This is a genomic window from Micromonospora sp. NBRC 101691 (genome assembly GCF_030269285.1).
GTDB lineage: Bacteria > Actinomycetota > Actinomycetes > Mycobacteriales > Micromonosporaceae > Micromonospora > Micromonospora echinospora.
Map to the genome: position 1 here is coordinate 1 of NZ_BSTB01000027.1, position 57,671 is coordinate 57,671.

The 57,671-nt window shown below is 73.2% G+C and carries 50 protein-coding genes and 2 pseudogenes (1 of these 52 running past the window's edge); 27 read left to right on the forward strand and 25 right to left on the reverse strand.

From position 1 onward, the window contains the following. Positions 1-239, reverse strand: a pseudogene (locus QSK20_RS29085) (hypothetical protein); the annotation flags it as partial. 386 nt (positions 240-625) lie between these two features. Here QSK20_RS29085 and QSK20_RS29090 point away from each other — a divergent pair. The 4 genes from QSK20_RS29090 (at position 626) to mshC (ending at position 4,215) form a co-directional block, all read left to right on the forward strand. Then, the gene (locus QSK20_RS29090; protein WP_285791811.1) at positions 626-1,330 is read left to right on the forward strand and encodes a histidine phosphatase family protein; all 705 of its coding nucleotides are present in this window, start codon (positions 626-628) and stop codon (positions 1,328-1,330) included. 121 nt (positions 1,331-1,451) lie between these two features. Beyond that, entirely contained in the window at positions 1,452-2,036 is a 585-nt protein-coding gene (locus QSK20_RS29095; RefSeq protein ID WP_285791812.1) for a DUF3090 domain-containing protein, read from the forward strand. After that, the gene (locus tag QSK20_RS29100; protein WP_285791813.1) at positions 2,033-2,851 is read left to right on the forward strand and encodes an SCO1664 family protein; all 819 of its coding nucleotides are present in this window, start codon (positions 2,033-2,035) and stop codon (positions 2,849-2,851) included. The genes QSK20_RS29095 and QSK20_RS29100 overlap by 4 nt, the downstream gene beginning before the upstream one ends. A gap of 125 nt (positions 2,852-2,976) precedes the next feature. Continuing rightward, positions 2,977-4,215, forward strand: coding sequence for a cysteine--1-D-myo-inosityl 2-amino-2-deoxy-alpha-D-glucopyranoside ligase (gene mshC, locus QSK20_RS29105; RefSeq protein WP_285791814.1), 1,239 nt, complete (start codon positions 2,977-2,979; stop codon positions 4,213-4,215). An 18-nt stretch (positions 4,216-4,233) separates the two neighbouring features. Here mshC and QSK20_RS29110 read toward each other — a convergent pair whose 3' ends face one another. Both QSK20_RS29110 and QSK20_RS29115 read right to left on the reverse strand, forming a co-directional pair. Further along, a complete protein-coding gene (locus QSK20_RS29110; protein WP_285791815.1) occupies positions 4,234-5,025 on the reverse strand; it encodes a GntR family transcriptional regulator in 792 nt (263 codons plus the stop codon). 163 nt (positions 5,026-5,188) lie between these two features. Then, positions 5,189-6,058, reverse strand: coding sequence for a PAC2 family protein (locus QSK20_RS29115; RefSeq protein WP_088984690.1), 870 nt, complete (start codon positions 6,056-6,058; stop codon positions 5,189-5,191). Between the two features lie 299 nt (positions 6,059-6,357). Here QSK20_RS29115 and metH point away from each other — a divergent pair, with 299 nt between their 5' ends. Beyond that, positions 6,358-9,861 (forward strand): methionine synthase, encoded by a 3,504-nt coding sequence (gene metH, locus QSK20_RS29120; protein ID WP_502889065.1) that lies wholly within the window; start codon positions 6,358-6,360, stop codon positions 9,859-9,861. A gap of 111 nt (positions 9,862-9,972) precedes the next feature. Here the strand turns inward: metH and QSK20_RS29125 are convergent, their stop codons facing one another. From QSK20_RS29125 to QSK20_RS29135, 3 genes are all read right to left on the reverse strand, one after another. Continuing rightward, positions 9,973-10,653, reverse strand: a complete 681-nt coding sequence (locus QSK20_RS29125; RefSeq protein ID WP_285791817.1) for a nucleoside/nucleotide kinase family protein — start codon at positions 10,651-10,653, stop codon at positions 9,973-9,975. A 249-nt stretch (positions 10,654-10,902) separates the two neighbouring features. Then, the gene (locus QSK20_RS29130) at positions 10,903-11,799 is read right to left on the reverse strand and encodes a sulfotransferase domain-containing protein (RefSeq protein ID WP_285791818.1); all 897 of its coding nucleotides are present in this window, start codon (positions 11,797-11,799) and stop codon (positions 10,903-10,905) included. Positions 11,800-11,881: 82 nt separating this feature from the next. Then, positions 11,882-12,754, reverse strand: coding sequence for a hypothetical protein (locus QSK20_RS29135; RefSeq protein WP_285791819.1), 873 nt, complete (start codon positions 12,752-12,754; stop codon positions 11,882-11,884). A gap of 268 nt (positions 12,755-13,022) precedes the next feature. Here QSK20_RS29135 and QSK20_RS29140 point away from each other — a divergent pair, with 268 nt between their 5' ends. Continuing rightward, a complete protein-coding gene (locus tag QSK20_RS29140; protein ID WP_285791820.1) occupies positions 13,023-14,030 on the forward strand; it encodes a helix-turn-helix domain-containing protein in 1,008 nt (335 codons plus the stop codon). 110 nt (positions 14,031-14,140) lie between these two features. Here QSK20_RS29140 and QSK20_RS29145 read toward each other — a convergent pair whose 3' ends face one another. Next, entirely contained in the window at positions 14,141-14,647 is a 507-nt protein-coding gene (locus QSK20_RS29145) for a DinB family protein (RefSeq protein WP_285791821.1), read from the reverse strand. 69 nt (positions 14,648-14,716) lie between these two features. Here QSK20_RS29145 and QSK20_RS29150 point away from each other — a divergent pair, with 69 nt between their 5' ends. Together QSK20_RS29150 and QSK20_RS29155 are read left to right on the forward strand one after the other, a co-directional pair. Then, a complete protein-coding gene (locus tag QSK20_RS29150) occupies positions 14,717-15,562 on the forward strand; it encodes a neutral zinc metallopeptidase (RefSeq protein ID WP_285791822.1) in 846 nt (281 codons plus the stop codon). A gap of 122 nt (positions 15,563-15,684) precedes the next feature. Then, on the forward strand, positions 15,685-16,344 hold the full coding sequence (locus tag QSK20_RS29155; protein WP_285791889.1) for an HAD family hydrolase: 660 nt from the start codon (positions 15,685-15,687) through the stop codon (positions 16,342-16,344). A 115-nt stretch (positions 16,345-16,459) separates the two neighbouring features. Here QSK20_RS29155 and QSK20_RS29160 read toward each other — a convergent pair whose 3' ends face one another. From QSK20_RS29160 to QSK20_RS29180, 5 genes are all read right to left on the reverse strand, one after another. Continuing rightward, complete coding sequence (locus QSK20_RS29160) at positions 16,460-19,009, reverse strand: ABC transporter permease (RefSeq protein ID WP_285791823.1); 2,550 nt, start codon at positions 19,007-19,009, stop codon at positions 16,460-16,462. Further along, on the reverse strand, positions 19,009-19,779 hold the full coding sequence (locus tag QSK20_RS29165) for an ABC transporter ATP-binding protein (RefSeq protein ID WP_285791824.1): 771 nt from the start codon (positions 19,777-19,779) through the stop codon (positions 19,009-19,011). The genes QSK20_RS29160 and QSK20_RS29165 overlap by 1 nt, the downstream gene beginning before the upstream one ends. Before the next feature lie 299 nt (positions 19,780-20,078). Beyond that, positions 20,079-20,759, reverse strand: coding sequence for a response regulator (locus tag QSK20_RS29170; RefSeq protein WP_285791825.1), 681 nt, complete (start codon positions 20,757-20,759; stop codon positions 20,079-20,081). Continuing rightward, complete coding sequence (locus QSK20_RS29175) at positions 20,756-21,970, reverse strand: sensor histidine kinase (protein WP_285791826.1); 1,215 nt, start codon at positions 21,968-21,970, stop codon at positions 20,756-20,758. The genes QSK20_RS29170 and QSK20_RS29175 overlap by 4 nt, the downstream gene beginning before the upstream one ends. Positions 21,971-22,058: 88 nt before the next feature. Beyond that, on the reverse strand, positions 22,059-22,976 hold the full coding sequence (locus QSK20_RS29180) for a RecB family exonuclease (RefSeq protein WP_285791827.1): 918 nt from the start codon (positions 22,974-22,976) through the stop codon (positions 22,059-22,061). 193 nt (positions 22,977-23,169) lie between these two features. On the opposite strand from QSK20_RS29180, the gene QSK20_RS29185 reads away from it, so the two are divergent. Genes QSK20_RS29185 through QSK20_RS29195 form a run of 3 tightly spaced genes read left to right on the forward strand, consistent with a single transcriptional unit; the run spans position 23,170 to position 25,851 of the window. Next, complete coding sequence (locus tag QSK20_RS29185) at positions 23,170-24,228, forward strand: M50 family metallopeptidase (protein ID WP_285791890.1); 1,059 nt, start codon at positions 23,170-23,172, stop codon at positions 24,226-24,228. Continuing rightward, positions 24,225-25,241 carry a tRNA (adenine-N1)-methyltransferase gene (locus QSK20_RS29190; RefSeq protein ID WP_502889060.1) on the forward strand — a complete coding sequence of 339 codons (1,017 nt, stop codon included), beginning with the start codon at positions 24,225-24,227 and terminating at the stop codon, positions 25,239-25,241. The genes QSK20_RS29185 and QSK20_RS29190 overlap by 4 nt, the downstream gene beginning before the upstream one ends. Before the next feature lie 37 nt (positions 25,242-25,278). Then, on the forward strand, positions 25,279-25,851 hold the full coding sequence (locus QSK20_RS29195; RefSeq protein WP_285791828.1) for a hypothetical protein: 573 nt from the start codon (positions 25,279-25,281) through the stop codon (positions 25,849-25,851). A 198-nt stretch (positions 25,852-26,049) separates the two neighbouring features. On the opposite strand, the gene QSK20_RS29200 is transcribed toward QSK20_RS29195, so the two are convergent. Beyond that, complete coding sequence (locus QSK20_RS29200; protein WP_088984677.1) at positions 26,050-26,337, reverse strand: ferredoxin; 288 nt, start codon at positions 26,335-26,337, stop codon at positions 26,050-26,052. A 168-nt stretch (positions 26,338-26,505) separates the two neighbouring features. On the opposite strand from QSK20_RS29200, the gene arc reads away from it, so the two are divergent. From arc to prcA, 6 genes are all read left to right on the forward strand, one after another. After that, positions 26,506-28,287: a proteasome ATPase gene (gene arc / locus QSK20_RS29205; RefSeq protein WP_285791829.1), complete on the forward strand. Its 1,782-nt coding sequence runs from the start codon at positions 26,506-26,508 to the stop codon at positions 28,285-28,287. A gap of 176 nt (positions 28,288-28,463) precedes the next feature. Then, positions 28,464-29,981 carry a depupylase/deamidase Dop gene (gene dop / locus QSK20_RS29210; RefSeq protein WP_352232328.1) on the forward strand — a complete coding sequence of 506 codons (1,518 nt, stop codon included), beginning with the start codon at positions 28,464-28,466 and terminating at the stop codon, positions 29,979-29,981. A gap of 93 nt (positions 29,982-30,074) precedes the next feature. Further along, a complete protein-coding gene (locus tag QSK20_RS29215; RefSeq protein ID WP_285791830.1) occupies positions 30,075-30,290 on the forward strand; it encodes a ubiquitin-like protein Pup in 216 nt (71 codons plus the stop codon). Between the two features lie 197 nt (positions 30,291-30,487). After that, positions 30,488-30,967: an endonuclease VII domain-containing protein gene (locus QSK20_RS29220; RefSeq protein ID WP_285791831.1), complete on the forward strand. Its 480-nt coding sequence runs from the start codon at positions 30,488-30,490 to the stop codon at positions 30,965-30,967. After that, positions 30,886-31,725 carry a proteasome subunit beta gene (prcB, locus tag QSK20_RS29225; protein WP_285791832.1) on the forward strand — a complete coding sequence of 280 codons (840 nt, stop codon included), beginning with the start codon at positions 30,886-30,888 and terminating at the stop codon, positions 31,723-31,725. The genes QSK20_RS29220 and prcB overlap by 82 nt, the downstream gene beginning before the upstream one ends. Positions 31,726-31,788: 63 nt before the next feature. Then, positions 31,789-32,637: a proteasome subunit alpha gene (gene prcA / locus QSK20_RS29230; protein ID WP_285791833.1), complete on the forward strand. Its 849-nt coding sequence runs from the start codon at positions 31,789-31,791 to the stop codon at positions 32,635-32,637. 75 nt (positions 32,638-32,712) lie between these two features. Here prcA and rfbB read toward each other — a convergent pair whose 3' ends face one another. After that, complete coding sequence (gene rfbB / locus QSK20_RS29235; protein WP_285791834.1) at positions 32,713-33,708, reverse strand: dTDP-glucose 4,6-dehydratase; 996 nt, start codon at positions 33,706-33,708, stop codon at positions 32,713-32,715. Between the two features lie 185 nt (positions 33,709-33,893). Between rfbB and pafA the strand changes: the two genes are divergently transcribed. Beyond that, complete coding sequence (gene pafA, locus QSK20_RS29240) at positions 33,894-35,252, forward strand: Pup--protein ligase (RefSeq protein WP_285791835.1); 1,359 nt, start codon at positions 33,894-33,896, stop codon at positions 35,250-35,252. Positions 35,253-35,318: 66 nt separating this feature from the next. Beyond that, complete coding sequence (locus QSK20_RS29245) at positions 35,319-35,498, forward strand: hypothetical protein (protein ID WP_285791836.1); 180 nt, start codon at positions 35,319-35,321, stop codon at positions 35,496-35,498. A gap of 86 nt (positions 35,499-35,584) precedes the next feature. Here QSK20_RS29245 and QSK20_RS29250 read toward each other — a convergent pair whose 3' ends face one another. Both QSK20_RS29250 and QSK20_RS29255 read right to left on the reverse strand, forming a co-directional pair. Continuing rightward, a complete protein-coding gene (locus QSK20_RS29250; protein ID WP_285791837.1) occupies positions 35,585-36,667 on the reverse strand; it encodes a DUF3866 family protein in 1,083 nt (360 codons plus the stop codon). Between the two features lie 69 nt (positions 36,668-36,736). Beyond that, positions 36,737-37,714 carry a cation diffusion facilitator family transporter gene (locus QSK20_RS29255; RefSeq protein WP_285791838.1) on the reverse strand — a complete coding sequence of 326 codons (978 nt, stop codon included), beginning with the start codon at positions 37,712-37,714 and terminating at the stop codon, positions 36,737-36,739. Between the two features lie 214 nt (positions 37,715-37,928). Here QSK20_RS29255 and QSK20_RS29260 point away from each other — a divergent pair, with 214 nt between their 5' ends. From QSK20_RS29260 to QSK20_RS29285, 6 genes and pseudogenes are all read left to right on the forward strand, one after another. Continuing rightward, a complete protein-coding gene (locus QSK20_RS29260; protein WP_285791839.1) occupies positions 37,929-38,924 on the forward strand; it encodes a helix-turn-helix transcriptional regulator in 996 nt (331 codons plus the stop codon). Continuing rightward, positions 38,921-39,949 (forward strand): annotated as a pseudogene (locus QSK20_RS29265) (helix-turn-helix transcriptional regulator); the annotation flags it as partial. The gene QSK20_RS29260 and the pseudogene QSK20_RS29265, both read left to right, overlap by 4 nt. Before the next feature lie 118 nt (positions 39,950-40,067). After that, a complete protein-coding gene (locus QSK20_RS29270) occupies positions 40,068-40,316 on the forward strand; it encodes a hypothetical protein (RefSeq protein WP_285791840.1) in 249 nt (82 codons plus the stop codon). 190 nt (positions 40,317-40,506) lie between these two features. Beyond that, complete coding sequence (gene tatA, locus QSK20_RS29275; protein WP_285791841.1) at positions 40,507-40,854, forward strand: Sec-independent protein translocase subunit TatA; 348 nt, start codon at positions 40,507-40,509, stop codon at positions 40,852-40,854. A gap of 18 nt (positions 40,855-40,872) precedes the next feature. Then, positions 40,873-41,823 carry a twin-arginine translocase subunit TatC gene (gene tatC / locus QSK20_RS29280; RefSeq protein ID WP_285791842.1) on the forward strand — a complete coding sequence of 317 codons (951 nt, stop codon included), beginning with the start codon at positions 40,873-40,875 and terminating at the stop codon, positions 41,821-41,823. A gap of 158 nt (positions 41,824-41,981) precedes the next feature. Further along, positions 41,982-42,923 carry a diacylglycerol kinase gene (locus QSK20_RS29285; RefSeq protein WP_285791843.1) on the forward strand — a complete coding sequence of 314 codons (942 nt, stop codon included), beginning with the start codon at positions 41,982-41,984 and terminating at the stop codon, positions 42,921-42,923. A gap of 134 nt (positions 42,924-43,057) precedes the next feature. Here QSK20_RS29285 and QSK20_RS29290 read toward each other — a convergent pair whose 3' ends face one another. Both QSK20_RS29290 and QSK20_RS29295 read right to left on the reverse strand, forming a co-directional pair. Further along, complete coding sequence (locus tag QSK20_RS29290) at positions 43,058-43,774, reverse strand: TetR/AcrR family transcriptional regulator (protein WP_285791844.1); 717 nt, start codon at positions 43,772-43,774, stop codon at positions 43,058-43,060. 82 nt (positions 43,775-43,856) lie between these two features. Beyond that, a complete protein-coding gene (locus QSK20_RS29295) occupies positions 43,857-44,573 on the reverse strand; it encodes an HAD family hydrolase (RefSeq protein WP_352232329.1) in 717 nt (238 codons plus the stop codon). A 174-nt stretch (positions 44,574-44,747) separates the two neighbouring features. Between QSK20_RS29295 and QSK20_RS29300 the strand changes: the two genes are divergently transcribed. Further along, positions 44,748-47,531, forward strand: coding sequence for a DEAD/DEAH box helicase (locus QSK20_RS29300; protein ID WP_285791846.1), 2,784 nt, complete (start codon positions 44,748-44,750; stop codon positions 47,529-47,531). Between the two features lie 162 nt (positions 47,532-47,693). Next, on the forward strand, positions 47,694-48,590 hold the full coding sequence (locus QSK20_RS29305) for an MHYT domain-containing protein (RefSeq protein WP_285791847.1): 897 nt from the start codon (positions 47,694-47,696) through the stop codon (positions 48,588-48,590). A 163-nt stretch (positions 48,591-48,753) separates the two neighbouring features. Here QSK20_RS29305 and QSK20_RS29310 read toward each other — a convergent pair whose 3' ends face one another. From QSK20_RS29310 to QSK20_RS29340, 7 genes are all read right to left on the reverse strand, one after another. Beyond that, entirely contained in the window at positions 48,754-49,674 is a 921-nt protein-coding gene (locus QSK20_RS29310; RefSeq protein WP_285791848.1) for a 5'-3' exonuclease, read from the reverse strand. 104 nt (positions 49,675-49,778) lie between these two features. Beyond that, positions 49,779-51,002, reverse strand: a complete 1,224-nt coding sequence (locus tag QSK20_RS29315; RefSeq protein ID WP_502889066.1) for a multidrug effflux MFS transporter — start codon at positions 51,000-51,002, stop codon at positions 49,779-49,781. Positions 51,003-51,218: 216 nt separating this feature from the next. Continuing rightward, positions 51,219-52,838: a hypothetical protein gene (locus QSK20_RS29320; protein ID WP_285791850.1), complete on the reverse strand. Its 1,620-nt coding sequence runs from the start codon at positions 52,836-52,838 to the stop codon at positions 51,219-51,221. A gap of 71 nt (positions 52,839-52,909) precedes the next feature. Then, positions 52,910-54,541, reverse strand: a complete 1,632-nt coding sequence (locus QSK20_RS29325) for a serine/threonine-protein kinase (RefSeq protein ID WP_285791851.1) — start codon at positions 54,539-54,541, stop codon at positions 52,910-52,912. Between the two features lie 224 nt (positions 54,542-54,765). Further along, a complete protein-coding gene (locus tag QSK20_RS29330; RefSeq protein ID WP_285791852.1) occupies positions 54,766-55,626 on the reverse strand; it encodes an STM4011 family radical SAM protein in 861 nt (286 codons plus the stop codon). After that, positions 55,623-56,930 carry an STM4012 family radical SAM protein gene (locus tag QSK20_RS29335; protein ID WP_285791853.1) on the reverse strand — a complete coding sequence of 436 codons (1,308 nt, stop codon included), beginning with the start codon at positions 56,928-56,930 and terminating at the stop codon, positions 55,623-55,625. Before QSK20_RS29335 ends, QSK20_RS29330 begins: the two co-directional genes overlap by 4 nt. Next, positions 56,927-57,671, reverse strand: partial view of an STM4013/SEN3800 family hydrolase gene (locus QSK20_RS29340; protein ID WP_285791854.1) — the 3' portion only. The gene runs 59 nt beyond the window's last position; 745 of the gene's 804 nt are visible here — the last part of the coding sequence; its start codon lies beyond the right edge, outside the window — the gene reads right to left on this strand; the stop codon is at positions 56,927-56,929. The genes QSK20_RS29335 and QSK20_RS29340 overlap by 4 nt, the downstream gene beginning before the upstream one ends.

Below are 57,671 nucleotides of genomic sequence, written 5' to 3' on the forward strand. Positions count from 1 at the left end.
ATGGCCTTCACGTTCGCGGTCTGCTCGGCGTTCAGCGGGATCCGCGACTGCGAACCCGGCTCACCGTGCGGCATCAACTTGCCCGTGTCGGGCTTCTCCGCCTGCACCACCGCCACCGGGGTCGCCGGGGCGGCCTGAGCCGACGTGTCCAGCGCGGTGCCGACCGGACCACCGACCACACCACCGGCGAAGGCCAGACCAGCAACACCGAGAACAGTCCTACGCAGCATCGTGTTCATGGGGGAGCTCCATTCAGGGGTCGGCACACCCGGGGGGGGGTGTGCGAGCACCGTCGGGCGCCCAAGGGGGAAGGAAGAAGTTCGGAGGTCCTCGGCGGGGAGCGGGGCTCACCACGCCGGGTCCAGATGTAACGACCACCGGCCGCCCGGCATTCCACCCGGCCACCCGGCCAGGGGAGCAGCGGGCTGCCACCTCGGTCGTCCAGAGGGTGTAACGACCACCGGCCGCCCGGCATTCCGGCCGGCCCCGGGCCCAGCCGGGCCGGACGGACCCTCGGAACCGGACACCGACCCCATGCGGCGCAGAGCCGACCGGCGACGCGCCGGTGGCCGGGCGCGGTCGGGCGGGGAGCGAGGAATGTCGGGTCAGGCCATAGGGTGGTCGCGTGGCGACCCTTCTGCTTCTGCGACACGGCCGGACGACGGCGAACGCCGACGGCGGACTGGCCGGTCGACAACCGGTCGAACTGGACGAGACGGGTCGGAACCAGGCTCGTGCGGTGGGCGAGCGGCTGCGTGCCCTGCCGTTGGCCGCCGTGGTGACCAGCCCTCTGGTCCGCTGCCGGCAGACCCTGGAACTGGCCCTGCCCGGGGCCACCCCGGTCGTCGAGGACGGGCTGATCGAGTGCGGCTACGGCGACTGGGAGGGACAGCCGCTCAAGAAGCTGGCGAAGGATCCCCTCTGGCCGGTGGTGCAGCAGCACCCGAGCGCGGTGGTGTTCCCCGGCGGAGAGGCGATGGCCGCGATGGCGGCCCGCGCGGTCGCGGCGGTGCGCTCCTGGGACGCCCGGCTCACCGCCGAGCACGGTCCGGCAGCGGTCTGGCTGGCGTGCAGCCACGGCGATGTGATCAAGGCCATCGTGGCGGACGCGCTCGGCGTGCACCTGGACCTGTTCCAGCGGATCGTCGCCGACCCCGCGTCGGTGACCGCGATCCGGTACACCCCGATCCGGCCGTTCCTGCTGCGGCTCAACGACACCGGCGGCGACCTGGCCGGACTGGTTCCCCCGGCACGGAAACGGCGACGCCGGACGACCCGGACGGCGGACTCGGACGCCCCGGTGGGCGGCGGCGCGGGAGCCGGCCGGTGACCGTCCCCGGCCGGGTGACGATCGGCTGGCCGGACCGTACGACACTCACCCGGCGGCCGGGACGACGATTCTGCGTCGGTGGGGTGCGCGTCCGTTCCGACGGCCGGATAGGGTCGTGGGTATGACCCACCAGGTGCACGCCTTCGAACCGCCGGAGCGGTTCGTCGCTGGAACCGTGGGCCCGCCCGGGGAGCGGACGTTCTTCCTCCAGGCGCGCGGCGGTGGCCGGGTGGTCAGCGTCGCTCTGGAGAAGGTCCAGGTCTCCCTGCTGGCCGAGAAGCTGGAGGAACTCCTCACCGAGGCGCAGCGGCGCTTCGGCGTCGAGTTGCCCGAGCTGCCGGCCACCGGCACCACCGACAACGACCCCCTGGACACGCCGGTCGACGAGGAGTTCCGGGTCGGCACCCTGGGCCTGGCGTTCGACGTCGACACGTCGACCGTGGTGATCGAAGCGATCGCCGCGGGCGAGACCGAGGTCGAGGTCGCGCTCGGTGAGGACGACGACGAGGACGATGACGACGACGTGGCCGAGCCGGACGAGGACCTGGACCGGCTCCGGGTGCGGCTGACCCCGCAGGAGACCCGGCGGTTCATCGAGCGGGCCCGCCGGGTGGTCAACGCCGGCCGGCAGCCCTGCCCGCTCTGCGGCCAGCCCCTCGACCCCGCCGGTCACCTCTGTCCCCGGCACAACGGCTACCACCGGTGACGTTGTCGGACACTCGCCCCTCCGAGGAGGAGAACGCCGCGTTGCGGCTGCTCCGCGAGGGTGAGTTCGCCCTGGAGGGGCGGCTCGTGGACGCCTCCAACACGACCCTGCGCGGCACCCTCACCCTGGACGGGGTGACCGTCCGCTGCGTCTACAAGCCGATCCGCGGCGAGCGTCCGCTCTGGGACTTCCCCGACGGCACGCTCGCCGACCGGGAGGTCGCCGCCTACCTGGTCTCCCGCGCCACCGGCTGGGACCTGGTCCCCCCGACGGTGCTGCGGGACGGCCCGTTCGGCCCCGGCTCGTGCCAGCTCTGGATCGACGAGCCGGACGACGCCGAACCGCTGGTCGGGTTCGTGCCGACGGACGCGGTGCCGCCCCGCTGGTTCCCGATCGCCGCCGCCCGGGACGACGACGGCACGCCGTACGCCCTGGCGCACGCCGACGATCCGCGCCTGGCCCGGCTGGCCGTGCTGGACGTGGTGCTCAACAACGCCGACCGCAAGGGCGGGCACGTACTGGTCGGCCCGGACGACCGGATCCACGGCGTGGACCACGGGGTGACCTTCCACGTGGAGGAGAAGCTGCGCACGGTCCTCTGGGGCTGGTCCGGCCGGCAGCTTCCGGCGGACGCGGCGCGGATGCTCGACGTGCTCGCCGGTCAGGTCGACGGCCCGCTCGGCGAGGAACTCGCCGCGCACCTGACGCTGAGCGAGATCCGCCGGCTGGCGGACCGGATCGGGGTGTTGCGGGACACCGGTCGGTTCCCCCTGCCGTCGCCGGACTGGCCGGCGGTGCCCTGGCCGCCCATCTGACCTGCGGCGTCACCCCGGAGCCGGCAGGCCGTCCGCACCCCGGCGCCCCGATCCCACCGGCGGCTGTCGGGTTGATCACCAGCACGGGTCCTCGCCGCTGTCGGAACGCTCGTTAGGCTGACGGCATGGAGTCATGGGCGGGGCACGAGGTGCCGCGGCTGCCGGGCAGGGGCGAGCCGCTGACGTTGTTCGACTCGGCGCGTCGTGGTGCACACCGGAGTGATCCGGAGGACACGGCGACCATGTACGTCTGCGGCATCACGCCGTACGACGCCACCCACCTCGGGCACGCCGCCACCATGATCACGTTCGACCTCGTCCAGCGGATGTGGCGGGACTCCGGCCGCGAGGTCGCGTACGTGCAGAACGTCACCGACATCGACGATCCGCTGTTGGAACGGGCCGAGCGCGACGGCGAGGACTGGAAGGTCCTGGCGATGCGGGAGACGGCCCTGTTCCGCGAGGACATGGAGGCGCTGCGGATCATCCCGCCGGCGCACTACGTCGGCGCGGTCGAGTCGATCCCGGACATCGCCGACCGGGTGCTGGTGCTGCTCAAGGACGGCGCGGCGTACCGGCTCGACGACGGCACCGGGGACGTCTACTTCGACGTCGCCGCCACCGGACGCTTCGGCTACGAGTCCAACCTCTCCCGCGAGGAGATGCTGGAGATCTTCCCGGAGCGCGGCGGCGACCCCGAGCGGCCCGGCAAGCGGGACCCCCTCGACCCGCTGCTCTGGCGCGGCGAACGGCCGGGGGAGCCGTCCTGGCCCGGCGGTGAGCTGGGCCCGGGGCGCCCCGGCTGGCACATCGAGTGCACCGTGATCGCGTTGAACCTGCTCGGTGACCGGATCGACGTCCAGGGCGGCGGCAACGACCTGATCTTCCCGCACCACGAGTGTTCGGCGGCGCACGCCGAGCGGCTCACCGGGCAGGCCCCGTTCGCCACCCACTACGTGCACGCCGGCATGATCGGCCTGGACGGCGAGAAGATGTCCAAGTCCCGGGGGAACCTGGTCTTCGTGTCCCGGCTGCGGGCCGACCGGGTCGACCCGATGGCGGTGCGGCTCGCCCTGATGGCCGGGCACTACCGTAGCGACCGGTCCTGGACCGACGACCTGCTCGCCGCCGCCGGGGAGCGCCTGGCCCGCTGGCGTCGGGCCGCCGCCGCCCCCGCCGGGCCGTCCGGCGCGGCGCTGCTGGCCGGGGTACGCCGACACCTCGCCGACGACCTCGACACTCCGGGCGCGTTGGCGCTGGTCGACCGGTGGGCCGAGGAGACGTTGGCCGGCACGGCGGACGACCCGGACGCACCGGCACTGGTCACCGCGACGGTGGACGCCCTGCTCGGCATCCGCCTCTGACGGCTCCCTCGACCCGGGTCAGCCGAGGACGAGGCCCGGGTCGGGGTCGGGCTCCGGCGTCGGACCGGGCACCCGGTACTCCTCGGTGAGCGTGGTCATCGGCCCCGGCCAGGTCGCCTGGGCCACCTCGATCGGCTTGCGCGCGGCGTCGTACGCCACGTGCAGCAGGTGCAGCACCGGCGTGTCCGGCCGGATCTGGAGGGTCTCCGCCTCCTCCCGGCTGGGCTGGCGCGCGCTGATCGTGTCGGCGGCGGTGACGTACCGCCGGCCGGTGGCCTCCTCCGCCTCCTGGTAGAGCGGGCGGCCGAACGCCTCGGCCCGCTCCAGCGAGGTGCCGGTGGTGTCGGCCGGCAGGAACCAGGACGCCCCCACCTCGACCGGGGAGTCCTCGGTGCGGACCAGGTGCCGCCGGACGAGCAGTTCGGTGCCGTCCGGCACACCGAAGGCGTCGGCCACCTCGGGTGGGGCGGGGGCACGGCCCACCGTGACCAGGTGCTGGCGGTACCGGGCGGCCAGGTCGGCGTGGTATCCCCGGAAGCCGCCGTAGCGCCCCCGGGAGAGCCGGTTGAGCCGCCGCCGGGTGCCCCGGACGTACGTGCCCGAGCCGGGTTTGGTGATCAGGACGCCCTCGACCCGCAGCTGGTCGACGGCGCGTTGGACGGTCTGCTTCGCCACCCCGAACATCTCGGCGATGGCCGGGATGGACGGCAGCCGTTCACCGGGTGCCCAGTCCCCGCGTCGGACCCGCGCCTTGAGCTGGTCGGCGATCTGGCGGTGCGGGAACTCGGCGGCTCCCGGGTTGATCTGCACGGCGCGGCTCCTCCCGGCCTCGAACAGCTAGGTTCCTAGGATGCCCTACGGGGTGTGTCCTCCGCCACCCCGGCACGCCTGTGCCCGAAGCAAACGGCCACGGGCCCGGGACGTCGACGTGACGTCCCGGGCCCGTGGCGAGTGGTCCGGTGGAGCTTGTGGCCTACCAGGAGCCGGCGGTCGGGCCGGCGGAACCACCCCGCCGACGCAGGTACTTCTCGAACTCCTGGGCGATCTCGTCCCCGGTCAGCGGGGTGATGCCGGCGTCGCCGACCCGCTCCTCCAGCTCCCGGACGTACTCACCGAGTTCGGCGTCCTGCTCGGCGGCGCTGCGCACCCGCTGCTCCCACTCGGCGGCCTCCTCGGCCAGGTCGGCCATCGGCACCGGCAGGTCGAGCACCTCCTCGACCCGGTGCAGCAGCGCGAGGGTGGCCTTCGGGCAGGGCGGGTTGTTGGCGTAGTGCGGCACGTGCACCCAGAACGAGACCGCGTCGACCTCGGCGCGGGTGCACGCGTCGTGGAGCACCCCGACGATGCCGGTCGGGCCGTCGTACCGGGTGGGGGTGAGCTGGTAGCGCTGGGCGGCCTCGGCGTCCGAGGCGCTGCCGCTGATCGGCAGGGGCCGGGTGTACGGCACGTCGGCCAGGAGCGCGCCGAGCAGCACCACCCGCTCGACCTCCAGGCTGTGGCACAGCTCCAGCACCTGTTCGCAGAAGGTGCGCCAGCGCATGCTCGGCTCGATGCCCCGGATCAGCACCACGTCCCGGTCGGTCCCCTCCGGGCTGGCCACCATGAACCGTGTGGTGGGCCACTCGACCCGTCGGGTGGCACCGTCGGCCATCGTGATCGTCGGTCGGCTGACCTGGAAGTCGTAGAAGTCCTCCGGATCCAGCTCGGTGACCTGGCGGGCCTGCCAGACCTGCTCCAGGTGCTCCACGGCGGCCGTGGAGGCGTCCGCGGCGTCGTTCCAGCCCTCGAAGGCGGCGATGGCCACCGGAGAGCGCAGCACCGGCAGCCCGTCGAACTCGGTCACGCCGTCACCTCACCCTGCTCGTCCCGGCCGGCGCCGGCACCACGCGTGGTGGTGTGGCGGCCCCGCGCGGCGGCGTCCCTGTTGTCCCTCACGTCGCCAGCCTACGTCCCGGCGCCGCATGCGGCCCGTCGGCCGCGCCGGTCGGTGGCCGGCACCGACCGCGCCGGTACGGCGGGACCGGCCGGTGTCCGGTGCGGAACGGGGCAACCCGGGCGACGGCCGGGCAGAATGTGGGAGCGGCGAGTACCGCTCCACCACGACGCGAGTTTCCGCACTAACCTGAACGGGTGCGGACCTCGTTGCTGAATGAGCTGTCAGACCGGATCCTCGTCGCCGACGGCGCGATGGGGACGATGCTCCAGGCGGCCGACCTGACCCTCGACGACTTCGAGGGCTACGAGGGCTGCAACGAGATCCTCAACGTCACCCGGCCCGACGTGGTGCGGTCGGTCCACGAGGCCTACCTCGCCGCCGGGAGTGACTGCGTCGAGACCAACACCTTCGGCGCGAACCTCGCGAACCTCGGCGAGTACGACATCCAGCACCGGATCCGGGAGCTTTCCGAGGCCGGCGCGCGGATCGCCCGGGCGGCGGCCGACGCGTGGAGCACTCCGGAACGTCCCCGGTTCGTGATCGGGTCGATCGGGCCCGGCACGAAGCTGCCGACGCTCGGCCACGCCGCGTACGCGACCCTGCGCGACGCGTACCAGGAGAACGCCGCCGGCCTGATCGCCGGGGGCGCGGACGCGCTGCTCGTGGAGACCTCCCAGGACCTGTTGCAGGTCAAGGCGGCCGTGGTCGGGTCGCGCCGGGCGATGGCCGAGGGCGGGACGACCGTGCCGCTGATCTGTCACGTCACCGTCGAGACCACCGGCACGATGCTGCTGGGCAGCGAGATCGGCGCGGCGTTGACCGCCCTGGAGCCGCTGGGCATCGACCTGATCGGGCTGAACTGCGCCACCGGCCCGGCGGAGATGAGCGAGCACCTGCGTTACCTCTCCCAGCACGCCCGGGTGCCGCTGTCGGTGATGCCGAACGCGGGCCTGCCGCAGTTGACCGCCGACGGGGCGGTCTACCCGCTCACCCCGGAGGAGTTGGCCGACGCGTTGGAGCGGTTCGTCACCGAGTACGGCGTCTCGCTGATCGGTGGCTGCTGCGGCACCACGCCGGAGCACATCCGGGTGGTGTCCGAGCGTCTGCACGGTGTCCGTCCGGCGTCCCGGGAGCCGGTGCGGGAGCCGGGGGTCTCCTCGATCTACCACCACGTGCCGTTCGCGCAGGACGCGTCGGTGCTGATGGTGGGGGAGCGGACCAACGCCAACGGGTCCAAGGCGTTCCGGGAGGCGATGCTCGCCGGTGACTGGCAGTCCTGTGTGGAGGTCGCCCGGGGGCAGGCCCGGGACGGTTCGCACCTGCTCGACCTCTGTGTGGACTACGTCGGCCGGGACGGCACCCAGGACATGCGGGAGCTGGCCGGGCGCTTCGCCACCGCCTCCACGCTGCCGATCATGCTGGACTCGACCGAGCCGCAGGTCATCGAGGCGGGCCTGGAGATGCTCGGCGGCCGGTGCGTGGTCAACTCGGTGAACTACGAGGACGGCGACGGTCCGGAGTCCCGGTTCGGCCGGGTGATGCCGGTGATCAAGGAGCACGGCGCCGCGGTGGTGGTGATGTGCATCGACGAGGAGGGGCAGGCCCGTACGGCGGCGGACAAGGTCCGCATCGCCTCGCGCATCGTCGACGACCTGACGGGTCGCTGGGGCATGCGGCTGCCGGACATCATGGTCGACACGCTGACCTTCCCGATCTCCACCGGTCAGGAGGAGACCCGCCGGGACGCGATCGAGACCATCGAGGCGATCCGGGAGATCGCCCGGCGGTACCCGGGGATCAACTTCACCCTGGGCATCTCGAACGTCTCGTTCGGGCTGAACGCGGCGGCCCGGCAGGTGCTCAACTCGGTCTTCCTGCACGAGTGCGTGCAGGCCGGGCTGACCAGCGCGATCGTGCACGCCAGCAAGATCCTGCCGATGGCGAAGATCCCGGACGAGCACCGCGAGGTCGCCCTCGACATGGTCTACGACCGCCGTCGGGAGGGGTACGACCCGCTCCAGCGCTTCATCGACCTCTTCGAGGGGGTGGACGCGGCCTCGGCGCGGGCGTCGCGGGCGGAGGAGTTGGCCGCGCTGCCGCTGAACGAGCGGCTCAAGCGGCGGATCATCGACGGTGAGCGCAACGGCCTGGAGGCCGACCTGGAGGCGGCGATGGCCGCCGGCACGGCGCCCCTTCTGATCATCAACGACATCCTGTTGGACGGCATGAAGGTGGTCGGCGAGCTGTTCGGCTCCGGCCAGATGCAGCTGCCGTTCGTGCTCCAGTCCGCCGAGGTGATGAAGACCGCGGTGGCGTACCTCGAACCGCACATGGAGAAGGCCGACGACGGCGGCAAGGGCCGGATCGTGCTGGCCACGGTCAAGGGCGACGTGCACGACATCGGCAAGAACCTGGTCGACATCATCCTGTCGAACAACGGCTACGAGGTCGTGAACATCGGCATCAAGCAGCCGATCAACGCGATCCTGGAGGCCGCCGAGCAGCACCGGGCGGACGCGATCGGGATGTCCGGGCTGCTGGTCAAGAGCACGGTCATCATGAAGGAGAACCTCGGCGAGATGGCCACCCGTGGCGTCGCCGAGCGGTGGCCGGTGCTGTTGGGCGGCGCGGCGCTGACCCGCGCGTACGTCGAGGACGACCTGCGGGCGCTCTTCCCGGGCGAGGTGCACTACGCGCGGGACGCGTTCGAGGGGCTGAGCCTGATGGACCGGGTGATGGCGGCGAAGCGTGGTGGCGCGCCGGTGGTGGACCCGGAGCGGGAGGCGGCGCTGGCGGCCCGGCGGGCGCGGCGGGAGCGGCAGCGGGCGATCGTCAACGAGTCGCTGCCGGAGCTGGACGACGCCTCGGTCCGTTCCGATGTGGCGACCGACGTGGACGTGCCCACGCCGCCGTTCTTCGGCACCCGGGTGGTCAAGGGTCTGCCGTTGGCCGAGTACGCGGCCCTGTTGGACGAGCGGGCGACGTTCCTCGGGCAGTGGGGGTTGCGCGGTTCGCGGGGCGGCGACGGACCCTCGTACGAGGAGTTGGTGGAGACCGAGGGGCGGCCCCGGCTGCGGTACTGGCTGGACCGGCTGACCGCCGACAAGGTCCTCGAGGCGGCGGTGGTGTACGGCTACTTCCCGGCGTACTCCGAGGGCAACGACCTGGTGGTGCTGGACGAGAACGGGAACAGCGAGCGGGCCCGGTTCTCCTTCCCCCGGCAGCGTCAGGAGCGGCGGCTCTGCCTGGCCGACTTCTTCCGGCCCCGGGGCGAGCAGTTGGACGTGGTGGCGTTGCAGCTGGTCACCGTGGGCCAGCCGGTCAGCGAGTACGCGGCGAAGATGTTCGCCCGTAACGAGTACCGCGACTACCTGGAGGTGCACGGGCTCTCCGTGCAGCTCACCGAGGCGTTGGCCGAGTACTGGCACCGCCGGGTCCGGTCCGAGCTGACGCTGCCGTCGGGGCGTACCGTCGCCGACGACGATCCGACGGACCTGGCCGGTCTGCTGCGCACCGACTACCGGGGCTGCCGGTACGCGTTCGGCTATCCGGCCTGCCCGGACCTGGAGGACCGGGCGAAGATCGTGGATCTGCTCGGGGCGGACCGGATCGGGGTGCGGCTGTCGGAGGAGTTCCAGTTGGAGCCGGAGCAGGCCACCGACGCGATCGTGGTGCACCACCCGGAGGCGAACTACTTCAACGCCAAGTGACGCCGTCGCCCTGCCCGGGTCGGCTGTGTCCGACAGTTCCGTGCCTGTCGAGTGACCGGACCGGGGAGCCGGTCGCTTGCGGCGGCTGATCCGTCAGGCGGGGTGCGGCCTTCAAGGACGGCAGATCCTGGTCTCCCAGACCGGCTGCTGGGGTTCGTCGTTGTGCACGACGATGTCGACGTGATCAGTCGGGCGCACCGTGGCGAAGTAGAACTGTTGGGCGGGGATGTAACGCTCGCGCCAGCGCCGTTCGACGTCGGCCCGTGATGACACCCGGCGCTCCCGGATCACGGCACGATCCACGGTCTCCGCGAGCGCGGTCGACACGAAGATGCGAAGGTCCCACCGATCGATCAGCTCCGGACGCATGAGGAAGACGCCGTCGAAGAGCAGCACGGCGTCGGCGGGGACAGTCGTGACCGGTGGGGACGACGCGGTGTCCGTGGTGCGGTCGTAGACCGCGTGCTGGAAGCGCCGATCTCCGTCCGGGCCGAGCGGGTCGAGCAGAACCCGGTTCAACGCGTCGTGGTCGTGGGCGTCGAAGTAGCAGCCTTCGGCCGAGTACTCACCGCGTGGGTATCGCCGCGCCCGGGGAAAGAGGAAATCGTCGATCGTGGCGCGGACGACGTGGCGGCCCTGTTCGCGCAGGACGACGGCCAACTCGTCCGCGAGGGTGGTCTTGCCGGCGGCAGGCGGTCCGTCGACGGCGACCCGCGTCGGGTGTGCGACTGCGACGGACCCGACTGCCTCAGCCAGGCGGCCGAGCAACTCGGCGCGGGTGCCTTGTTCCATGTCCTGTCCTCTCCTACCCGCTCGACCGACACCCACCGAAAGCCCGACGACCGTTTCCGGACCCGTGTCCCTTCTGGAGGTCGGTGGTGGGGTGGATCCGTGGGCGTTGTTCTCATGGCTACCTGAGGTGTGATCCGTCCGGCGTGTCGTACGTCTGGGATGCCACAACCGCGTGCGGTAACGGTTGTCCGGCCGCCGTGGTGGCTCCACCACCATCCGGGGCTTCGGTTCGGCGTGCAGCAGGTCGGGCTACCGTCCCCGGTGCAGCCAGGTCAGGAGGTCCGGTGGGGCCAGCTCGGCCGTCCGCCGGTGGTAGCGGCGGAGTTCCTCGGCGCTGAGCAGTGCTGGTCCCGCGCCGGAGCGGCCCTGCCGGAAGAACGCCTGCCGGTCCTTCAACACTCCGGCGGCGTCGGGCACCAGGACCTGGGCCCGTTCGCGCATCGCCCCGAACGTGGCCGCCTCCACCAGGGTCGCCCACCGTTCGGCCGGCACCTCGATGCCCAGCCAGGCGGCGACGCGCCGCATCTGTCCATCCAGGTCGGTCAGCAGGTCGTCGTAGTGCACCAGCAGCACGTTCGGTTCCTGCCGGCGTCGCCACGCGTCGGTCAGGTGCCAGAGAACGCCGGGCAGCGAGTCCATCGCCTCCCGGGGGTCCCGGTCGCTCTCCGTCCAGCGCACCAGCCAGTCGTGCAGCGGAGGCGGTGCCGGAGCCGGCCGCGTGTCGGCGGGTGGCGGTTCCCCGGTGAGCTGGCGCAGTCGCTCCCGGTCGATGTTCGCGCTCTGGTGGTAGAGGGACACCGCCATGTCCAGCGGATGCCGGGCCACCACGACGTACGACACGTGGGGCACGATCGGCAGCCCGTCGAGCGGGGTGTGTGTCTTGACGAAGCGCCGGTGCCGCTGGGCGGCGAGCTGGTCGAACACCTCCTGCTGGGGGGCGACCAGCCAGTCGAGCCAGGGGGAGAGCCGTACGAGCGGGGTGGATAGCTCGGCGGTCTGGAAGACCAGGAGCGCGCAGATCATCTGCATCCAGGTGGTGCCGCTCTTCGACCGGGTGCTGATGACGATGTCGCCGGGCCGGAACGGGAAAGCGAGCCAGCGGCCGCTGTCCTCCTCCTCGGATCGGTAACGCACCGGTGGGCTCATCCGAGCGAGCCTAGGGGAAGCCGGCGCGGTTCCGCCTCCGCGTTTTCCGCTTCCTGATCGCGGCGGCTACGGCGCGGCCCCGTCAGCTGGGCGGTTGTCTGCCGTGTCCGGCGAGGCTCTCCGTCGCCCGGCAGGCCAACTCGCCGGGCACCAGTTGAACCTCGCTCGGTTGCCACACCTCCACCGCTCCGGCGCGGACACGCGCGAGGAGGCATCCGTACCCACCGGATCCGCCGGCTGGATGGCGCAACGCCACACCCACCACCGCGTCCTGGGCGGTCACGTCGACCCGGACCGTGGGGTCGAGCGGGAGCCGGGCGAGCGCCGCCCGGACGGCGGGCTCGTCCGGGGTGGTCGTGGCGAGGGCCGCGCGCAGCTCGCCCAGCGACGGCACCTTCGGCTCGGGGGCCGGTGGGAAGGTCGGCCTGACGGTGGGCGAGGGGCAGGGGACGATACGCGGGGACGTCACGGACGTCGCGGTGAAGCGCAACGCGAAGCAGTAGTCCTCCGTGACCCACTCCGGTTCCAGCCATGCGCCGTCGGTGCCCGAACCGGTGACGAGCAGTACGGCGGTCACCCCGTCGGGGTGGGCGGTGTCCACGCCGGAGACCGCGACGAGGCTGGCGTCGGAGCGGGCTGTCAGGGTCCGGCCGATGTCGTCGGCCGTACGGGTGCGCACGACGGTCGGTGTCCTCAGGTCGGTGACGATCTGGTCCGCCACTTCCCGGGCGCTCGCCTCGGCTTCGGCGGTTCGTTCGGACGGGTCGGCCGGGCCGCCGCACGCCGGAAGAACCCCGGCGAGGACCAGCATCCCGGCGGCCAGGGCGTGTCCCTGCCGCGTCGACCCCAGCCGACCGCCCCGCCGGAGGTTGGAGGAGGTGACCTCGGGAGACGGCTGGTGGTTCGCTGCGGCATCGCCGACCCGGGAACGGTGTCGGCAGCGGCGGAAGGGCATGCGGACAGGGTCGCGTAGGTCCGTTCCGTACCGCATGAGTACCACTACTCAGCGTGCGGCCGTGCCCGGGGCCGCGATCGCGGGACACCCGGCCCGGTCACGTTGGCCCGTTCGGGCCCCACCTCCGGCCCGCCCGGGCCAGGGTCCGGACACCGTCCGCGACCTCGGCCGCAGGATGGCGGACACTCCGTCGATGCGGAGACACCGTCGGTCCCGCTACCGTCGTCAGTGGTAGCCCGTGGGCCGGTTCGTCACCTGGGGAGTACCGATGTCAGCTCGTGTCCGTGCCGTTGTCGACCCTCGGTTCCCCGCCGAATTGGCCCGGCTGCGCCGGAAGCGGGGCCTGTCGTTGCGCGGTCTGGCCCGGGATGTCTTCTACGGCAAGAGTTACCTGCACGATCTGGAGACCGGCCGTGCCCAGCCGACCGGTGACGTGGCCCGGCACCTGGACGACGTCCTGCGGGCCGGTGGGACGCTTGCCGCCATGGTCGTCGACACCCCGGCCGTGACCACCCGCGACGACGATCAGCGCCTCGCGTACGTGGTCTCCCATCCCACGCGGCTGGACGCGCCGGCCGTCCGTCTCCTGGCCGACGTGCTGGCTCATCAGCGCCGCCTCGACGACGCGGTCGCTGCCCCGGCGGTGCTGTCGTGGGCGGTGCCGCAGTGGCGCACGGTGCGGGATCTCGCGGTACGGGCCCGGGGACCGCATGCGCCCGAGTTGCACGCCGTGGCGGCGGAGTGGACCCAGTTCGTCGGCTGGTTGCATGCCGAAGCCCGTAACGACGCCGAGGCGGTGCGGGTGTTGGTCGAGGCCGGTGAGCAGGCCGACGCGGTCGACAGCGGTCCGCTCGCCGCGCAGGTGGAGAACTTCCGCGGCTACGTCGAACGGCAGCGCGGGAACCCGCGAGGGATCGTGCGGCACTTCCTCGCCGCGTACCACACCCCCGGGGCGTCCGCCCTGCAACGGGTGGGCGACGCGGTGCAGGCCGCCCACGGTTACGCGCTGCTCGGTGATCGGGCCGCCGCCGGCCGGCTCCTCGACGAGGCCAGTGACCTCACCACGGCTGCCGAGTCCGAGCCTCCGTTGCCGCTCGCGTACTGGTTGACGCCGACGTTCTCCCGGATGGGACTCGGACTGGCGTACCTGGCGCTGGGAGACAAGGCGGCAGCGGCGGACAATCTCCGCGCCGGGCTGACTGGCCTGCCGGCGGACCAGTGTGACGCGGAGTGGACGCAGGAGTACCGGCGAGCCCTGGTGGTCGCAATCGGCTGAGCCGGATCCATGGCACTGCCCTACTCGTGGGAAGTCGTATCCGGCGTGGAGGCCCTCGTCCAGAGGGAACAGCCAGGCAACGGCAGGGCAGCAGCCGCCACCGGGCGCGGTCACGCCCCGACGACGCCGTCGATGCCCTCGCGGATCAGGTCGGCGTGCCCGTTGTGCCGGGCGTACTCCAGGGTCACGTGCACCATCACCAGCCGCAGCGACACGTCCTGGCCCCAGCGGGCCTGGTGGCCGGTGACGTCGAGCGACGCCGCGTCCCGTTCGATCCGGCGGGCGTGGGCGACCTCGGTCTGCCACGCCTCGAACGCCTCGGCGCGGGTGGCCGCGCCCGCGTCGTACGCCGCCTGGTAGTCGCCGCGGTCGGACCAGACCAGCGGGACGTCCTCGGCGGCGATGACCCGGCGGAACCACGTGCGTTCCACCTCCGCCATGTGCCGGACGAGCCCGAGCAGGGTGAGCGTCGACGGCGGCATGGACCGACGGCGCAGTTCCCCGTCGGTCAGGCCCTCGCACTTCAACGCCAGGGTCGCCCGCTGGTAGTCGAGGAAGGCGCGGAGTGTCTCGCGTTCCCCGCCGGTCAACGGCGGCCCGATGCGGTCGATGGCCACTGTGCTGTCCTTTCCGGCGGCCGCGCCGCCGTCCCGTGGTTCCGGCGCCGAGCGTAGTTCCGGCGTCCCATGACGACCACCACGAGTAGGGAACCCGCACCGGGGCCGGCCCGTCGGCAGGCATCATCCCGAACGGGCCGGGGTACTGCTGGGCGTACCGCCGATGCCGGGGAGGGCACCGTGACACGTACCGCCGCTGGCCGATCCCGGCGCCGGCTCACCGGCCTGGTCGTGGCGCTGGTCGCGGTCGCGGCCTGCGGGGTCGGCCCGGTGGTCGACGACGGGCCGGCGGCACCGGAGCCGGGTACGACGTCGCGGGACTCGACCACCCGCGCGGACTCGCCGACCAGCGTCGAGGCGTTCCGGGAGGACATCGCCGACGCGGTCGGATCGGCGGAGACGTACTGGTCTGCCCAGTTCCGGGCCTCGGGGCAGCGGTTCCAGCCGATCCGGCGGATCCTTCCGTACCAGCGGGAGGGGGAGATCTCCTGCGGCGGGCAGGCGGTGCCCCGCAACAACGCGGTGTACTGCCCGGCGGGGGACTTCATCGCCTACGACGTGACCTGGGCGGTGTCGGCGTTCCGGCAGATCGGCGACGCGTTCCTGTACTACCTGCTCGGCCACGAGTACGCCCACGGCATCCAGGCCCGGCTGCGGGTCCGCCACCAGTACACGATCGAGCAGGAACTCCAGGCCGACTGCATGCCCGGGGCGTACCTGGGCGGATCGGCCCAGGCCGGGGTGCTGCAACTGGAGGAGGGCGACCTGGAGGAGTTCCGGGAGGGCCTGCTCGCCGTCGCGGACGGTCCGGGCCAGCCGTGGTTCGCGGAGGGCTCGCACGGCACCGCCCGGCAGCGCACCGAGGCGTTCTTCTCCGGGTACGAGAAGTCCCTGACCGCCTGCCGCCTGGGCTGACCGGCGGTTGACCCACGTCTCCCCGCCGGGGAGCGGTGCCACCGGCCGGGGGGCCGGCTGCGAGGATCGGCGGGACCACCGCACCCTGGGAGGATCCGCTGAGCAGTCAGCCGCCCGCCGCCGTGCTCTTCGACATGGACGGCACCCTCGTCGACAGTGAGAAGCTCTGGGACGTCGCCCTCTACGAGTTGGCCGCCGAGTACGGAGGCAGGCTCTCCGAGGAGGCCCGGCTCGCCATGGTGGGCTCCAGCATGGCCGACTCGATGGAGATCCTGCACGCCGACCTGGCGCAGCCGTGGCGTGACCCGGCGGTCAGCGCGGCGTGGATCGACGATCGGATCGTGGAGCTGTTCCGCACCGGACTGCCCTGGCGTCCCGGTGCCTCGGCCCTGCTCCGGGCGGTCCGTGCCGCCGGCCTGCCGACCGCGTTGGTCACCTCCAGCGGCCGGCGGCTGGTGGAGATCGCGCTGGACACGCTCGGCCGGGACAGCTTCGACGTGGTGGTCTGCGGCGACGAGGTGGAGGCGACGAAGCCGCACCCCGAGCCGTACCTGACGGCGGCGCGGCTGCTCGGCGTGCCGATCGACCGGTGCGTGGCGATCGAGGACTCGCCGACCGGGGTGGCCAGCGCGTTGGCCGCCGGTGCGGCGGTGCTGGCGGTGCCGGCGGAGGTGCCGGTGCAGGCGGCCGACGGGGTGCACCTGCGGGAGACCCTCGACGGCGTGGACCTGGCGGTGCTGGCGGCCCTGCTCCGCCCGCCGACCGCCCCGCCCGCCGGGTAGCCGACGTCCCCTGTCGCCCGTCAGGTGGTAGCAGGGGACCCCTGCTCCGCAGAAAGCGGTAACAGGGGTCCCCTCCTACCAACCAGCCCTACCGATACCGATCAGTCGCCGCCCGTCAGTCGTGGGCGATGGCGCCGAGGACGTTGATCCGGGCGGCCCGGATCGCCGGGAGGGCTGCGGCGATCACGCCGATCAGCGCGGCGAGCCCCAGGAACACGCCCATCTGCGACCAGGGCAGGACCAGGTCGGTGATGCCCTCCTCCTTGAGGGCCCGGACCACGGCGGCGCCGAGCCCGGTGCCGACCGCCACGCCGAGCAGCGCGCCGAAGACCGAGATCACCACGGCCTCCACGGTGATCATCCGCATGGTCTGCGCCCGCCGCAGTCCGATCGCCCGCAGCAGGCCCAGCTCGCGGGTGCGTTCCAGCACCGACAGGGCCAGCGTGTTGACGATGCCGAGCACGGCGATCACGATCGCCAGGGCGAGCAGGATCTGGATCATCGTGAGCAGCTGGTCGAACGCCCCGGTCTGCTGCTCGACGAAGGCCGCCCGGTCGGCGACCGACACCTCCGGGCTGTCGGCGACCAGTTCCTCCAGCCGGGGCTGCACCTGCCCGATGCTGGTGCCGTCGGCGAGCTGCACCAGCGCCAGGTAAGGCTGCGGGACGGTGAAGTCCGCGGCGCTCTCCCGGGGCAGCAGGTACGAGCCGGGCAGCCGGTCCTCGGGCACGATCGCGACGACCGTGTAGGTGTGCCGGGCGCCGCGCGCGAACTGCACGGTGAGGGTGTCGCCGACCGCCTTGCCCTGGTCCTTCGCGACCGGTTCGCTGAGCGCGACCTGGTCGGGCCGGAGGGTGGCGAGGGTGCCGGAGCTGGCCTTCGCGTGGTAGATCCGTCCGACCGCGGCCAGGTCGGTGGCGGCGTTGACGTACCGCCGTTCGCCGTCGACCTCGGCGACGTCGTTGAACAGCCCGACGGCGGTGCTCACTCCGGGCAGCGCGGCGGCCTTGTCGACCACCGCCGGGTCGAAGGTCGGCAGTTGGGGGCCGGTCTGCGCCCCGGAGATCGTCAGCTCGGCGTCGATGGTGTCCGCTGCCCGGTCGGCGATGCTCGACTTCGCCGAGTCCAGCACCACGGTCACGCCGGTGACCAGGGCGATGCCGACCATCAGCGCGGCGGCCGTGATGGCGGTGCGGCGCGGGTTGCGCCCGGAGTTGAGTCGGCCCAGCTTGCCCGGCACGGACCAGGCGAAGACCGCTCCCAGCAGGGAGACCACCGGCCGGCTGATCAGCGGGGTGAGCAGGGCCACCCCGACGAACGCGAACAGCACGCCGCCGAGGATGGCGGCCAGGGTGCTGCCGCCGGCGTTGTCGGTGAGGCCGAGCGCGAGCAGGACCGCGCCGACCGTGGTGACCACCGCCCCGGCGACGGTGATCTTCGTCAGCGGCCGGTCCGGGGTGGCCACGTCCTGCATCGCCGCGATCGGCGGGATCCGGGACGCCCGCAGCGCCGGCAGCAGCGCCGCCACCAGCGTGATCAGCATGCCCACCGCGAAGGAGCTGATCACCGCCGCCGGGGGCACGGCCAGTCCGGCCAGGGTGAGCCCACCGGCGACCTGCCCGAAGACGTACGCCAGCAGCGCGCCGATGCCGATGCCGGCGGCGAGGCCGAGCACCGAGGCGAGCAGCCCCACCGCGATGGCCTCCAGCACCACCGAGCCGATGATCTGCCGGCCGCTGGCCCCGATGGCCCGCATCAGGGCCAGTTCCCGGGTGCGCTGCGCCACGATGATCGAGAACGTGTTGAGGATGAGGAAGGTGCCGACCAGCAGCGCCACCCCGGCGAAACCGAGCAGGATCTGGTTGAAGAACGACAGCCCCTCCTTCAACCCCGCCGAGGCGGCCTCGGAGGCCTGCTCGCCGGTCTTCACGTCGTACTCGGCGCCGAGGACGCCCGCCACGTCGTCGCGCAGCGCCTCGGGGCGTACGCCGTCCTCGGCGCGCACGGCGATGCTGTTGTACGTGCCGGGCTGGCCGAGCATCAGCCGCTGCGCCACCGGCGTGGTGAACATGACCTCGTGGGCCCCGCCGACGCTGTCCCGGTCGCCGCTGTAGCCGAAGACCCCGACCAGGGTGAACTCGCGCTTCGGTTCGAGGGTGAGCACGCCGACCCGGTCCCCGACGGACACCTTCGCCGCCTCGGCGAGGGCCGCGTTGACCACGATCTCGTCGTCGGCGCGGGGTTCGCGTCCCTCGCGCAGCCGTACCAGGTCGCTCTCGCCGAGCCAGTTGCCGCCCAGCTGCGGCGGGCCGAGGGTGGGCACCACCTTGCCGTTGCTGCCGATCAGCCGGGCGCCCTGCCCGACGACCACACCGGTGGCCTCGGCCACCCCCGGCAGCGCGTCGACCTTCCCCAGGGTGGCGGCCGGGAACGGGGGCGCGGCGAGTTGGCCCTGGGTCTCGTCGCCCGCGATCTTCGGCTTTGCGGTGATGTCGACGTCGATCCCCTCGTACGCGTCGGCGAAGATCGCGTCGAAGGAACGGCCGAGGGTGTCGGTGAGCACGAACGCGCCGGAGACGAACATGACGCCCAGCACCACCGCCAGGCCGGACAGCAGCAGGCGGACCTTCCGGGCCAGCAGGCTCTTCAGCGTCGCCCGGAGCATCAGTTGGTCACCTCGGTCACCGGGGCGTCCAGCTTCTTCATGGTGTCCAGCACGGTGTCGGCCGTCGGCTCGATCAGCTCGGAGACGATCTGCCCGTCGGCGAGGAAGACCACCCGGTCGGCGTACGCGGCGGCCGTCGGGTCGTGGGTGACCATCACGATGGTCTGCCCGTGCTCCCGGACCGAGTTACGCAGGAACCGGAGCACCTCCGCGCCGGAACGGGAGTCCAGGTTGCCGGTCGGCTCGTCGGCGAAGATCACGTCCGGACGGGAGACCAGGGCGCGGGCGCAGGCGACCCGCTGCTGCTGGCCGCCGGAGAGCTGGTTCGGCCGGTGGTCCAACCGGTCCCGCAGACCGACCGTGTCGATGACGGTGTCGTACCAGGCCGGGTCGGGTTTGCGACCGGCGATCGACAGCGGCAGCAGGATGTTCTCCTTGGCGGTCAGCGTCGGCAGCAGGTTGAACTGCTGGAAGATGAAACCGACCTGGTCGCGGCGGAGCTTCGTCAACCCGGCGTCCTTCAGGCCGGTCACCGTGGTGTCGCCGATCGACACGCTGCCCCGGGTGACCGTGTCCAACCCGGCCAGGCAGTGCATCAACGTCGACTTGCCCGAGCCGGACGGACCCATGATCGCGGTGAAACGGCCGCGTTCGAACTCCACGTCGACCCCGCGCAGCGCGAGGACCTGGGCCTCGCCGCTGCCGTACACCTTCCACACCTCACTGGCGCGGGCCGCGACCTGCGCGTGGCGGTCCACCATAACGGTCACCGTTCCCCCTCGAATAGCTTCTGCCGCCGCACCGCCCCCGCTGGTCGGTGCGGCATGATGTCATCCTCGGCCCCCGGCCGGGACGATCCGTCCGCCCGGAGGCGGAACGGGAACGGATTTTCCGCTGCGGGTCGGCCCCGATCCCGTACTCGGGGTGACCCCTGAGCGTGGCCCTTCCCCGGTCGGCCCGGCCGACGCTAGGAGCTGACGTCACGTCAGGGTCAAACGACGCGGCGGACAACCCGTTCCCGTGCGTCACGCTACGTGGTGCCGGCAACCCGGGGAGCCGGTCGGCGCGGTCAGCCCCGGGGCCGGACCAGCCCCGACTCGTACGCCAGCACCACCGCCTGCACCCGGTCCCGCAGGCCCAGCTTGGTCAGGACGTGACCGACGTGCGTCTTGATCGTCGTCTCGCTGACCGACAGCGCCCGGGCGATCTCGGCGTTGGACAGCCCCCGGGCGACCTGCACCAGCACCTCCCGTTCCCGGTCGGTCAGCGAGCCCAGGTGCTTCGGCGGCGTCGACGACGGGTCGGGCAGCAGGTCGGCGAAGCGGTCCAGCAGCCGCTTGAGGATCCGTGGCGCGACCACCGCCTCGCCCGCCGCGACCGTCCGGATCGCGGTGACCAGGTCCTCGGCCGGCACGTCCTTGGCGAGGAAGCCGCTGGCCCCGGCGCGCAGCGCCCCCACCACGTACTCGTCGAGGTCGAAGGTGGTCAGGATCAGCACCCGCACGGGCAGTCGCGCCTCGACGATCGCGCGGGTCGCCGCCACCCCGTCCATCCGGGGCATCCGGATGTCCATCAGCACCACGTCCGGCAGGAGCCGGCGGGCCAGGTCCACCGCCTCGACGCCGTCCCCGGCCTCGGCGACGATGTCCAGGTCGTCCTCCGCCCCCAGCACCATCCGGAAGCCGGTACGCAGCAGCGGCTGGTCGTCGGCGAGCAGCACCCGCACCGGCCGCGTCGTACCCTCGGTCATGCCACACTCCTGCCGTGCCGGGTGCCCGCGCCGGACGCGAGCTGGTCCATCGGTAACGTCGCACTGACCTGGAAACCGCCGCCGGGCCGCCGGCCGGTGCGCAGGACCCCACCGTAGAGGCCGACCCGTTCGCGCATCCCGACCAGACCGTGTCCGATCCGGTCGGGTGTGTCGAGGCCGGGCCCCCGCCCGGTGTCGGTGACCTCCACGTCCAGCGACACGTCGCCGAAGGTCAACCTGACCTGCGCGGTGGCCGGACCGGCGTGCTGGAGCGCGTTGGTCAGGGCCTCCTGCACGATCCGGTAGACGGTCAGGGTCACCCCCTCCTCCAGCGGGCCGGGAGTGCCCTCCACGGTCAGCGTCACCGGCAGCCCCGCCTCGCGGACCTGCTCGACCAGCGACTCGATGCCGGCCAGGCCGGGCTGCGGCGTCAACTCGGCGGCCGGTTCGTCGGTGCGCAGCACGTCCAGCAGGCGGCGCATCTCCCGCAGGGTGGACCGGCTGGTGTCCTCGATGGTGGCGATGGCCTCGTCGGCGGCGTCCGGGTCCCGGCGCAGCACCCGCCGTGCGCCGGTGGCGAGCACCCCCATCACGCTGACGTGGTGGGCCACCACGTCGTGCAGTTCGCGGGCGATGCGGCGCCGCTCGTCGGCGACCGCCTGCTCGGCCAGGGAACGCTGGTTCGCCTCCGCCACCCGGGCCCGCTCCCGCAGCGCCTCGGTGGAGGCGCGGCGGGCGTGCACCGCCCGGCCCACCGAGAACGACACCAGACCGACCAGCAGGTTGTTCAACACCAGGTAGGCGGGGCTCAGCTCGAACACACCCGTCGGCGGTACGAGCACGTTGAGCGCCGCGACGGGCAGCCAGAGCGCCAGCGCGGCGAGGATCGCCGGCCGGGTCGGCCGGTTCGCCGCCATCGTGTACGTCAGCACCACGAACGCGATGCTCTGCGTGGCCGGGGCGTACCCGACGAGGGCGGGCAGGAGCAGGGTCAGCACCGCCGCGCCGACCGCCCACCAGGGCGCCACCCGACGGACCGCCACCGGCGCGGCGCAGAGCACGCTCCAGCCGATCGCCACCGGGAGCTGTCTCGGCCAGAACTCCCGGGGCGTGAGCAGGGTGAACAGGACGTCCACCAGCACCAGGCCGACGGCGAACAGCACGTCCGCGGCGAGCGGGCGTCGACGCAGCCAGTGGGGGAGTTCCGTCACACCACGACGCTATCGGCCCCCGAGCCGCGATGATCGTCGCCGACGGTGAACCCGGTCTCATCCTCCTGGATGAGGCCGGGTCCTCCTCTCATTCGTCCGCGCCGGGTGCCGGGGCGGGCCGGGAGCGGGCGTCGCGCAGCGGGTCGGCGCTCGCCGCCGCCTCCGGGAACGGTGGCGGGGTCCCGCCGAAGGTCGGGCAGTGCGTCTGGTGGCTGCACCAGTCGCAGAGCCGGCTGGGCCTCGGCCGGAAGTCCTGACGCTCGGTGGCCTGCTCGATCGCCCGCCACAGGGCGACCACCGTGCGTTCGAACCGTTCCAGTTCCTCGGCGTCGGGGGTGTAGTCGCAGACCTCCGCGTCGCGCAGGTAGAGCAGGCGCAGCACCCGTGGCACGACCCCCCGGGTGCGCCAGAGCACCAGGGCGTAGAACTTGAGCTGGAACAGCGCCCGCGCCTCGAACGCCTCGCGGGGCGCGCCGCCGGTCTTGTAGTCGACCACCCGCAGCGCGCCGTCCGGCGCCACGTCGAGCCGGTCGACGTAGCCCCGGATCAGCAGCTCGTCGTCGACCACCGCCGAGATCAGACTCTCCCGTTCGGCGGGCTCCAGCCGCTGCGGGTCCTCGACGGTGAAGTATCCGTCGAGCAGGGTGGTGGCGGAGCGGAGGAAGTCGGCCACGGCGGCCGGGTCGTCGCCGGGGAAGAGGCCGGCCAGTTCCGGCTGCTCGGTGACCAGCCGGTCCCACTGGGGGGCGACCAGGTCGCCGGCGGCGGTCGGGGTCCGGCCGGCGGCCGGCAGGTCGAACAGCCGCTCCAGCACCGCGTGCACCAGCGTGCCCCGGACCTGCTCCACCGACGGACGCTCGGGCAGCCGGTCGATGCTGCGGAACCGGTAGAGCAGCGGGCAGGTCTTGAAGTCGGCGGCCCGGGACGGCGACAGCGACGCCCGGACCGTCGGGGGCACCTGCGTCGGAGCCGTCTGCTGCTGGGTGGTCACCGGTTCCGCCGTCATGCCCAGGAAGGTTAGGGCACCGGTGTGACAGGGGCACCTCGTCGCCGCGCCGAACCGACCCGAGGAGACACCCGCCCGGGTCCGTAGCATCGACCCGATGGAGGAGAAGCCCCGCCCGCGCTCCCGGTCCGACCGGCGTCCCGGCCTGGCCGTGGGCCGGGTGTTCGGGGTGCCGCTGCACCTCAACACCTCGATGGTCCTGCTGGCCCTGCTGGTCACCGTCCTGTACGCGGTGTTCGCCCGCCGTCAGCTCGGCCTCTCCCCGTTCGCCGGCTACCTCATCGGCGTCGGATTCGTGGTGTCGCTGCTCGGCTCGGTGCTGCTGCACGAACTCGGACACGCCCTGACCGCCCGCCGCTACGGCATCGGCGTGCGGGGGATCACCCTGGAACTGCTCGGCGGGTACACCGAGATGGAGCGGGACGCCCCGTCCCCCCGGATCGACCTGGTGATCTCCCTCGCCGGGCCGGCGGTCTCGGCGGTGCTCGGCGTCGCCGCCGTGGCGGCCACCCTCGCCCTGCCGGACCGCACCCTGGCGCACCAGCTCGCCTTCCAGCTCGCGGTGAGCAACGTCGTCGTCGCGATCTTCAACATCCTGCCCGGCCTGCCCCTGGACGGCGGGCGGGCCCTGCGGGCGGCGATCTGGTCGGCCACCCGCGACCGGCACCTCGCCACCGAGATCGCCGGCTGGGTCGGGCGGGCCGTCGCCCTGGGCACGGCGCTCCTGGTCGTCGCGCTGACCGTGTGGGACGTGCTGGCGCCGCTGGCGTTGCCGCTGGTGCTGCTGGTCGCGGCGACCCTCTGGCGGGGCGCCGGCCAGTCGATCCGGATCGCCCGGATGAGCCGACGGTTCCCGCTGGTCGACCTGTCCCGGCTGGCCCGTCCGCTGCTCGGGGTGCCCAGCGGCACCCCGCTGGCCGAGGCGCAGCGCCGCCGGGCTGAGAACGGGCCCCCGGACGCCGCGCTCGCCGTCACCGACTCCGCCGGCCGTCCGGTCGCCCTGGTCGACCCGGCCCGCGTCGCGGCGGTACCGCCCGAGCGACGGCCCTGGCTGGCGGTCGACGAGGTGGCCCGGTCGCTGGCCACGGTGCCCGCCCTGCCGGTCGGGCTCGACGGGGAACGCGTGGTGGAGGCCGTGCAGACCCACCCGGGCGCACAGTACGTCGTGACCTCAGGCGAAGATGTCGTCGGCGTTCTGCACATCGCGGATCTGGCGCAGCTCCTGGAACCCAAACGGAAGATGAACACGTGACCGCACACCCCACCGCCCTCCCGGCCGAGAACGGCACCCCGGTGCCCGCCGACCCGCCGGCGCTGCCCCCCGTGCACCGGGGGCCCTTCCGCCCCGGCGACCGGGTCCAGCTCACCGACCCGAAGGGGCGGATGCACACGGTCACCCTGGAATCCGGCAAGGCCTTCCACACCCACCGGGGCATCCTCGAACACGACGCGCTGATCGGACTGCCCGACGGCAGCGTGGTGACCACCTCCGGTGGCGGCACGGCCTTCCTCGCCCTGCGCCCGCTGCTCTCGGACTACGTGCTCTCCATGCCGCGCGGGGCCCAGGTCATCTACCCGAAGGACTCGGCGCAGATCGTCGCGATGGGCGACATCTTCCCCGGCGCGAAGGTCCTCGAGGCCGGCGCCGGCTCCGGGGCGCTGAGCTGCTCGCTGCTGCGCGCCGTCGGCACCGGGGGAGAGCTGCACTCCTTCGAGATGCGCGACGACTTCGCCCAGATCGCCCGCCGCAACGTCGAGGCGTTCTTCAACGGCCCGCACCCGGCCTGGCGGCTGCGCGTCGGCGACGTCGCCGACTGCCCGGAGACCGGTTTCGACCGGATCATCCTGGACATGCTCGCCCCGTGGGAGATGCTCGACATGGTCGAGCGGGCCCTCGTCCCCGGTGGGGTCCTGATCGGGTACGTGGCCACCACCCCCCAGCTGTCCGAACTGGTGGAGGCGTTGCGCGAACGGGGCGGCTGGACCGAGCCACGGGCCTGGGAGTCGCTGGTGCGCGACTGGCACGCCGAGGGGCTCGCGGTCCGACCCGACCACCGGATGATCGCGCACACCGCGTTCCTGGTCTCCGCCCGTAAACTCGCCCCCGGTGTCACCGCGCCGCCCCGTCGGCGCAAGCCGAGCAAGGGCACCGAGGCGTACGTGCAGCGTCGGCAGTTGCTGCGCGACGCCGAGGCGGCCCGACTGGCGGCGGCCACACCGGCCGGGCCGGACGGTGTCGCCCCGGAGGAGACGGACACCCCGTGACGGTGGACCGGAACACCGACCGGAGGGAGGCGGTGGGATGAGCCGGCCGGGTATCGGCGGCGGTGACCTGCCTGCGGTCTTCCCGGACTGGTCGCCGTACCAGGACCTCGAATCGGCGGCGCGTGCCTACCTGCGCGACCCCGACGTGGCGCTGGAGGCGCTCGGCGGGGTGCTGCGCGGCGCGTCCGTGCTGGGCTTCACGCTGGAACGTTTCGTCAACGAGGTCAACGGGGTGTGGCAGGAGGTCGTCGTCTGCGACGGCAGCCGGCTGATCCTGTGGCACGGCGAGGACGTGCCGCCGGGGGAGGGGCCGCCCGGGTCGATGACGTCGTCCCTGCGGGTGGTGCCGGTCTCCACGGTCACCGAGGTCGGCTGCCGACGTCGGCTCACCCGCTCCGACAACGGCGAGATCCGGGTCGACAGCATCGACGTCTATCTGCTGCTGACGTCGATGGACGAGGCGCCACCCGGCGACGAGGCGGTGGGGGCGCCCCGGCACGACGCGCTGCGGTTCGGCAAGACGATCGACGACGGAGGGGCCGGGCAGATCGCTCGACTGGAGGAGTTCGCCCGGATTGTCGCCTCGGTGGTCGGTCGTCCGGTCCTCTGACCGCCGTCCGGCCGGTGATCCGTATCCCCGGCGGCCGGCGGGTCGGCCACCGACGCGCCCGGACCGACTCGTGGGGCGCTGGTGGTCGTCTCGTGGCTCGCTCGAGACCGGCTCGACCCCGGCTCACGCGGCCGGTCCGCCCCGCGAGGCGGGCCGGCGGGTGACCCCGGCCGGCGACCGGATCCGGGCCGGCGGCGGTCAGTCGGCGTCCGGGCCGGCGATCTCGACGCCGTCGTCGCGGACGACGTGGATGCACTCGCCGGGGCACTCCTTCGCCGAGTCGATCACTTCGAGCCGCAGGTGGGCGGGGACGTCCACCCGGTCGCCCGGGGTCATCCGCAACTCGCCGTCGGTGCCCTTGACGTACGCCAGGCCGTCGACGTCGAACTCGAAGACCTCCGGTGCGTACTGCACGCAGAGCCCGTCGCCCGTGCACAGGTCCTGGTCCACCCAGACCTGCAACTGGTCGGTCGCGACCTCCGCCATCGCTGCACCCCCATGCTCATGTGTTCCGCCCCCGACGGTACCCGAACGCCCGGACCGGCCTGCTCCGCGTCCCCGGCGATCAAGGTTCAGGGCGTTGCGTGGGACCGAATCGGGCTCATAGCGGCTAGTGTTAGGGCAGAACGTTCAAGCCCCCCGGGGAGGTGGGACGTGGCACGCAGCGACGACGCGGACTCGCGCGCCGCACGGTGGGAGAAGGAGGCCCACGATCTCTCCACGCAGGTCGCGTTTCTCCAAGAGGAACTCGCTCTGGTGCGGCGCAAGTTGACCGAAAGCCCCCGACACGTCCGGCAGCTCGAAGAGCGCCTGGCGGCCACCCAGGCGCAGTTGGCGCGGCTGACCGAGAACAACGAACGGCTCGTGAGCACCCTCAAGGAGGCTCGCGCGCAGATCGTGACGCTCAAGGAGGAGATCGACCGGCTGGCGCAGCCGCCCAGCGGTTACGGTGTCTTCCTCGCCCGGCACGACGACGGCACCGTGGACATCTTCACCGGCGGCCGCAAGCTCCGCGTGGCCGTCTCACCCTCGCTGGACGCGACCGAACTCCGGCGCGGCCAGGAGGTCCTGCTCAACGACGCGTTGAACATCGTCGACGCGTTCGGCTACGAGCGGGTCGGCGAGGTCGTGATGCTCAAGGAGATCCTCGCGGGTCCCGAGGGCGCTCCGGGCGACCGGGCGCTGGTGGTCTCGCACTCCGACGAGGAGCGGATCGTGCACCTCGCCGAAACCCTGATCGGCTCGCCGATCCGGGCCGGCGACTCGCTCATGATCGAGCCGCGTTCGGCGTACGCGTACGAGCGCATCCCGAAGAGCGAGGTCGAGGAGCTGGTCCTGGAGGAGGTGCCCGACGTCGACTACACCGACATCGGTGGCCTCCACTCGCAGATCGAGCAGATCCGCGACGCGGTCGAGCTGCCCTTCCTGCACGCCGACCTGTTCCGTGAGCACCAGCTCCGTCCGCCCAAGGGCATCCTGCTCTACGGTCCGCCCGGCTGCGGCAAGACGCTGATCGCGAAGGCGGTGGCCAACTCGCTGGCGAAGAAGATCGCCGAGCGGGAGGGCAAGGAGAAGCACACCAGCTTCTTCCTCAACATCAAGGGCCCCGAGCTGCTCAACAAGTACGTCGGCGAGACCGAGCGGCACATCCGGCTGATCTTCCAGCGGGCGCGGGAGAAGGCCGGCGAGGGCACCCCCGTGATCGTGTTCTTCGACGAGATGGACTCGATCTTCCGGACCCGGGGCTCCGGTGTCTCCTCGGACGTGGAGAACACGATCGTCCCCCAGCTGCTCAGCGAGATCGACGGCGTGGAGGGACTGGAGAACGTCATCGTGATCGGCGCCTCCAACCGGGAGGACATGATCGACCCGGCCATCCTGCGGCCCGGCCGGCTCGACGTGAAGATCAAGATCGAGCGTCCGGACGCCGAGGCGGCCAAGGACATCTTCTCCAAGTACATCCTCTCCGGCCTGCCCCTGCACGCCGACGACCTGGCCGAGCACGGCAGCGACCCCCAGGCCACCGTCGCGGCCATGATCGACGCGGTCGTGCTGCGGATGTACTCGGAGACCGAGGAGAACCGCTTCCTCGAGGTCACCTACGCCAACGGTGACAAGGAAGTCCTCTACTTCAAGGACTTCAACTCCGGCGCGATGATCCAGAACATCGTCGACCGGGGCAAGAAGATGGCCATCAAGGAGTTCCTCACCTCCGGGCGCAAGGGGCTGCGGCTCCAGCACCTCCTCGACGCCTGCGTCGACGAGTTCCGGGAGAACGAGGACCTGCCCAACACCACCAACCCGGACGACTGGGCCCGGATCTCCGGCAAGAAGGGCGAACGGATCGTCTACATCCGGACGCTCGTCTCCGGCGGCAAGGGCACCGAGTCGGGCCGTTCCATCGAGACCGCCAGCAACACCGGTCAGTACCTCTGACCGTCGACCAGGGGAGCCCGCGGCGCGACGCGCCGCGGGCTCCCGCTGTTCCCGGCCGGTGCTCCGGGCGATCGACCACGCCGCGACCCGGCGATGCGCCACGCCCACTTCCCGGGTGACGCCGACTACGCTCAACGTGACACCGGAGCACGTTGGCGAGCGAAGCGGGTAGGTCGATGAGCGTACGACGGATCATGGGCACCGAGGTCGAGTACGGGATCTCCGTTCCCGGCCAGGCCGGGGCCAACCCGATGGTCACCTCGTCGCAGGTGGTCAACGCCTACGGCGCGCGCCCCGAACTCAACCGGGGTGGCCGGGCGCGCTGGGACTACGAGGAGGAGTCGCCACTGCGCGACGCCCGCGGCTTCACCTACTCCGGAGCCGCCTACGACCCGGCGGAGGCGCTCGCCGACGAGGATCTCGGCCTGGCCAACGTCATCCTCACCAACGGCGCCCGCCTCTACGTCGACCACGCCCACCCGGAGTACTCCACCCCCGAGGTGACCACCCCACGGGACGTGGTCCGCTGGGACAAGGCGGGGGAGCGGGTGATGGCCGAGGCGGCCCGGCGGGCGGCCACCATCCCCGGCACCCACCCGATCCACCTCTACAAGAACAACACCGACAACAAGGGCGCCAGCTACGGCGCGCACGAGAACTACCTCATGCGCCGGCAGACGCCCTTCGCCGACATCGTGGCGTACCTGACGCCGTTCTTCGTCACCCGGCAGATCGTCTGCGGCGCGGGCCGGGTCGGCATCGGCCAGGACGGCGGGCAGAGCGGTTTCCAGATCTCCCAGCGGGCCGACTTCTTCGAGGTCGAGGTCGGCCTGGAGACCACCCTCAAGCGGCCCATCATCAACACCCGGGACGAGCCGCACGCCGACGCCGACAAGTACCGCCGGCTGCACGTCATCATCGGCGACGCCAACCTGTCGGAGATCTCCACCTACCTGAAGGTCGGCACCACCGCCCTGATCCTGACCATGATCGAGGAGAAGGCGCTCGGCCCGGACCTGGGCATCGCCGACCCGGTCAGCGAGCTGCGCGCGGTCAGCCACGACCCGTCGCTGACCCACCGGATGCGGCTGCGCGACGGCCGCCGGTTGACCGCCCTGGACCTCCAGTGGGCGTACTACGAGCGGGTGCGGTCCTTCCTGGACGACCGGTACGGCTGCGACACCGACGAGCAGACCGACGACGTGCTGAACCGCTGGGAGAGCGTGCTGGACCGACTCGGTCGGGACGTCATGCTCTGCGCCGACGAGCTGGACTGGGTGGCGAAGCTGCGGCTGCTGGAGGGCTACCGGGAGCGGGAGAAGCTCGGCTGGGGCTCGCACAAGCTCCAGCTTGTCGACCTCCAGTACTCCGACGTGCGGCCGGAGAAGGGCCTCTACCACCGGCTGGTGTCCCGCGGGTCGATGAAGACGCTGCTGACCGAGGAGGAGACCCGGACGGCGATGACCGAGCCGCCGGAGGACACCCGGGCGTACTTCCGGGGTCGCTGCCTGGCCGAGTACCCCTCCGAGGTGGTCGCGGCGAGCTGGGACTCGGTGATCTTCGACGTCGGCCGCGAGTCGCTGGTACGGGTGCCGATGATGGAGCCCGAGCGGGGCACGCGGCGACACGTCGGCGCGCTCTTCGACCGCTGCGAGAGCGCGAAGGACCTGCTGGAGACGTTGACCGGCGGCTGAGTCGGCGGTCGGTGACGAAAGCCGGTCGCGCGGCCGGTTTTCGTCGCTCCCGCGAGGTAAGTTTCTGGCAAGCGATCGTGGAGGAGGCACCACATGGCTACTCGTGACGGCGGCGGCCAGTCCCAGTCGGGCAAGGGGCGCCAGGGCGAGGAGATCGAGGACGTCACCACCGAGGCGAACCCGGAGGTCGCCGAGCGGCACGCCGAGATCACCGAGGACGTCGACGACCTGCTCGACGAGATCGACTCCGTCCTTGAGGAGAACGCCGAGGAGTTCGTGAGGGGTTATGTTCAGAAAGGCGGGGAATAGAACGTATGTCCGATTCGCCGAGTGCGACGGACAAGCCGTGCCCGCAGTGCCAACGGGTGCTACCTCTCACCGAGTTCCACCGGAATCGCCGTCGGGCCGACGGCCTCGCCTTCTACTGCAAGGCGTGTGCGGCGGCCCGATCGGAGGCGAGTCGTCGTAAGCGCGGCATCGCGCCGCAGCGGAGGTCGTCGACGCCGGTGGGCGACGGGCTGAAGTGGTGTCCGGACTGCGAGCAGATCAAGCCGCTGGAGGACTTTCCCGCCACCTCCACCAAGGCCACTGGCCGGCACAGTTACTGCAAGCCGTGCCACAACGCACGCGGTAAGGAGACGGCACAGCGGCTCTACGGCGGGAGTCGCGAGTACCACCTGCGGCGGCGGTACGGCATCGGGCAGAAGGAGTTCGACGAGCTTCTGGCCGAGCAGGGCGGGGTCTGCGCGATCTGTGGCACTTCCGCGCCGCAACATGTGGACCACGATCACCGCAACGGGTGGATACGCGGGATACTCTGCTTCAACTGCAACGGTGGTCTTGGTCAGTTCCGTGACGACCAGTCACGGCTGGCCGGGGCGATCACGTACCTGAGAGGAACCACGTGGCAGCGGGTTTTGATCCATCCGGGCGTCTACCAGATGTGTTCACCAACGCGGGGACGTCCTCCTTCACCCAGTTCCTGAGTCGGGTGGCGCCGGAGCTGCTGCCCGGGCGTCGGCCGCTGCCGCCGGGCATGGCCGCCGACCTCGCGCCGCACGCGACGACCATCGTGGCCATCGTGGCCGACGGTGGCGTGGTGATGGCCGGCGACCGGCGGGCCACCATGGGCAACCTGATCGCCCAGCGGGACATCGAGAAGGTGCACCCGGCGGACGCGTACTCGCTGGTGGGCATCGCCGGCACCGCGGGCATCGGCATCGAGCTGATGCGACTGTTCCAGGTGGAGCTGGAGCACTACGAGAAGATCGAGGGCGCGATGCTCTCGCTGGACGGCAAGGCCAACCGGCTGGCCGCGATGATCCGGGGCAACCTGGGCGCGGCCATGCAGGGCCTCGCGGTGATCCCGCTCTTCGCCGGCTTCGACCTGGCCGCGCCGGACCCGTCCCGGGCCGGTCGGATCTTCAGCTTCGACGTCACCGGCGGCCCCTACGAGGAGACCGGCTTCGACGCCATCGGCTCGGGCTCGATCTTCGCCCGGTCGGCGCTGAAGAAGCGGTTCCGTCCCGGTCTCTCCATCGCCGACGCGACCCGCCTCGCGGTGGAGGCGCTCTACGACGCGGCCGACGACGACACCGCCACCGGCGGCCCGGACCTGACCCGCCGGATCTACCCGGTGGTGATGACCGCGACCGCGGAGGGAACCCATCGGCTGACCGCCGAGGAGACCGCCGCCCTCGCCGAGAGCGTCGTGGCGGGCCGGATGGAGAACCCGGGCGGCTGACCCCGCTTCCCGTCACCAGCAACCAGAAGCCGCCAGCACAGCGCCTGAAGGAGAACCGCCGTCGTGGCCATGCAGTTCTACGCCTCGCCCGAGCAGATCATGCGCGACCGCTCCGAGCTGGCCCGCAAGGGCATCGCCCGGGGCCGGAGCGCGGTGGTCCTGAGCTACGCGGGCGGGGTGCTCTTCGTCGCCGAGAACCTCTCCAGCGCCCTGCACAAGGTCAGCGAGATCTACGACCGGATCGGCTTCGCCGCGGTCGGCAAGTACAACGAGTTCGAGAACCTGCGCCGGGCCGGGGTACGGATGGCCGACTTCAACGGCCTCAGCTACGACCGGCGGGACGTGACCGGCCGGGCGTTGGCGACCGCCTTCGCGCAGACCCTCGGCGCGATCTTCACCGAGCAGTCGAAGCCGTTCGAGGTGGAGATCTGCGTGGCCGAGGTGGGGGCCACGGCGGAGCAGGACGAGCTCTACCGGCTCACCTACGACGGTTCGGTGAACGACGAGCCGGGCCGGATGGCGATGGGCGGCCAGGCGGAGGCGATCTCCGGCGTGCTCAAGTCGGAGCACCGCCCGGAGATGTCACTCGCCGAGGCGGTCAAGGTCGCGGTGAAGGCGCTCGGCAGCGTCGGTGGCGAGGGGGGCGCGGCGCGGACCATCGCCGCGAACCAGCTCGAGGTGGCGGTGCTGGACCGTGGCCGGGTCGGGCGGACCTTCCGCCGGATCACCGGGGCGGCGCTGACCGCGCTGCTCGACGGTGGCGAGGAGCCGGCCGGGTCGGCCCGGGCGGAGACGCCGAAGCCGCCGGCGGCCCCGGCGGGGAAGCCGACCACCTCGGCCGGCTCGGCCGACCTGGAGGGGCAGGCCTCGGAGGCCGCTCCGGAGGAGTCCACCGGCTCGGCGGAGGCGTGATCCGGGCCGGCGACTGAGATGTCGCCGACGGGTCGGGCGGGCCGGTGACGGCCCGCCCCGGGGCGCCTTCGACCGTCACCGCGCTGAGACCGGTTCACCGGCCAGCTTCAACGGCCGCCACCAGGCCCGGTTCGACCGGTACCAGTCGACGGTGGAGGCCAGCCCGGCCGTCAGGTCGACCCGGGGGGCGTACCCCAGGTCCTGGCGGCTGCGGGTGGTGTCGAGCGAGTAGCGCCGGTCGTGGCCCTTGCGGTCCGCGACCTGGCGTACCCGGTCCCAGCCAACCCCGCAGGCGTCGAGGATCCGGCCGGTCATCTCCCGGTTGGTCAGTTCGGCACCGCCGCCGAGGTGGTAGACCCGTCCGGCCCGGCCGTGCCGCTGGGCGAGGGCGATGCCGTGGCAGTGGTCGTCGACGTGCACCCAGTCGCGGACGTTCCGGCCGTCGCCGTAGAGCGGCACCGGTTCTCCGTCGACGAGGTTGGTGACGAAGAGCGGGACCAGCTTCTCCGGGTACTGGTAGGGGCCGTAGGTGTTCGACCCGCGGGTGACCACCACGTCCAGACCGTGGGTGCGGTGGTAGGCAAGCGCCAGCAGGTCCGCCGCCGCCTTGGAGGCGGAGTACGGCGACGAGGGGTCCAGCGGCGTGGCCTCGGTCCACGAGCCGGTGTCGACGGAACCGTAGACCTCGTCGGTGGAGACCTGCACGAATCGCCCGACCCCGTGGCGCAGGGCCGCGTCGAGGAGGGTCTGGGTGCCCAGCACGTTGGTGCTGACGAAGGTCGCGGCCCCGACGATCGACCGGTCCACATGGGACTCGGCGGCGAAGTGCACGACCAGGTCGTGCCCGGCCACGGTGTCCTCGACGAGGTCGACGTCCCGGACGTCGCCGTGGACCACCCGCAGCCGGGGGTCGGTGCGGACGGCGGCGAGCGCGCCGCGCGTACCGGCGTAGGTGAAACTGTCCAGGACGGTGAGGGCGGTCGGCACGATCTCCGGCTCGGCGCCGCGCAGCAGACGCCGTACGTAGGCCGAACCGATGAAGCCGGCGCCGCCGGTCACGAGGATCCTCACGGTCGGCCAACTCTACGCCCGACCACGGGCCGGCGGGCGGGGACGGTCGACCCGGTGCCGCGCCGACCTGCCGGGGGGCGACCGGACGGGCGTCCGGCGCGGATGGTGGCGGTCCGACGACCGGGGGCGACAAGCCCGCCGTCGAGCGCTGCCCAATTCGGGCCGTGGGGGGCTAATGTCTCATCATGGAGCGGCGAATCTTCGGTATCGAGACCGAGTACGGCGTCACCTGTACCTACCGGGGCCAGCGGCGGCTTTCCCCTGACGAGGTCGCGCGTTACCTCTTCCGTCGGGTGGTGTCGTGGGGCCGGTCGAGCAACGTGTTCCTGCGCAACGGTGCCCGCCTCTACCTCGATGTCGGTTCGCACCCGGAGTACGCCACGCCGGAGTGCGACTCGGTGGTCGACCTGGTCGCCCACGACCGGGCCGGCGAGCGGATCCTGGAGGGTCTGCTGGTGGACGCGGAGAAGCGGCTGCACGACGAGGGCATCGCGGGCGAGATCTACCTGTTCAAGAACAACACCGACTCGGCCGGCAACTCGTACGGCTGCCACGAGAACTACCTGGTCTCCCGGCACGGAGAGTTCGGGCGGCTGGCCGACGTGCTGATCCCGTTCCTGGTCACCCGGCAGTTGATCTGCGGGGCGGGCAAGGTGCTCCAGACCCCGCGCGGGGCGGTCTACTGCCTCTCCCAGCGCGCCGAGCACATCTGGGAGGGGGTCTCGTCGGCGACCACCCGGAGCCGGCCGATCATCAACACCCGGGACGAGCCGCACGCCGACGCCGAGCGGTACCGCCGGCTGCACGTGATCGTCGGTGACTCGAACATGAACGAGGTCACCACGCTGCTGAAGGTCGGGTCGGCGGACATCGTGCTGCGGATGATCGAGGCCGGCGTGGTGATGCGGGACCTCACCCTGGAGAACCCGATCCGGGCGATCCGCGAGGTGTCGCACGACATCACCGGCCGGCGCAAGGTGCGGCTCTCCTCGGGCAAGGAGATCAGCGCCCTGGAGATCCAGCAGGAGTACCTCGCCCGGGCGACCGAGTTCGTCGAGCGGCGCGGCGGCGACCAGACCGCCAAGCGGGTGGTGGAACTGTGGGGCCGGGTGCTGCGCGCGGTGGAGACCGGTGACCTGGAACCGGTCGCCCGGGAGATCGACTGGGTCACCAAGCTCCGGCTGATCGAGCGGTACCAGCGCAAGCACGACCTGCCGTTGTCGCATCCCCGGGTCGCCCAGATGGACCTGGCGTACCACGACCTGCGGCGTGGCCGGGGCCTCTACGCCCTGCTGGAGCGGCGGGGCCAGGTCGACCGGGTGACCACCGACCCGGAGATCTTCGAGGCGAAGGAGACGCCGCCGCAGACCACCCGGGCCCGGCTGCGGGGCGAGTTCATCCGGCACGCCCAGGAGAAGCGGCGGGACTTCACCGTCGACTGGGTGCACCTCAAGCTCAACGACCAGGCGCAGCGCACCGTGCTGTGCAAGGACCCGTTCCGGGCGTACGACGAGCGGGTGGAGCGGCTGATCGCCAGCATGTGACCAGGGTGGGTGTCCTGGCGGGTCCCACCGGGGGCCGCCGGGACACCCCGGTACGCTTGCCGGGTTATGGTCAACTCCTCACCGCCGGATCGCGAGCGCCTGAACTGGGCGGAGCGGCGCCGGCAGAAGATCCGTGACGAGATCGAGCGGAACCGGCGCGGCGAGTACACGGTGCCGACCTGGGTGCTGGCCCTCGCCCTGGCGGCGATGGTGGGCGGCTGGCTGGCCCTGATGTTCCTGGCCTGAGCCGTCCGGTTTCCGGGCCGTCCGGTGGCCGTTCCGTGCCGTCCGGTCGATGTCCGCGTGCTGTCGTCGGTGTCCGCGTGCGGCGGTCAGCCGGCCAGGCGGGCGGCGTACCGGCCGGCCGCGGCGGCGGCCAGGAAGTACGCGTGGTCGGCGTCCAGGCCGCGTCCCATCGTCGACAGCGGCACGACGCTGGCCCGGAGCGCGGCGTCCAGCCCGTCGGTGTCGACCCGGACGATCCGGTGCCGCGCGGCCAGCGGCGTCAGCGCCGCCTCGACCTCGGCGTCCAGCGCGGGGGCGAGGCCGTCCGGGACGACCAGCTCCGCCGGGGCGAGCGCGACCCGGCCGTACGCGGTGAGGCTGTGGTGGGACACCCCCCGGTGCCGGGGACGCGGGTCCGCGTCGGAGATCCGCAACGAGCCGACCGGCCGTCCGCCGAGGACGGCGACCGCGTTGACCGCCTCGCCGACGGCCACCCCGGAGTAGCCCCACCGGGTGCCGGTGCCCAGGTTCCCCGGCCCCTGGGCGACGACGGCGACGTCGGCGTGCAGGACGTGCCGGGCGGCCAGCAGCCCGGTGTGCAGGGTGCTCGCCTCCAGGTCGCCGCCGAAGGCCTGCCCGACGCTGATCGTGCCGGCCAGGTGCCCGCGCAGCCCGGCGAGGGTGCGGGAGAACCAGGCGGGCAGCGCACCGCCGTCGGTGAGCAGGTAGGCGACCCGGCAGCCGGGACGGTCGGCGTGCACGCCGGCGAGGATCGCCGGGAGCGCGGAGTGCAGGTCGGCGGTGACCACCGGCATGCCGGCCAGGTCGTCGGCGTCGGCGAGCAGCGGGTGGTGCGGGGACGCCTCCTCGTCGACCCCGAGCAGGATCGGTTGCAGCGGCGTGTAGCGGGCCTTGACCAGGTGCCCGGCGTCGCGGGTGGCAGCCTGCGGCGGGTCTTCGGGCAGCCGGTCGGGCAGGGCGACGACGAGCGCGTACCCGCCGGTGCCGAGTCCCATCAGCAGCGCGCCGACGTTGAGCAGCACCCGGTCGCCGGGCTCCGGCTCGCCGACCAGCTCCGGGTAGGCCAGCGCCCGCATGGTGGCCCCGTCGGGCAGGACCACGTCGAGTTCCGTCGCGCCGTGCCACCGGCGCCGTAGTGCCGTGACCGTCGCCGTCCGCCATCGCACCATGACCGGCACGCTATCGGCGTCCGGCCGGTGGTCCGCGCCCGGGTGCCCGTCGTCGGCAGCCGTGGCTGGTCAGGTCGCCGACGGCGGCTCGTCGGGGCCGAAGGCGGGGTCGGCCGTCCCGGGGCTGGCCCGGGTCGGGTCGAGGAAGACGTACCGGATCTCGGGGTAACGCCCGGTGAGTTGCCGCTCGGCCGCGTCCGCCGCCGCCTCGATGTCCGCGCCGGTCGCGTCGTCCGAGAAGTCGACCTTCGCGGCGACCAGCACGTCGGCCGGACCGAGCTGCATGGTGAGCAGGGTGTCGACCCGCCTTACCGTGGGCAGTCCGGCGAGTTCGTCCTCGATCTCGCGCCGGATCCGCCGTGGCACCGCCCGGCCGACCAGCAGGGAGACGTTGCTGTACGCCAGGATGGTGGCGACGACCAGGAGCAGCAGCCCGATCAGGATCGAGGCGATCCCGTCGTAGAGCTCGTCGCCGGTCAGCTGGGACAGTCCCACGCCGAGGGCGGCCAGCAGCAGCCCGACCAACGCGGCGCTGTCCTCCAGGAAGACCGCCTTGACGGTGGTGTCCGCGGTCATCCGCAGGAAGTGGCGCGGGCTGGTACGCCAGCGGCGTGACTCCCGCCGGACCTGGCGCGCCGCGCGGGCCAGCGAGACCGACTCGATGACGAACGAGACGGCGAGCACGACGTACGACAGGACGTAGTCGCCGCGGTGCTCGTGGACGAGGATCGTGGTGACCCCGTGGGTGACGGCGAAGCCGGCCCCGGCCACGAAGGTGAACAACGCGGCGAGCAGCGCCCAGACGTAGCTCTCCTTGCCGTACCCGAAGGGGTGCCGGGGGTCGGCGGGGCGGGCGCCCCGCCGCAGGGCGGTGTAGAGCAGCACCTCGGTGGTGGTGTCGGCGAGCGAGTGGACGGCCTCGGAGAGCATCGCCGCCGAGCCGGAGAGCAGCCCGGCGACGAGCTTCGCCACGGCGATGGCGAGGTTCGCGGCCCCGGCCACGACAACCGTGCCGACACTCTCGGTCCTGGCTGCGGCTTCCGCCATGGGCCCACCCTATGGTCGGTGCCCGTCGCCCGCCGGCCGTCCGCCCGCGCCGGCGGCGCCGGCGGCGGTAGGCGGTAGGCGGTAGGAAGGGTCCCCTGCTACCAACCCGGCAGCCGGCACCGCCGCCAGCACCCGGGCGGGGCGACCGGTGGCGCCGCGCCGCGCGCGTGGGTGCGCGGTCTGCGGGGGTCGGCGGGCTGCTAGCGTCTTGCACGTGTCGCGGACCCGTACCGAGCGCCTGGTCAACCTGGTGATCTGCCTGCTGTCCACGCGACGGTTCCTCACCGCCGCGCAGATCGCCGCGACGGTGCCCGGCTACGAACACGATCCGGACGACGTCCGCGACCACGAGGCCTTCCAGCGCAAGTTCGAGCGGGACAAGGCCGAGTTGCGGGAGCTGGGCGTGCCGCTGGAGACCGGCACCGCCAGTGTCTTCGACACCGAGCCGGGTTACCGGATCGCCCACCGTGAGTACGCGCTCCCCGACATCCCGCTCGAACCGGACGAGGCCGCCGCGGTGGGCATCGCGGCCCGGCTGTGGCAGCACGCCGGGCTGGCCGCCGCCGCCTCCTCGGGGCTGGCGAAGCTGCGTGCCGCCGGTGTCGACGTGGATCCCCAGGCCACCCTCGGCCTGGAGCCGATGGTCACGGTGGACCCGGCGTTCGCGCCGCTGACCGCCGCCGCGCGGGACCGGCGCGAGGTGAGCTTCGACTACCGCACCCCCGACGGTGACGCGCCGGCCACCCGCCGCCTCCAGCCGTGGGGCGTGGTCTGCTGGCGTGGCCGGTGGTACGTGGTCGGCCACGACCTGGAGCGGGAGGCCACCCGCTGCTTCCGGCTCTCCCGCGTGGTCGGCGCGGTCCGGGTCACCGGCCGCCCCGGCGCGTACACCCCGCCGGAGGTCGACCTGATCAGTCACGTCGCCCGCTGGTCCGGGCCGGTGGAGCGGACCGGCCGGGCCACCGTCCTGGTCGCTCCGGGGCGGGCCGCCGGGCTCCGCCGCTGGGCGGTCGGAGGCAGCACCGGGCCGGACGGGGACCGACTGGTCCTGCCGTACGCCGACCCGGAGTCGCTGGCCGGGCAACTCGTCGGCTACGGCCCGGACGTGCGGGTGCTGGGCCCGCCGGAGGTGCGGGAGGCGGTCATCCAACGACTGAAGGAGGTCGCGGCCCGGCACGACGAGGTCGCGACGAGCGGAGGTGCCCGGTGAGTCGTACCGTCACCCGCCCGACCGGTTCGCGTGCCTCGGCCGACCGGCTGGCCCGACTGCTGAACCTGGTGCCGTACCTTCTCGCCCGGCCGGGCATCGAGATCGCCGAGGCGGCGGGGGACCTCGGGGTGACCGAACGGCAGCTCCGGGAGGATCTGGAGCTGCTCTGGGTGTGTGGGCTGCCCGGCTACGGCCCCGGTGACCTGATCGACATGGCGTTCGACGGCGACCGGGTGACCATCACCTACGACGCCGGTATCGACCGGCCGTTGCGGCTGACTCCGGACGAGGCGTTGGCGCTGGTCGTGGCGTTGCGGATGCTCGCCGAGACGCCGGGGGTGGCCAACCGGGAGGCGGTCGAGCGGGCCCTCGCCAAGATCGAGGACGCGGCCGGGGACACGGTCGGCGCGCCGGTCGCCGTGCGGCTGCCGGGCGACAGCGAGCGGGTCGAGGCGCTACGCGCTGCGGTGGAGGGCGGTCGGGCGCTGCGGATCACCTACTACACGGCGGCCCGGGACGAGACCACCGAGCGGGTCGTCGACCCGCTGCGGATGCTGATGGTCGGCGGCCGGGCGTACGTGGAGGCGTGGTGCCGGCGGGCCGAGGCGGTCCGGCTGTTCCGGGCCGACCGGATCGACGCGGTCACCGAGCTGGACGAGCCGGTGGCGGTGCCGCCCCAGGCCCGTTCCCACGACCTCACCGGCGGGGTGTTCCGCCCGTCGGCGGACCTGCCGCTGATCACCCTGCGGATCGGCCGCCGGGAGCGGTGGATCACCGAGTACTACCCGTGCGAGCGGGTGGAGGCGGGCGAGGGGGACCACTGGCTGGTCTCGTTGCGCGTCACCGACCTGGGTTGGGCCCGTCGTTTCGTGCTCGGGTTGGGTCCGGAGGCGACCGTGGTGGCCCCGGTGGAGCTGGCCGATCAGGTGCGTGCCCAGGCCCTGGCCGCCCTCGACGCCTATGCCACCCCACCGGTGGAGGACACGGCCGGCTCCCTCGCCGGGGTCGCCGATCCGGCCGCCGGCGGGCCGGACCCGGCCATCGGCGGGCCGGCCTCCGCCGTGGAGGTGCCGGCGGTCGTGGCCGGGGTGCCGGGCGCGGCCAGCCCGGCGGGTGACCCGGGCAGGCAGTAGGCTGACCGCCGTGGTGAAGTGGATCGTGCTCGCGGTGGTGCTCGTCCCGCTGGTCGTGCTGGCGCTCGCCGTCCGGCCGGTGCTGGCCCGCCTGCCCCGGCTGCGCCGGGCGGCGCTGACCCTGCAACAGCGGCAGGCGCAGGCCGAGGCGCTCCAGTCGACCGCCGAGGTGCTCCAGGAACGGGCCGAGGAGTTGCAGCAGCAGATCGCCGTCGCCCAGCAGCGGGTCGAGCTGATCAAGGCGCGGCGCGGCGGCTGACCGACGCTCGACGCTCACTCGTGAGCTGCGGGGAGGGTAGCCCGGGACGGTTGACGGGACACCGGGGGTTGGTCGAGACTTCACCGGCCGGACCGCACAGCCAGTGGCCCGGCGGGTGGCAGAAGCGCGCAGCGCACGTACGATGGGCTGCGACACACCACCCCGACACACAGAGCGACTGGAGCTTCCCATGGGTGCCCTCAAGCCGTGGCACATCGCCGTACTCGTGGTCGTGCTGATCCTGCTCTTCGGCGCGAAGCGGCTCCCCGACGCGGCCCGTTCGCTGGGTCGGTCGTTGCGCATCATCAAGGCGGAGACCAAGAGCCTGCACGACGACAACGACCGCGACCTCGCCGAGAAGGCGGACGCCCAGGCCGGCTACCAGCCGCTGCCGCCGCAGGCCGCCCAGCAGGCGCCGTACGCCCAGCAGACGCCTTACCCGCCGCACCCGCAGCAGGCGCCCCACACCGGCCAGCCGTACCAGGCTCCGCCGCAGCAGCCGGTCGTCGACCCGGTGCAGCGCGTCCGCGAGAACTGACCGGAAGGCCGGACAACCGTGCGCTTCGGTCTCCGCAAGCGCGGTCCGAGCAACTTCGAACGGGCCGCCGACGGCTCGATGACGCTGGTCGAGCACTTCCGCGAACTGCGTAACCGGCTTTTCCGGGCGTCGCTGGCGATTCTGGTCGGCTTCGGCTTCGGCCTGTGGCTGGCCGGGCCGGTGCTGAACATCCTCCGCAAGCCGTACTGCGACCTGCCGAAGTTCCAACAGGCCGGCGCGAGCTGCGACTTCGTCCAGCTGGGCCCGGCAGACCTCTTCCTGCTCAACCTGAAGATCGGTCTCTGGGTCGGCCTGATCATCGCCGCCCCGGTCTGGCTCTACCAGCTCTGGGCGTTCATCGCCCCCGGCCTGCACCGCAACGAGCGGCGGTACGCGTACGTCTTCACCGCGCTGGCCGCCCCGCTGTTCGCGGCCGGCGCGCTGCTGGCGTACTTCGTGACCGCGAAGGGCCTGGAGTTCCTGCTCAACGTCGCGGGCAGCGAGATCCAGACGACGTTGGACATCACCCGGTACGTCTCCTTCGTCACCAACCTGATCCTGCTGTTCGGGGTGGCGTTCGAGTTCCCGTTGATCGTGCTGATGCTCAACTTCGTCGGACTGGCCAGCGCCCGACGCCTGCTGGGCTGGTGGCGGATCGCGGTCTTCCTGTTCTTCGCCTTCGCCGCGGTGGTGACCCCGACGCCGGACCCGTTCGGCATGACCGCCTTGGCGCTCTGCCTCTGCCTGCTCTACTTCGCGGCGGTCGGGGTGGCGTTCCTCAACGACAAGCGCAAGGGCCGGGGCAAGGAGGTCTACGCCGGCATCGACGACGACGAGGTCTCCCCACTGGAGTCCGACCGGGAGCCGGTCACCGCCGGTGAGCGGGTGGAGGCGAGCGCGCCGGTCGCCGCCCCGGAGCAGATTCCCGCGCCGGCGCCGATCGACCGCCGGTACGACGACATGACCTGACCGTCCGCACCACGCTGAAGCGGTAGCAGGGGTCCCCTGTTACCGCTTTTTGCGTAACAGGGGACCCCTGCTACCACCAAGCTCAGGTCGTGGAGACCGCCGGCACCGGCCGACCAGCTGACCGGTGGGTCAGCCGGAGACGGGCGGGTCGCGCTACCGTGCTCGCCGTGACCGCAGACGATCACCCGTCCGCCGCCCCGTCTCCCGGTGGCCCCGTCGCCGTGCTGGCCAACCCGACCGCCGGCCGGGGGCGGCACCGCGGGATGCTGCCCCACCTGCTGGACCGCCTGGCCACCGCCGGACGGCCGGTCCGGCTGCTGGAGGCACGTAGCGCGGAGGAGGCCGAGGCGGCGTGCCGCGCGGCGGTCGTCGAGGGCGTGTCGGCGCTGCTGGCCGTCGGCGGTGACGGCACCGTGCACCGGGCGCTCCAGGCGGTGGCCGGGACGACGGTGCCGTTCGGCCCGGTGCCCGCCGGCACCGGCAACGACTTCGCCGCCGACACCGGGTTCCCGGCCGACCCGTCCGCCGCCGTGGAGGTGGTGGTCGCCGCCCTGCGGGACGGCCGGAGCCACCCGGTCGACCTGGCCCGGATGACCGGTGCCGACGGGGCCGTCCGTTGGTACGGTGCCGTCCTCGCCGCCGGCTTCGACGCGATCGTCAACGAGCGGGCCAACCGGATGCGCTGGCCCCGTGGCCCCCGCCGGTACGACCTGGCGATCCTGGTGGAGCTGGCCCGGCTGCGCCCGCGCCGCTACACGCTGCGTGTCGACGGGGTGGCGCAGGAGACCGACGCGGTGCTGGTGGCGATCGGCAACTGCGCCAGTTACGGCGGCGGGATGCGGATCTGCCCGGACGCGGACCCGACCGACGGTCTGCTGGACGTGGTGGTCGGCGGCCGTTTCGACCGGCGCACCCTGATGCGGGTGAAGCCGCGCATCTACCGGGGTACCCATGTCCGGCATCCGCTGGTGCGCACCTACCGGGCGCGCACCGTCGAGCTGGCGGCCGAGGGCATCACCACGTACGCCGACGGGGAGCGGTCACTGTGCCTGCCGGTGACGGTCACCGCGGTACCGGCGGCGGTGCGGCTGCTGCGCTGACCGGACCCGGACCCGCTGCTGCTGCCCGTCGCCCCCGGACGCCGCACCGGGCCACGGGCACGCCGACCTCGGGGCGGCCGGCGCCGCCACGCCGCGAGGTCCGGAGCGGCTGGCGCTGCCACTCGACCAGGCGTTCAGGAGGGTGGGGCGGCGCGGACGATCCGGTCCAGCCATTCGGCCAGCAGATTCCGTTCGGCCGGGGTCAGGTCGGTGGCCACCTCGGGCAGGACCGCGCGCAGCGCCACGGCGTGCCGTACCGGCCGGTCGACCCGGCGGGGCGCGCGGGCGGCGACGGTGTCGGTGGCCACCGCGCCGACCACCGCCTCCCGGGCCAGCGTGGACAGGGCCGGGTCCCGCTGCGTGACCGGGGTGCGGAGCAGCGTGAGGGTGACCCCGCAGCACGTGGAGTGGACGAGGTCGGCGGCGCGGTCGACGTCGGTGCGCAGCCGTCCCGCCTCGGCGATCCGGGTGACCAGGTGGCGCAGGATGTCCCGGGCCACCCGCGCGGCGGTGGGGACCGGGTCGGGGCGTGGGTCGCCGTACATGAGGCCGTGCACGGCCGGATGGGTCAACCCGAACTCCACCTGCATGTCCCAGCCGCGTCGCAGGTCGTCGACGGGGTCGGCGGCGGGTGCCCGGGACGCCTGGGCGTCCAGGTACGCGGCGAGGCGGTAGCTGGCCGCGGCGTCCAGCAGTCCCCGCATGTCGCCGAACTGCCGGTAGATGGTGGGGGCCTGCACCCCGGCGGACCGGGCCACCGCCCGGGTGGAGACTGCCTCCCGGCCGCCCTCGACGAGCAGGGCGGCGGCCGCTCGGACGATCCGGTCCCGGGGGACCTCGGGGCTGCTCATGGCAGCGACGATAACGCCGCCCTGTTAGCGGCGTTCGACAGCACTGCTGTCATGATCGTGTTAGCGGCTTCCGGTGGCCGGTTCAGCCGCCCAGGGCCAGGTCGAGCACGGCGCCGAGCCCGTTCGGCCGCCCTACCTCCGCCGGGGGTAGCACCAGCACCGCGCAGCCCGCCCCGACCGCTCCCGCGTCCGCCGGGGTGTCGCCGACCATCAGCGCCCGCTCCGAATCGACCCCGACCATGCCGCAGGCGCGCAGGAAGATGCCCGGGTCCGGCTTGCAGCGACCCACCTCGTACGACAGGGCGAAGGCGTCGACCAGGTCGGTGAGGCCCCACGCGTCGAACAACGGGCGCAGGTCGAAGCCGATGTTGCTGACCACGGCCACCTTGACGCCGGCCGCCCGCAGCGCCGCCATGGTCGGGGCGGCGTCCGGGTAGGGCACCCAGCCGTCCGGACCCAGCACCCGGTCGTAGAGGGCGTCGGCGAGGCCATCGATCCCGGCGTCGACCGTCGCGGCCAGACCGGTGTACGCCGCCCGGTGGGCGTGCGGGTAGAGATCCCGCTCCGACCAGACCTCGGCCAGCCGGGGCGGCACCCGGTGGGGCAGCGGCCCGCCGGCCCGGCCGGCGGTGAGCAGCCGGTCGGCCAGGATCGTGGCCCGCATTCGTTCCAGGGTCGCCCCGCAACTCGCCGCAGCGGCCAGCACCCACTCCCGAGCGTCCTCCACCTGGGCCAGGGTGCCGTGGAAATCGAACAGGACCGCCTCGATCCGGCGGCGGGGAACCTCCCGGGGGTCGATGGCGCGGTTGGCACGGGGGTCGGGCGCATGGGCATGATCCGGCACGGGTGCACCCTACCGACCGCCCCCGACGGGTCCGGCGGACGGCCTTGCCGGGGCCGTCCGCGGAACCGGGCGGGGGCGCTGGGTGGCCTTGGCGGGTGTGCCGGGCGGCGACGCATTAATCTTGGTGGCATGTCGAGCCCCGCCGAGCGGTACGCCGCGGCGCGCCGCCGGGCCGCGCAGGCCTCCCTCTTCCCGGCCCTGGACGAGTTCGCCTTCGACCTGGGGTTCGACCTCGACGACTTCCAGCGCGAGGCGTGCCAGTCCCTGGAACGGGGCAGCGGGGTCCTGGTCTGCGCCCCGACCGGCGCCGGCAAGACCGTGGTGGGCGAGTTCGCCGTGCACCTGGCGCTGCGCGGCACCCCGACCCGACCGGTGTCGCCCGACGAGCCCCGCCGCAAGTGCTTCTACACCACCCCGATCAAGGCGCTGTCCAACCAGAAGTACCACGACCTGGTCGACCGGTACGGCGCCGACCAGGTCGGCCTGCTCACCGGCGACAACGCGATCAACGGGGACGCGCCGGTGGTGGTGATGACCACCGAGGTCCTGCGGAACATGCTCTACGCCGGATCGGCCACCCTGGAGGGCCTGGCGTACGTGGTCATGGACGAGGTGCACTACCTCGCCGACCGGTTCCGGGGCGGGGTCTGGGAAGAGGTGATCATCCACCTGCCCGCCTCGGTCACCCTGGTCTCCCTCTCGGCGACCGTCTCCAACGCCGAGGAGTTCGCCGACTGGCTGGTCACGGTCCGGGGCGAGACCGCCGTGGTGGTCAGCGAGCACCGACCGGTGCCGCTGTGGCAGCACATGCTCGTCGGCAAGCGGATGTTCGACCTGTTCCACGACGCCGACGCGGCCCGCAAGCACGACGTACACCCGGAACTGCTGCGCTACACCCGCGACACGCTGCGCCGCCTGGAACTGGGGGAGGTACGCGGCACCGGCGCGGACCGGCGACGCGGACCCCGCTGGCGGGGCCCGCTGCGCCCGGACATCGTCGACCGGCTGGACCGGGAAGGGCTGCTCCCGGCGATCCTGTTCATCTTCAGCCGGGCCGGCTGCGACGCGGCGGTGCAGCAGTGCCTCGCCGCCGGACTGCGGCTCACCTCGCCCGAGGAACGCGCCGAGATCCGTCGGGTGGTGGAGAGCCGGGTCACCGCCATCCCCGGCGAGGACCTCTCCGTCCTCGGCTACTGGGAGTGGCTCGACGGGCTGGAGCGTGGCCTCGCCGCCCACCACGCGGGCATGCTGCCGGCCTTCAAGGAGGTCGTCGAGGAGCTGTTCGTCCGGGGCCTGGTCAAGGCGGTGTTCGCCACCGAGACCCTCGCCCTGGGCATCAACATGCCGGCCCGCTGCGTGGTGCTGGAACGGCTGGTCAAGTACAACGGCGAGGCCCACGTCGACCTGACGCCGGGGGAGTACACCCAGCTCACCGGACGGGCCGGTCGGCGCGGCATCGACGTCGAGGGGCACGCGGTGGTGGTCTGGTCACCGGAGACCGACCCCCGGCACGTCGCCGGTCTCGCCTCCACCCGGACGTACCCGCTGCGGTCCAGCTTCCGGCCGTCGTACAACATGGCGGTGAACCTGGTCGGCAGCGTCGGCGCGGAGCCGGCCCGGGCGCTGCTGGAGTCGTCGTTCGCGCAGTTCCAGGCGGACCGCTCGGTGGTCGGCCTGGCCCGCCAGGTGCAGCGCAACACCGAGACCATCGAGGCGTACGGCGCGGAGGCGGTCTGCCACCAGGGCGACTTCGACGAGTACTTCGCGCTGCGGGTGGCCATCGGCGACCGGGAGCGGTCCCTGGCCCGGCAGGGGCAGACCCAGCGGAAGGCGGCGGCGGTCGCCTCGCTGGAGCGGCTGCGGGTCGGTGACGTGATCCGGGTGCCGTCCGGGCGACGGGCCGGTCTGGCGGTCGTCATCGACCCCGCCACGGGCGGGTTCGGCGAGCCCCGGCCGCTGGTGCTCACCCAGGACCGCTGGGCGGGACGGATCAGCGCGGGCGACTTCACCACCCCGGCCGAGGTGCTCGCCCGGATCCGGGTGCCCAAGCACTTCAACCACCGTTCCCCGGCGGCCCGCCGGGACCTCGCCGCCGAGGTCAGCGCCACCGGCCTGGACCGGCACGGTGGGCGGCGCGGCGGCCGGTCCCGGCAGACGGCGGGGGAGGACCACCGGCTCACCCAGCTCCGCTCCGAACTGCGCCGCCACCCGTGCCACGGCTGCCCGGAACGGGAGGAGCACGCCCGCTGGGCGGAGCGCCGCCGTCGGCTGGAACGCGACACCGAGGAGCTGCGCCAGCGGGTCTCCGGCCGGACCGGCTCGCTGGCCCGTACCTTCGACCGCATCGTCGCGCTGCTCACCGCCCGGGGCTACCTCACCGCCGACGGGTCGGTCACCGACGCCGGTCGGATGCTGGCCCGGATCTGGACCGAGGCGGACCTGCTGGTCGCCGAGTGCCTGCGCCGGGGCGTCTGGGACGGGCTCTCCCCGGCCGAACTGGCCGCCGCGGTGTCGGTGGTGGTCTTCGAGGCCCGGCGGGACGTCGACGAGCGGGCCTCGGTGCCGCGCGGCGCGATCGTCGACGCGGTCGACGCGACGCTGAAGCTGTGGAGCGAGATCGAGGCGGACGAGGCGTCCCGGGGGCTCAGCGTCACCCGGGAACCCGACCTGGGTTTCGTCTGGCCGATCTACCGCTGGGCGCGGGGCGAGGTGCTGGCCAAGGTGCTGGCCAGTGGCCACCAGCTCGACGGCGAGATGCCGGCCGGGGACTTCGTCCGCTGGGCCCGGCAGGTGGTCGACCTGCTCGGGCAGCTCGCCGACTCCGGCGGGGCGTCCACCGAGCTGCGCGCCACCGCCCGACAGGCGATCGCCGCCGTCAAGCGCGGTGTGCTGGCGTACCACACCACCGCCTGATCGTAACCGTACGTGATTGCCGGGCGGCAATCGACGCATCGAAAGGTCACCGCAACGGCACCCCCCGGGTAACCCGGGGGGTGCCGTTGTGCCTGGTAGAGACGTCCCCGATCATTGCTTCGGCGCAGGCTGCGCGCCGGTGGAGCTTCCGGGGAGAAGACCATGGCAACGATCAATCACTTTGAGTACGGATGGATCACGCCCGCGCTCAGTTACGCCCTGTCCGTGCTCGGCTCGTTCCTCGGGCTGGTCTGCGCCGGCCGTATCCGCACCGCCCGTACCGCCGGCCAGCGGGCCTGGTGGGGGATCCTCGCCGCCTGGGCGATCGGCGGCACCGCCATCTGGACCATGCACTTCATGGCCATGCTCGGGTTCGCGGTCGAGGGCACGCGCATCCGGTACGACGTCCCGCTCACCGTGGCCAGCGCGGTCATCGCCGTGGTGGCGGTCGGCACCGGGCTGGCCATCGCCGGCACCGGACGGGTCTCCGCCCTCCGGATCCTGGCCGGCGGCCTCCTCACCGGTGCCGGGGTCGCCGCGATGCACTACACCGGCATGGCCGCGCTACGACTCCACGGGGACCTCGACTACGACCGCACCCGGGTCGCCCTGTCCGTGGCGATCGCGGTGGTGGCGGCCACCGTGGCGCTCTGGCTGGCGGTGACCGTCCGCCGGCTGCTCGCCCTCGTCGGCTCGGCGCTGGTGATGGGCGTCGCGGTCAACGGAATGCACTTCACCGGCATGAGCGCCCTCACCGTGCACCTGCACGACCGGCAGGGTCAGCTTCCCGGCGCGGGCGTGAGCACCCTGCTGGTGCCGATCGTGCTGGCGGTGATCCTCGTGGTGGTCGGACTGGTCTACGCGTTGCTGGCCGCCCCGACCGAGGAGGACCGGGCGGGCGCGGCGTACCTGGACGCCCGCCGGGAACCGGCCCCGACCCCCGCAGAACCGGCCACCCCGCCGGACCCGGCCGGGCTGCGCGCCCACTCCACCCGCACCACCCTCGGCCGGCCCGGCGGCACCCCGTTCCCACGCCGCCGCGACGACGCTCCCCGCTGACGCGTCCCACGTCACCCCGCGCCAGGGGCGGCTGCGGTGGTAGCAGGGGCCCCCTACAGGGCAGAAACGAGGAACAAGGGGCCCCTGCAGGCACGCCGGCAGCGCACGCCGGCAGCGCACGCCGGCGGGGCGCGGTGTGCAGCGGCAGGAGCGTCCAGCGGCGTCAGGGGTGGTTGGCGAGGGCGTCGACCAGCCGTCGCACCGGGCTGGCCAGGTTCCATCGTTCGGCCAGCTCCAGCAGCCGTTCCGGGTCGACCGGAGCCGCCGGCAGTGCCGTGGCGATCGGAGCGAGGGGCACGTCCCGGGCCACCCGCACCACCGTCGGCGCCACGGCCAGGTAACCGCGTGCCCCGTCGAGCTTGGCCCGCAGACCGGGGGCGAAGCCGGAGCCGGGCTCGTCCAGCGCGGCGAGGATGCCGCTGACACTGCCGTACCGCTCGATGAGGCGGGCGGCGGTCTTCTCCCCGACGCCGGGCACGCCGGGCAGGCCGTCGCTGGGATCGCCGCGCAGCGCCGCGAAGTCGGCGTACCGGTCGGCGGGGACGCCGTACCGGGTCCGCACCGCCGTGTCGTCGCAGTCCTCGAGTTTCGCCACGCCCCGGCCGACGTAGAGCAGCCGCACCGGCCGTGCGTCGTCGACGAGTTGGAACAGGTCGCGGTCCCCGGAGACCACCTCGACCGGCGCGGGTTCGGTGGTGGCGAGGGTGCCGAGCACGTCGTCGGCCTCGTAGCCGTCGGCGCCCACCGTGGCGATGCCGATCGCGGCGAGCACGTCGAGGATCACCGGCACCTGTGGGCCGAGCGTGTCGGGGACCACCTCCCCCTCGCCCTCGGGAGCGAGCCGGTGCGTCTTGTACGACGGCAGCAGCTCGACCCGCCACCGGGGCCGCCAGTCGTAGTCGAGTGCGCAGACCATCCGGTCGGGCCGACGGGTGCGGACCAGCGTGGCGAGCATGTCGAGGAAGCCGCGTACCGCGTTGACCGGGCTGCCGTCGGCGGTCCGCGCGCTCGACTCCGGGACGCCGAAGTAGGCGCGGAAGTAGAGGCTTGGGGCGTCGATGAGGAGGAGAGGTCGCTGAGCCACGTGGACAGCCTGGCACAGCCGTGCCGGACGGTGGTGGGCGGCGCACCGCCTCCCGCCCGGCACGGCCGGTGCCGGCCGGGAGGCGGTGCGTGGGGCTGGCCGGTTCAGTGTGCGGCGCCGGCCACCGGCACCACGTCGAGCGCGCCGAGGCGGGCCGGGCGGACCACGACCAGCAGTACGACGATCGCGCACGCCATACCGCCCGTCACCACCAGCGCCATCGCCACGGCCCCGGTGCCGAGCACGCCCACCAGCGGCGCCGCGACCGCGCCCACGCCGAACTGCACCGCGCCGAGCAGCGCCGACGCGGTGCCCGCCGCCTCGCCGTGCCGGGACAGCGCCAGCGCGGGGGCGTTGGGCATGGCCAACCCGGCCGCCGCCAGCACCACCCAGAGGGTGGCCAGCAGGGCGGGCAGCCCGCCGAGACCGGTGGCCGCGAAGACGAGCATCCCCAGCGCGGCGACGGTGCCGGCGACGAGGGAGAACAGCAGGATCCGCTGCGGGGTGTACCGCCGCAGCAGCCGGACGTTGAGCTGCGTGGCCAGGATCAGACCCACCGCGCCCGCGCCGAAGGCCAGGCCGAACTCCTGCTCGTCGAGGCCGTACTGGTCCTGGAGCACGAACGACGACCCGGACACGTACGCGAACAGCGCCGCCATCGCGAGACCGGCGACCAGGACCAGGCCGACGAAGACCCGGTCCCGCAGCAGCGTTCCGTACGTCCGCACGGTGTCGACCATCCGGCCGGAGCGCCGTAGCGCCACCGGCAGGGTCTCCCGCAGGCCGAAGGCCGCGACGGCGAGCAGGGCCACCCCGAAGATCGCGAGCACCACGAAGATGCCCCGCCAACTGGTCCAGCGCAGCACCTCGCTGCCGAGCGTGGGGGCCAGGATCGGCGCGACGCCCATCACCAGCATCAGCCGGGAGAAGAGGGTGGCGAACGCGGCCCCGCTGAACAGGTCGCGGACCACGGCCATCGCGACGACCGCCGTGGCGGCCGTGCCGAGACCCTGCAACACCCGCAGCGCGCCGAGCACCTCCACGGAGGGGGCGATCACGCAGAGCAGCGACGCCAGGACGTGCAACGCGGTGCCGGCCAGCAACGGCGTCCGGCGGCCCAGCGCGTCGGATAGCGGCCCGATCACCAGCTGCCCGAGCGCGAGCCCGGCGAGCGTGCCGGTGAGGGTGAGCTGCACCGCCGCCGAGGTGGTGCTCAGGTCGTCCACGATCGCCGGCAGCGCCGGCAGGTACATGTCGATGGTCAGCGGCCCGATCGCGATGAGGGACCCGAGGACCAGGACGAGCCGGAGCCGCTGCCCGGGGCTCATCAGCTCGCCGGGGGTCGGCGCGGGTGGTGTCACGGCCTCCCGGGTGATGCTCACCGGACACCGCCTGTCTGATCGAGTGCGCTCATGTCTGCGACCAAATGCCGACGGCGGCCCGGCATTCCCGACCGGTGCCGGATGGTGCGCAGGGTCACACCCGGCACGCTACCGGTCGGGACCGCCTCGGGACGGCGTCGACCCGCTGGTCTACCCGACCGGTCACCCGGCCCGGCACTGGTAGCGGAAGATGGTCCGCCCCTGGGTGGGGTTGGGCTCGGTGATGTCGATGACGGCGGTCTCCGTCGTCGTGCCCGTCCCGCTGACCGCCCACTTCAGGTGCAGCGTCACCGTCCGCTGGCCCCGGGACACCCGCTGGCTGAGCAGGCCGCCCGGCTCGGCCCCGCCGCGCAGCCACCGGTACCGGATGGTGCCGGCCCGCCCGTTGGTCTCCACGGTCGCCACCACGTCCACGGTCACGTCGCAGCGCTCGCCGGGCGGCTCGGCCACGGTCACCCGTACCGAGTGGACCTCCAGCGGGCTCAACCGTTCCCAGAGGTGCAGGCCCACCGCGGCCAGCAGGGCGAGCGTGAGCAGCGTCGAGAGGACCGAGCCGATCAACTTCCAGCGGGAGCGGCGCGGCCGGGCCGGCGGTGCCGGCGGACGCTGCCAGCCGGGTGCCACCGGCGGCCCGGCGGGTACGCCCGGCCCGAAGCGCACCTCGGTGCCGGGGGGCGGGGTGGAACCGCCGACGGGCTCGTACCGGCCGGTCGGCGCGTACCCCTCGGTGGTGGGGCCCGGGACGGCGGGGTCGGCGGTCGTCGGGTACGGGGCGGCCGACCGGTACGTCCGGCCCGGCGGTGACGGCGGGAGCGTCGGTACCCGTGCCGACACGAACGGGTCCACCGGCGGTGACGTCGACAGCGCGGCGGTGGGGGCGTCGTCCGGCAGTGTCGTGGTCGGTACGCCGACCGTGAGCGCCTCGATGGGCTCGGTCCCGCCGGGAGAACCGACCGGACCGCCGGGCCCGACCCCGGTGGGCGCGACGGCCGTCGGGATCGCCTCGGTCGGCGCGCTGCCGTACCAGGCGTTCTCGGGTGGCAGGGCCGGCCAGGCGGCCACGGTGGGGTCCTCCTGCGCGCTCCGGTGCCGGTGGGCGGCGACGGCGGTCAGCAGTCCCGTCCGGCCGTCGGAACCCACCGGCAGCGGGATGTCGCGCAGTTCCCGTACCGCCTGGGCCAGGTCCTGTTCGCCGCGCGCGGCGCACCGCAGCAGCAGGTCGCTGCCGGACTGCGCGCCGCACCAGCGGGCGACCAGCCAGCGGACCAGTTCCGCCCACGCCCGCCGGTCCGTGGCCGGGTCGGCGGGCACGCCGTGCAGGGCCGGCAGCAGGGCCGTCTCGGTGAGCGTCACCGCGCCGAGAGCGGTGACCACCACCGTGCGGCCGTGCACCGCGCCGTGGCCGAGCCCGGCGGCGTGCAGCGCGACGAGGGTCCGGGCGGTCTCCGCCGCGATCGTGGCCACCGCCGGCAGGTCGAGACCGGGGCCGTCGGTCTCCGCCAGCTCCGACAGCGTCGACCCGGACGCCCCGGTGGCGACCAGCCACAGCGCGCCGTTGTGCCGGATCGGCTCCGCGGAGCCGAGCAGGCCGCCGTGACGCAGGGTGGCCACCGCGCGGGTCGCCGTGGTCACCCGGTCCGCCAGCGCCGGGTCGGGGGCGGCGATCCGCAGCACGAGCTGCTCGCTGCCGTCCGGCGTCAGCGCCCGCCACCACGTCCCGCAGACGCCGGCGTGCGCCGGCCCCACCACGCGCGCCCCGGTGGGCAGGGTCGGTTGGGTCATCGGGTACGACCTCCCGTGGTCGTCGGGGTCCGGCCGGGCGGGACGGTGCGGTGTGGAGGGGGCACCGCCGGTCAGCCCGGCGTGCAGTACGGCTGGAAGGTGACGTACACCCGGACCGGTTTGGCGGTGTTGCCGGCGGCGTCGGTGGCGGTGACGTCGACCGGGATGCGGGGGGTCGACCGGTCCACCGGCAGGCCACCGAGGGTGCCCCGGTGGCCGCTGCGGCCGTACGACATCGCCACGGTCGAGGTCTTCCCGCCCACCGTGTACCGGAAGCTCACCCGCAGCGACTCCGGCGGGGTGCGGTCGTCGTCGACGGTCGCGGTGACCGTGCTCGACGTCGGGCCGTACGGGCAGCCGGCCGGCTCGATCGTCTGCGGGCTGGCGGCGACCCGGCCCAGGGCCGGTGCGGTCACGTCCGGCGGCGGGGGCGGGGTGGTGCTCACCAGCGGGCCCGGCGTCGCCGACGGGGTCCGGCTCGGGGTGGCGGTCGGCGTCGGGGTGACGCTGGCCGTCGGCGCGGCGGTGGCCGACGGGGTCGTGGTGGGCGTCGGGACCGGTGTGGGCGTGGGCGTCGTCGGGCCGGGCGTGGGGTCCTTGGGCGCGGCGGCCGACGTCGCGACGACCGGGACCGACGGGCCCGGCTCCACGGCGAGTTCGACCGCCGGCTCCTCACGGGAGGCGTAGCTGTAGCTCATGCCCCCGGTCACGAGCAGCGCCGTGACACCGCCGGCGACCAGGGCCTTGCGGCCCCAGCCCCAGGCGCGTCCCCGGTCGTCGGCGAGGACGGTGGCGGCGACCGCGGTGCTGCCGTCGCTCGGCTGGTGGGACGGGAAGAGCAGGGCCAGCAGGGCGGCCCGTTCGGCCAGCCGGGTGCGCCCGCGCTCCTCCCACTGCGGCCCGTACGCCCCGACCGCCACCGTCTCCAGCCAGTCCAGGAAGGTGGCGGCCGGCTGTGGGCGTTCCTCCGGCGCTTTGGCCAGGCCCTGCCGGAGCAGGTCGTGCACGGAGGCCGGGGCCGCGTCGGTGGGGATCGGCGCGTGGGCGTGCTGGTCCCGCAGGTCGATCAGGCCCGGCCCGGTGTACGGGGCGTGCCCGGTCAGGCACTCGTAGAAGACCGCGGTGGCGGCGTAGATGTCCGACGCCGGGGTGGCCGCCGCCCCGCGCCACTGTTCCGGGGCCATGTAGCGGGGCGTGCCGGTGACCGACCCGCCCGCCTCCCGGCCGATCGGCATGGCGATGCCGAAGTCCGCGAGCTTGCTCTGACCGGCGGCGGTGACCAGCACGTTCTCCGGCTTGTAGTCGCGGTGCACGACCCCCCGCGTGTGCGCGGCGTGCAGCCCGAGCAGGGAGCCCTTGAGAACGTACAGCGCGGACTCCGGCTCGGTCGGGCCGTTGGCGCGCAGCATCTGACGCAGCGAGACCCCGTCGACGAGTTCCATCACGATGGCCGCGCCGTGTGCCGTCTCCACGTACTCGTAGAGGCGGGCGACGTGCGGGTCGTCGATCGCGGCGAGGAGTTCGGCCTCGGCCCGGAAGGCGGCCCGGAACGACGGGTCGTCGCCGACCTTCCCGACCAGGTACTTGATCGCGGTCGGTGTGCCGGTGGCGTCGTGTACGGCGAGGACCACCCGACCCGACGCTCCCGAGCCGAGTTCGCGCCGGTGCGTGTAGCCGGAGACCTGCCAGTCGTGGGCGTTCACCGGGCTGCCTCCAGGGGAGCGCCGTGCCCGGGACGGCGGTCGGGACGACCGGCGACGCCGGTCCGGCCGGGCATCCGCCGGGGCACGGGCGGCGACACCGGCGACGAGGGTACGCGGCAGCGGAGCAGCCGGGGTACGGCCGGTCCGTCAGTGCGGGCGAGCGGTTCGGGTGACGGCACGACGACAGAGGTAGCAGAGCAGGGCAACCCGGCGTGCCGCCCCGGTCACCGGTGCCGGTCCGGCCAGCCGGCCGGGATCCGTTCCAGCACCCCGTCGGCGAACACCTCCCGCAGGCCGAGCGGCTTGAGGTGGACGTACCCGATGTGGCAGTCACAGACGGCGTTGGGGCAGGCCCGGGGGGCCAGGGCGGCCCGCCACGAGCCGTCGTAGAGGTTGCCGATCGGCGCGGCGACGAAGTGGCAGCGGCGGACCGTGCCGTCACCGTTCACCGACACCGCGGTCTCCCCGGCGTGGCAGGGCCGGTCCAGCGACAGGTGCGGGCGGACGCTGTACCCGAAGAGCGGGTCCAGCGCCGTCCAGGCCGCCTCCTGCCCGGCGTCGTACCGGTGCCCGTCGGCGGCGTTGACCCAGAGGTAGACCTCGTCGGGCAGGGCGGCGCGCAGCGCCCGCGCCTCGGCCAGGTGCTCGGGCAGCCCGACCACCCCGACGGAGAAGCGCACGCCCAGCTCGCGCAGCCGCTCGCAGCGGGCCAGGAAACGTTCCCGGGTCACCTGGCCGGGGTGGTACGTGGTCCACAGGGCCACCGTCGCCGGATCGGCCTCGGCCAGCCAGTCCGGCCGGGCGGCCAGGTTGGTCTGGATCGCCACCCGGTCGACGTGCGCCAGGTGGGACAGGCGGACCATGGCGTCGCGGTACCAGCTGCGGGTCAGCCCCTCGCCCCACGGGGTGAACAGGACCGACAGCCGGACGCCGTCGGTCGCCGTCACCCAGTCGACGAACCGGGCCAGGTCGGCCCGGTCGGCGCGGAGCAGCTCCGGCGGGTCGTGCCGCTTCGCGAACGGGCAGTACGGACAGTCGTAGTTGCAGCTGGCCAGCGGGCCCCGGTAGAGGATCGACAGGTTCACCGGAGCGCGTACCCATTCATGGCCTGCCGCACCGGCGCGGAGACCAGCCACGACCCGATCGCGTCGGAGCGGGCCAGCCCGGCGGCGGTGAGTCGGGTGCCGTCGTCGGTGGCCCAGCCGCGCCGGGTCAGTTCGGCCAGCTCGGGGAAGTCGTCGGCGGGAGCGCTGCCGAACCGTTTCCGGTACGCCCCCGGATCGACCCCCTCCGCGCGCAGCAGCGACTGGATCAGCCAGCGACGCCGTTGCTCGGCGGCGTCGAGGTGGTACCCCACCTCGGCGTGGTCGAAGTCGTCCGCCGGACGGGCGAGGTAGTCGTCGAGGACCGCCCGGACCTCGGAGACGGCGACCGCGTAGTCGAAGGAGTAGTGCAGCGCGGTGGTGTACGACCGGGCGCCGCAGCCCAGCCCGACCATGCCGTCGTCCTGGCAGCAGTAGTCCGGCCCCTCCGGTGTCGGCACGTCGGCGCGGCGGAACTGCCGCATCGACTCCTGCCGGTAGCCGGCCGCGCCGAGCAGCTCCACCGCCTCGGTGTAGCGGGCCAGCCGTTCGGCGTCCCAGTCGGCGCGGGTGTGCGCCCGCCGGCCCAGCCCGGTCAACGGCCGCACGTAGAGCGGGTAGAGGTACAGCTCCTCCGGCCGCCAGGTCAGCGCCGTCTCCAGGCTGGTCCGCCAGGTCTCGGCGGTCTGCCCGTCGATGCCGTAGATCAGGTCGAGGTTGAGCACCGGCGTGCCCGCCGCCCGGATCGTGTCGAGTGCGCGGTCGACCTCGGCGCGGCGCTGCGGCCGGCCCGCCGCGCGGGACTCGACGTCGAGGAAGCTCTGCACCCCGATGCTGACCCGGGTGACGCCCCGCTCGGCGAGCACGGCGAGGCGGTCCGGGGTGGCGGTCGCCGGGGAGGTCTCCACCGAGATCGGCAGCCCGGCCAGCGGCCCGCCGGCGGTCTCCTCCGCGATGTCGAACAGCTCGGCCAGCTCACCGGCCTCCAGGTAGGTGGGGGTGCCACCACCGAACGCCGCCCGGACGAACCGGGCGTCGCCGAGGGCGTCCCGGACCCGCCCGGCCTGCCGGCGGAGCTGGCGTAGATAGGCACTGACCTGCTCGACCGGTGGGTTGGCCCGGGTGAACAGGTTGCAGAAGCCGCAGCGCATCTCGCAGAACGGCAGGTGCAGGTAGAGGAAGAGCGCGTCGCGGGGCTGGGCCGCCCAGACCTCCCGCAGCGCCGGGCGGGGCCGCAGCGGCCGGTACGCGGTCTTGTGCGGGTACGCGTAGAGGTAGCCCTGGTAGGGCGAGCCGTCGAGGGTCACGAATCTCCCGGGTCGAGGGTGAAGTGGGCGTACGGCACCGTCCAGACCACCTCGTGGCCGAACCGGTGGCCGGTGTGCCCGTCCTCGCCGTAGGCGGTGCCGTGGTCCGAGCACATGATCACGAAGGTGGGTCGGCCGCGCCCGGCGACCAGCGCGAAGAGCCGGTCCAGGCGGCTGTCCACGTACTCCAGCGCGGCGGCGTGGCTGGCCCGGTCGTCCGTCTCGGCACCCGGCAGGTAGTGCCGGTTCGGCTGGTGCAGCGCGGCCACGTTGAGGAAGCTGAACAGCGGGCGGCCGGCGGGCACCCGGGCGACGATCTCGGCCAGCCGGTCCAGTTGCGCGTCCACACAGTCGGGCGCGGTCACCCCGAACCCCGGCTCCCAGTACGCCTCGGTGAAGAGACCGGGCAGCACCGCCCCGAGCGGGCTGCGCAGGTTGAAGAAGCCCACCCCGCCGAGGCAGACCGTGTGGTAGCCCTCGGCGCGTAGCGCGGTGGGCAGGTCGGGGGCGTCGAAGACCCAGGTGGCCGCCCCGGCCGACTCGCTGCCGGGGAAGCGGGCGGCGAAGAGCCGTTCGTGCGGCCCCGGGGCGGTGGGGGTGGGCAGGAAGCCGGCGAAGAACGCGTGGTGGGCGGCGTACGTGAAGCTGGCCGGACTGTGCCGCCGCTCCCACCGTCCACCGGGCAGCACCCGGGCCAGCGCCGGGGTACGCCCGGCGCGGACCAGGTCGTCGGCCACGTCG

Coding starts and splice junctions, on each gene's coding strand:
- QSK20_RS29095 (WP_285791812.1), top strand. CDS start 1,452: ATGACCCACCAGGTGCACGCCTTCGAACCGCCGGAGCGGTTCGTCGCT.
- mshC (WP_285791814.1), top strand. CDS start 2,977: ATGGAGTCATGGGCGGGGCACGAGGTGCCGCGGCTGCCGGGCAGGGGC.
- QSK20_RS29125 (WP_285791817.1), bottom strand. CDS start 10,653: ATGGAACAAGGCACCCGCGCCGAGTTGCTCGGCCGCCTGGCTGAGGCA.
- QSK20_RS29130 (WP_285791818.1), bottom strand. CDS start 11,799: ATGAGCCCACCGGTGCGTTACCGATCCGAGGAGGAGGACAGCGGCCGC.
- QSK20_RS29135 (WP_285791819.1), bottom strand. CDS start 12,754: ATGCCCTTCCGCCGCTGCCGACACCGTTCCCGGGTCGGCGATGCCGCA.
- QSK20_RS29140 (WP_285791820.1), top strand. CDS start 13,023: ATGTCAGCTCGTGTCCGTGCCGTTGTCGACCCTCGGTTCCCCGCCGAA.
- QSK20_RS29150 (WP_285791822.1), top strand. CDS start 14,717: ATGACGACCACCACGAGTAGGGAACCCGCACCGGGGCCGGCCCGTCGG.
- QSK20_RS29160 (WP_285791823.1), bottom strand. CDS start 19,009: ATGCTCCGGGCGACGCTGAAGAGCCTGCTGGCCCGGAAGGTCCGCCTG.
- QSK20_RS29170 (WP_285791825.1), bottom strand. CDS start 20,759: ATGACCGAGGGTACGACGCGGCCGGTGCGGGTGCTGCTCGCCGACGAC.
- QSK20_RS29180 (WP_285791827.1), bottom strand. CDS start 22,976: ATGACGGCGGAACCGGTGACCACCCAGCAGCAGACGGCTCCGACGCAG.
- QSK20_RS29185 (WP_285791890.1), top strand. CDS start 23,170: ATGGTCCTGCTGGCCCTGCTGGTCACCGTCCTGTACGCGGTGTTCGCC.
- QSK20_RS29195 (WP_285791828.1), top strand. CDS start 25,279: ATGAGCCGGCCGGGTATCGGCGGCGGTGACCTGCCTGCGGTCTTCCCG.
- QSK20_RS29200 (WP_088984677.1), bottom strand. CDS start 26,337: ATGGCGGAGGTCGCGACCGACCAGTTGCAGGTCTGGGTGGACCAGGAC.
- dop (WP_352232328.1), top strand. CDS start 28,464: ATGAGCGTACGACGGATCATGGGCACCGAGGTCGAGTACGGGATCTCC.
- QSK20_RS29215 (WP_285791830.1), top strand. CDS start 30,075: ATGGCTACTCGTGACGGCGGCGGCCAGTCCCAGTCGGGCAAGGGGCGC.
- pafA (WP_285791835.1), top strand. CDS start 33,894: ATGGAGCGGCGAATCTTCGGTATCGAGACCGAGTACGGCGTCACCTGT.
- QSK20_RS29245 (WP_285791836.1), top strand. CDS start 35,319: ATGGTCAACTCCTCACCGCCGGATCGCGAGCGCCTGAACTGGGCGGAG.
- QSK20_RS29250 (WP_285791837.1), bottom strand. CDS start 36,667: ATGGTGCGATGGCGGACGGCGACGGTCACGGCACTACGGCGCCGGTGG.
- QSK20_RS29255 (WP_285791838.1), bottom strand. CDS start 37,714: ATGGCGGAAGCCGCAGCCAGGACCGAGAGTGTCGGCACGGTTGTCGTG.
- tatA (WP_285791841.1), top strand. CDS start 40,507: ATGGGTGCCCTCAAGCCGTGGCACATCGCCGTACTCGTGGTCGTGCTG.
- QSK20_RS29290 (WP_285791844.1), bottom strand. CDS start 43,774: ATGAGCAGCCCCGAGGTCCCCCGGGACCGGATCGTCCGAGCGGCCGCC.
- QSK20_RS29300 (WP_285791846.1), top strand. CDS start 44,748: ATGTCGAGCCCCGCCGAGCGGTACGCCGCGGCGCGCCGCCGGGCCGCG.
- QSK20_RS29305 (WP_285791847.1), top strand. CDS start 47,694: ATGGCAACGATCAATCACTTTGAGTACGGATGGATCACGCCCGCGCTC.
- QSK20_RS29315 (WP_502889066.1), bottom strand. CDS start 51,002: ATGAGCCCCGGGCAGCGGCTCCGGCTCGTCCTGGTCCTCGGGTCCCTC.
- QSK20_RS29320 (WP_285791850.1), bottom strand. CDS start 52,838: ATGACCCAACCGACCCTGCCCACCGGGGCGCGCGTGGTGGGGCCGGCG.